The 57671-nt window shown below is 53.0% G+C and carries 55 protein-coding genes, 1 pseudogene and 1 riboswitch (1 of these 57 only partly in view); of the genes and pseudogenes, 33 read left to right on the forward strand and 23 right to left on the reverse strand.

The window, feature by feature from the left end; translation table 11 throughout:
- Positions 1-825, forward strand: the 3' end of a protein-coding gene (locus M655_RS01480; RefSeq protein WP_026557638.1) for an AAA family ATPase. The gene continues 5172 nt to the left of window position 1, outside the view; 825 of the gene's 5997 nt are visible here — the last part of the coding sequence; its start codon lies beyond the left edge, outside the window; it ends in the stop codon at positions 823-825.
- Between the two features lie 43 nt (positions 826-868).
- Here the strand turns inward: M655_RS01480 and M655_RS01485 are convergent, their stop codons facing one another.
- Positions 869-1225, reverse strand: a complete 357-nt coding sequence (locus M655_RS01485; RefSeq protein ID WP_005830165.1) for a response regulator — start codon at positions 1223-1225, stop codon at positions 869-871.
- Between the two features lie 349 nt (positions 1226-1574).
- On the opposite strand from M655_RS01485, the gene M655_RS01490 reads away from it, so the two are divergent.
- The 6 genes from M655_RS01490 to M655_RS01515 all read left to right on the forward strand — a co-directional run bounded on the left by M655_RS01490 (position 1575) and on the right by M655_RS01515 (position 7805).
- Positions 1575-2945: an MATE family efflux transporter gene (locus tag M655_RS01490; protein WP_035422921.1), complete on the forward strand. Its 1371-nt coding sequence runs from the start codon at positions 1575-1577 to the stop codon at positions 2943-2945.
- 133 nt (positions 2946-3078) lie between these two features.
- The gene (locus M655_RS01495) at positions 3079-3831 is read left to right on the forward strand and encodes a DUF4097 family beta strand repeat-containing protein (RefSeq protein ID WP_026557636.1); all 753 of its coding nucleotides are present in this window, start codon (positions 3079-3081) and stop codon (positions 3829-3831) included.
- A gap of 240 nt (positions 3832-4071) precedes the next feature.
- Positions 4072-5025 (forward strand): ABC transporter permease, encoded by a 954-nt coding sequence (locus M655_RS01500; protein WP_005830159.1) that lies wholly within the window; start codon positions 4072-4074, stop codon positions 5023-5025.
- On the forward strand, positions 5022-5963 hold the full coding sequence (locus M655_RS01505) for an iron chelate uptake ABC transporter family permease subunit (RefSeq protein ID WP_007778320.1): 942 nt from the start codon (positions 5022-5024) through the stop codon (positions 5961-5963). The genes M655_RS01500 and M655_RS01505 overlap by 4 nt, the downstream gene beginning before the upstream one ends.
- The gene (locus tag M655_RS01510) at positions 5960-6718 is read left to right on the forward strand and encodes an iron ABC transporter ATP-binding protein (protein ID WP_026557635.1); all 759 of its coding nucleotides are present in this window, start codon (positions 5960-5962) and stop codon (positions 6716-6718) included. The genes M655_RS01505 and M655_RS01510 overlap by 4 nt, the downstream gene beginning before the upstream one ends.
- Positions 6719-6824: 106 nt before the next feature.
- The gene (locus tag M655_RS01515) at positions 6825-7805 is read left to right on the forward strand and encodes a siderophore ABC transporter substrate-binding protein (protein ID WP_005830156.1); all 981 of its coding nucleotides are present in this window, start codon (positions 6825-6827) and stop codon (positions 7803-7805) included.
- 139 nt (positions 7806-7944) lie between these two features.
- On the opposite strand, the gene M655_RS01520 is transcribed toward M655_RS01515, so the two are convergent.
- The 6 genes from M655_RS01520 to M655_RS01545 all read right to left on the reverse strand — a co-directional run bounded on the left by M655_RS01520 (position 7945) and on the right by M655_RS01545 (position 12484).
- Positions 7945-8820, reverse strand: coding sequence for an ABC transporter ATP-binding protein (locus tag M655_RS01520; protein ID WP_005830155.1), 876 nt, complete (start codon positions 8818-8820; stop codon positions 7945-7947).
- 207 nt (positions 8821-9027) lie between these two features.
- Positions 9028-9327 (reverse strand): YxcD family protein, encoded by a 300-nt coding sequence (locus M655_RS01525; protein ID WP_005830153.1) that lies wholly within the window; start codon positions 9325-9327, stop codon positions 9028-9030.
- A complete protein-coding gene (locus M655_RS01530; RefSeq protein ID WP_005830151.1) occupies positions 9315-9755 on the reverse strand; it encodes a hypothetical protein in 441 nt (146 codons plus the stop codon). Before M655_RS01530 ends, M655_RS01525 begins: the two co-directional genes overlap by 13 nt.
- Positions 9756-9910: 155 nt before the next feature.
- Complete coding sequence (locus tag M655_RS01535; protein ID WP_007778332.1) at positions 9911-10573, reverse strand: methionine ABC transporter permease; 663 nt, start codon at positions 10571-10573, stop codon at positions 9911-9913.
- On the reverse strand, positions 10552-11610 hold the full coding sequence (locus M655_RS01540) for a methionine ABC transporter ATP-binding protein (RefSeq protein WP_005830147.1): 1059 nt from the start codon (positions 11608-11610) through the stop codon (positions 10552-10554). Before M655_RS01540 ends, M655_RS01535 begins: the two co-directional genes overlap by 22 nt.
- Before the next feature lie 40 nt (positions 11611-11650).
- The gene (locus tag M655_RS01545) at positions 11651-12484 is read right to left on the reverse strand and encodes a MetQ/NlpA family ABC transporter substrate-binding protein (protein ID WP_005830145.1); all 834 of its coding nucleotides are present in this window, start codon (positions 12482-12484) and stop codon (positions 11651-11653) included.
- A 122-nt stretch (positions 12485-12606) separates the two neighbouring features.
- Positions 12607-12709: riboswitch (SAM riboswitch) on the reverse strand.
- A gap of 219 nt (positions 12710-12928) precedes the next feature.
- Here M655_RS01545 and M655_RS01550 point away from each other — a divergent pair.
- The 7 genes from M655_RS01550 to M655_RS01580 all read left to right on the forward strand — a co-directional run bounded on the left by M655_RS01550 (position 12929) and on the right by M655_RS01580 (position 20132).
- A complete protein-coding gene (locus tag M655_RS01550) occupies positions 12929-13279 on the forward strand; it encodes a hypothetical protein (RefSeq protein ID WP_025848092.1) in 351 nt (116 codons plus the stop codon).
- A 321-nt stretch (positions 13280-13600) separates the two neighbouring features.
- On the forward strand, positions 13601-14674 hold the full coding sequence (locus M655_RS01555) for an ABC transporter substrate-binding protein (protein ID WP_007778336.1): 1074 nt from the start codon (positions 13601-13603) through the stop codon (positions 14672-14674).
- 78 nt (positions 14675-14752) lie between these two features.
- A complete protein-coding gene (locus tag M655_RS01560; protein WP_005830139.1) occupies positions 14753-15685 on the forward strand; it encodes a nucleoside hydrolase in 933 nt (310 codons plus the stop codon).
- A 26-nt stretch (positions 15686-15711) separates the two neighbouring features.
- Entirely contained in the window at positions 15712-16533 is an 822-nt protein-coding gene (locus M655_RS01565) for an ABC transporter permease (protein WP_005830136.1), read from the forward strand.
- A 5-nt stretch (positions 16534-16538) separates the two neighbouring features.
- Positions 16539-17327 carry an ABC transporter permease gene (locus tag M655_RS01570; RefSeq protein WP_005830134.1) on the forward strand — a complete coding sequence of 263 codons (789 nt, stop codon included), beginning with the start codon at positions 16539-16541 and terminating at the stop codon, positions 17325-17327.
- A 16-nt stretch (positions 17328-17343) separates the two neighbouring features.
- Complete coding sequence (locus tag M655_RS01575; RefSeq protein WP_007778343.1) at positions 17344-18405, forward strand: ABC transporter ATP-binding protein; 1062 nt, start codon at positions 17344-17346, stop codon at positions 18403-18405.
- A gap of 17 nt (positions 18406-18422) precedes the next feature.
- Positions 18423-20132 (forward strand): adenine deaminase, encoded by a 1710-nt coding sequence (locus M655_RS01580; RefSeq protein ID WP_026557634.1) that lies wholly within the window; start codon positions 18423-18425, stop codon positions 20130-20132.
- A gap of 81 nt (positions 20133-20213) precedes the next feature.
- Here M655_RS01580 and M655_RS01585 read toward each other — a convergent pair whose 3' ends face one another.
- From M655_RS01585 to M655_RS01610, 6 genes are all read right to left on the reverse strand, one after another.
- Entirely contained in the window at positions 20214-21599 is a 1386-nt protein-coding gene (locus M655_RS01585) for an MmgE/PrpD family protein (protein WP_005830128.1), read from the reverse strand.
- A 24-nt stretch (positions 21600-21623) separates the two neighbouring features.
- The gene (locus M655_RS01590; protein WP_005830126.1) at positions 21624-22376 is read right to left on the reverse strand and encodes an amino acid ABC transporter ATP-binding protein; all 753 of its coding nucleotides are present in this window, start codon (positions 22374-22376) and stop codon (positions 21624-21626) included.
- 12 nt (positions 22377-22388) lie between these two features.
- Entirely contained in the window at positions 22389-23060 is a 672-nt protein-coding gene (locus M655_RS01595) for an amino acid ABC transporter permease (RefSeq protein WP_026557632.1), read from the reverse strand.
- Positions 23061-23074: 14 nt separating this feature from the next.
- Positions 23075-23878, reverse strand: coding sequence for an amino acid ABC transporter substrate-binding protein (locus tag M655_RS01600; RefSeq protein ID WP_007778352.1), 804 nt, complete (start codon positions 23876-23878; stop codon positions 23075-23077).
- A gap of 52 nt (positions 23879-23930) precedes the next feature.
- A complete protein-coding gene (locus tag M655_RS01605; protein ID WP_005830121.1) occupies positions 23931-24431 on the reverse strand; it encodes a GNAT family N-acetyltransferase in 501 nt (166 codons plus the stop codon).
- A gap of 84 nt (positions 24432-24515) precedes the next feature.
- On the reverse strand, positions 24516-25871 hold the full coding sequence (locus M655_RS01610; protein ID WP_026557631.1) for an LLM class flavin-dependent oxidoreductase: 1356 nt from the start codon (positions 25869-25871) through the stop codon (positions 24516-24518).
- 282 nt (positions 25872-26153) lie between these two features.
- On the opposite strand from M655_RS01610, the gene M655_RS01615 reads away from it, so the two are divergent.
- The 5 genes from M655_RS01615 (at position 26154) to M655_RS01635 (ending at position 31753) form a co-directional block, all read left to right on the forward strand.
- A complete protein-coding gene (locus M655_RS01615) occupies positions 26154-27509 on the forward strand; it encodes an MATE family efflux transporter (protein WP_005830117.1) in 1356 nt (451 codons plus the stop codon).
- A 191-nt stretch (positions 27510-27700) separates the two neighbouring features.
- On the forward strand, positions 27701-28378 hold the full coding sequence (locus tag M655_RS01620; protein ID WP_007778358.1) for an MgtC/SapB family protein: 678 nt from the start codon (positions 27701-27703) through the stop codon (positions 28376-28378).
- 192 nt (positions 28379-28570) lie between these two features.
- A complete protein-coding gene (fumC, locus tag M655_RS01625) occupies positions 28571-29959 on the forward strand; it encodes a class II fumarate hydratase (RefSeq protein ID WP_005830113.1) in 1389 nt (462 codons plus the stop codon).
- Positions 29960-30406: 447 nt separating this feature from the next.
- Complete coding sequence (locus tag M655_RS01630) at positions 30407-30811, forward strand: hypothetical protein (protein ID WP_005830112.1); 405 nt, start codon at positions 30407-30409, stop codon at positions 30809-30811.
- Between the two features lie 510 nt (positions 30812-31321).
- Complete coding sequence (locus tag M655_RS01635) at positions 31322-31753, forward strand: P-loop NTPase family protein (protein ID WP_152344108.1); 432 nt, start codon at positions 31322-31324, stop codon at positions 31751-31753.
- A gap of 313 nt (positions 31754-32066) precedes the next feature.
- Here M655_RS01635 and M655_RS01640 read toward each other — a convergent pair whose 3' ends face one another.
- On the reverse strand, positions 32067-32363 hold the full coding sequence (locus M655_RS01640; RefSeq protein ID WP_026557630.1) for a hypothetical protein: 297 nt from the start codon (positions 32361-32363) through the stop codon (positions 32067-32069).
- An 88-nt stretch (positions 32364-32451) separates the two neighbouring features.
- Between M655_RS01640 and M655_RS01645 the strand changes: the two genes are divergently transcribed.
- The 4 genes and pseudogenes from M655_RS01645 to recQ all read left to right on the forward strand — a co-directional run bounded on the left by M655_RS01645 (position 32452) and on the right by recQ (position 35547).
- Entirely contained in the window at positions 32452-32745 is a 294-nt protein-coding gene (locus M655_RS01645) for a hypothetical protein (RefSeq protein WP_007778365.1), read from the forward strand.
- Between the two features lie 93 nt (positions 32746-32838).
- Positions 32839-33147 carry a transposase gene (locus tag M655_RS27930; RefSeq protein ID WP_353505612.1) on the forward strand — a complete coding sequence of 103 codons (309 nt, stop codon included), beginning with the start codon at positions 32839-32841 and terminating at the stop codon, positions 33145-33147.
- Positions 33120-33461 (forward strand): annotated as a pseudogene (locus M655_RS27935) (transposase); the annotation flags it as partial. The gene M655_RS27930 and the pseudogene M655_RS27935, both read left to right, overlap by 28 nt.
- A gap of 310 nt (positions 33462-33771) precedes the next feature.
- A complete protein-coding gene (recQ, locus tag M655_RS01650) occupies positions 33772-35547 on the forward strand; it encodes a DNA helicase RecQ (protein ID WP_007778371.1) in 1776 nt (591 codons plus the stop codon).
- Positions 35548-35682: 135 nt separating this feature from the next.
- On the opposite strand, the gene lplT is transcribed toward recQ, so the two are convergent.
- From lplT to M655_RS01670, 4 genes are all read right to left on the reverse strand, one after another.
- Positions 35683-36873 carry a lysophospholipid transporter LplT gene (lplT, locus tag M655_RS01655; protein ID WP_007778375.1) on the reverse strand — a complete coding sequence of 397 codons (1191 nt, stop codon included), beginning with the start codon at positions 36871-36873 and terminating at the stop codon, positions 35683-35685.
- 1 nt (position 36874) lies between these two features.
- Positions 36875-38983, reverse strand: coding sequence for an AMP-binding protein (locus tag M655_RS01660; RefSeq protein ID WP_026557627.1), 2109 nt, complete (start codon positions 38981-38983; stop codon positions 36875-36877).
- 108 nt (positions 38984-39091) lie between these two features.
- Positions 39092-39730, reverse strand: coding sequence for a response regulator (locus M655_RS01665; RefSeq protein ID WP_005835181.1), 639 nt, complete (start codon positions 39728-39730; stop codon positions 39092-39094).
- A gap of 2 nt (positions 39731-39732) precedes the next feature.
- Complete coding sequence (locus tag M655_RS01670; protein ID WP_026557626.1) at positions 39733-41127, reverse strand: sensor histidine kinase; 1395 nt, start codon at positions 41125-41127, stop codon at positions 39733-39735.
- A 236-nt stretch (positions 41128-41363) separates the two neighbouring features.
- Here M655_RS01670 and M655_RS01675 point away from each other — a divergent pair, with 236 nt between their 5' ends.
- The 8 genes from M655_RS01675 to M655_RS01710 all read left to right on the forward strand — a co-directional run bounded on the left by M655_RS01675 (position 41364) and on the right by M655_RS01710 (position 49130).
- Positions 41364-44042: a sigma-54-dependent transcriptional regulator gene (locus M655_RS01675; protein WP_026557625.1), complete on the forward strand. Its 2679-nt coding sequence runs from the start codon at positions 41364-41366 to the stop codon at positions 44040-44042.
- Positions 44043-44247: 205 nt separating this feature from the next.
- On the forward strand, positions 44248-44550 hold the full coding sequence (locus M655_RS01680) for a PTS sugar transporter subunit IIB (RefSeq protein WP_026557624.1): 303 nt from the start codon (positions 44248-44250) through the stop codon (positions 44548-44550).
- A gap of 12 nt (positions 44551-44562) precedes the next feature.
- Positions 44563-45906, forward strand: coding sequence for a PTS cellobiose transporter subunit IIC (gene celB / locus M655_RS01685; RefSeq protein ID WP_026557623.1), 1344 nt, complete (start codon positions 44563-44565; stop codon positions 45904-45906).
- Between the two features lie 22 nt (positions 45907-45928).
- Positions 45929-46675 (forward strand): chitin disaccharide deacetylase, encoded by a 747-nt coding sequence (chbG, locus tag M655_RS01690; RefSeq protein ID WP_007778400.1) that lies wholly within the window; start codon positions 45929-45931, stop codon positions 46673-46675.
- A 12-nt stretch (positions 46676-46687) separates the two neighbouring features.
- The gene (locus M655_RS01695) at positions 46688-47014 is read left to right on the forward strand and encodes a PTS sugar transporter subunit IIA (RefSeq protein ID WP_005835173.1); all 327 of its coding nucleotides are present in this window, start codon (positions 46688-46690) and stop codon (positions 47012-47014) included.
- Positions 47011-48333, forward strand: a complete 1323-nt coding sequence (locus M655_RS01700) for a 6-phospho-beta-glucosidase (RefSeq protein ID WP_026557622.1) — start codon at positions 47011-47013, stop codon at positions 48331-48333. The genes M655_RS01695 and M655_RS01700 overlap by 4 nt, the downstream gene beginning before the upstream one ends.
- Before the next feature lie 135 nt (positions 48334-48468).
- A complete protein-coding gene (locus tag M655_RS01705) occupies positions 48469-48846 on the forward strand; it encodes an HAD-IIB family hydrolase (RefSeq protein WP_007778407.1) in 378 nt (125 codons plus the stop codon).
- 20 nt (positions 48847-48866) lie between these two features.
- Positions 48867-49130: an HPr family phosphocarrier protein gene (locus M655_RS01710; protein WP_005835170.1), complete on the forward strand. Its 264-nt coding sequence runs from the start codon at positions 48867-48869 to the stop codon at positions 49128-49130.
- Between the two features lie 148 nt (positions 49131-49278).
- Here M655_RS01710 and M655_RS01715 read toward each other — a convergent pair whose 3' ends face one another.
- Complete coding sequence (locus M655_RS01715) at positions 49279-51468, reverse strand: sensor histidine kinase (protein ID WP_026557621.1); 2190 nt, start codon at positions 51466-51468, stop codon at positions 49279-49281.
- The gene (locus M655_RS01720) at positions 51446-52138 is read right to left on the reverse strand and encodes a response regulator transcription factor (protein WP_005835167.1); all 693 of its coding nucleotides are present in this window, start codon (positions 52136-52138) and stop codon (positions 51446-51448) included. The genes M655_RS01715 and M655_RS01720 overlap by 23 nt, the downstream gene beginning before the upstream one ends.
- Before the next feature lie 153 nt (positions 52139-52291).
- On the opposite strand from M655_RS01720, the gene M655_RS01725 reads away from it, so the two are divergent.
- Positions 52292-52915 carry a class I SAM-dependent methyltransferase gene (locus M655_RS01725; RefSeq protein WP_005835165.1) on the forward strand — a complete coding sequence of 208 codons (624 nt, stop codon included), beginning with the start codon at positions 52292-52294 and terminating at the stop codon, positions 52913-52915.
- 27 nt (positions 52916-52942) lie between these two features.
- Positions 52943-54565, forward strand: coding sequence for a DEAD/DEAH box helicase (locus M655_RS01730; protein WP_007778419.1), 1623 nt, complete (start codon positions 52943-52945; stop codon positions 54563-54565).
- A gap of 72 nt (positions 54566-54637) precedes the next feature.
- Here the strand turns inward: M655_RS01730 and M655_RS01735 are convergent, their stop codons facing one another.
- The 3 genes from M655_RS01735 to M655_RS01745 all read right to left on the reverse strand — a co-directional run bounded on the left by M655_RS01735 (position 54638) and on the right by M655_RS01745 (position 57516).
- Positions 54638-54979: a DUF779 domain-containing protein gene (locus M655_RS01735; RefSeq protein WP_026557620.1), complete on the reverse strand. Its 342-nt coding sequence runs from the start codon at positions 54977-54979 to the stop codon at positions 54638-54640.
- Positions 54980-54982: 3 nt separating this feature from the next.
- On the reverse strand, positions 54983-56503 hold the full coding sequence (adh, locus tag M655_RS01740) for an aldehyde dehydrogenase (RefSeq protein ID WP_026557619.1): 1521 nt from the start codon (positions 56501-56503) through the stop codon (positions 54983-54985).
- Between the two features lie 740 nt (positions 56504-57243).
- Positions 57244-57516, reverse strand: coding sequence for a hypothetical protein (locus M655_RS01745; RefSeq protein ID WP_005835159.1), 273 nt, complete (start codon positions 57514-57516; stop codon positions 57244-57246).
- Between the last annotated feature and the right edge of the window lie 155 nt (positions 57517-57671).

Here is a 57671-nt window from a genome sequence, read left to right on the forward strand (position 1 = left end):
AGGCAGCAGGAGCGCTTCACCGACGGAGATTTCCCGAGCCAACTGCCGGTTGCGCAAGTCCAGGCTGCCATGGAGCAGGATTTGGAGATCATCCGCAACAAATTGGGCAACAGCTTTTTGGAAAGTGGCGACGGAGACATGACGATTGCCAAGGACAGGTGGGAGCATTTTGTCGAAAAGGTGAGCAAGCTGTTGCCTGACAGCTCTGCTGCCCAGCTCGACCAATGCATTCGCGAGCTGCACCAGCGTCCGATCAAGGAATTGATGGCGCGCTATCAGGAGTATGTAACGGAGCTTGCCCAGCGCCTGAACAAAACGATCCATCCGCTTCGGCTGGAGGCAGAGGAGATTTTGGTGGACCCTGAGCGCTTTGAGCCGTTTGTATGCAGCTTGCTGCACGTATTTTCCAATGCGATCGTCCACGCCATGGAGCCGGAAAGTGAGCGGCTGGCGCAAGGCAAAGAAGGCCGGGGAACGATCAGTTGCCGGATTTGGCAGGAGGACGCTGCGCTGCTGATCGCCATCGAGGACGACGGCAGAGGGATTGATATCGACAGGCTCAAGCAGCAGGGGCTGGAAAAAGGCTGGGAGGCAGAGCAGGACGAAGAGGAGCTCGGCTTCCTGTTTTACGAGCAGGTCAGCGTCAAAGAAGAGGCCGACATTTATTCGGGCAGAGGATTAGGGCTGCTGATTGTCAAACGGGAGGTCGAGAGACTGCGGGGCACAGTGAGCGTTACTTCCCAGACCGGGCAAGGCACCCGCTTTCTTTTCCGGATTCCGCTGGAAGACAAGCTTCCACAAATATCGAAGCAAAGAAAAAACTGAGGCGCGAACAAGCCCTCAGTTTTTTTGTGCTCCGGCCGACTGTTCAGTGCGTGTTTTGAATAGAATCCAAAAGGCGCTCTTCATCAATCGGCTTGGTGATATAGTGACGCGCTCCCGCATTGATCGCTTCAAAGACCAAATGCTTTAAACCGTAGGTGCTAATCATGATGATGTAGGCATTGGGGAATTCGCTAATAATTTTTTTGACAGTGTCGATACCGTTCATGCCTGGCATGTTGATATCCATCATGACTACGTCAGGTTGGTGCGTCATGTACTGATGGTAGGCGTCTAATCCATCCGCCGCTTCTGCAATGACTTGATGGCCAGCCCGTTGAAGGATGATTCTAATGTATTCTCGGACAACAATCGAGTCATCAGCAATTAATATACGAGCCATAAAACCTCCTGTGTCGAAGCGGTGTGATAGTGTTGTGCAGTGTATGGTGTGCCTGCCTTAACCATAACATTGTTAGGAAAATGGTCGCAATCCCATTATTAGAAAATTTGAGCGATCTTTGACGGAAACGTCACAAATCAGTCAACTGTGAGTCCTTGACGGCCAGGATCGCTCCCGTGAAGCCGCTCCTGCCGCAAAGGAGCGGCTGAAAACGTTGTATCCTTTCGCCAGAATGACATTTCTTTCGTGATGATCTTGTAAAAAAAAGCATGAGTTCGCCGCACCTGAAAGGGTAAGGTGTAAAATGTCGCTAGGATAACAGGGGGTACATGACAGGAAAGGTGACACTATGGATGCGAAAATAGCCGAGCGGCAAACAGGCCGACGAGAAATCAGCGCGTACAATCTATTTGCGTTGACTTGGCCTATCTTTTTGGAGTTGCTGCTTTTTTCCCTGATCGGCATTACCGACACGTTTATGCTGAGCGGGGTGTCCGATCAGGCAGTATCGGCAGTTGGAGCTGCCAATCAACTGATCTTTATTGCGATTTTGATTTTGGAGGTGGTGGGCAACGGCGCTTCGAATGTCGTCGCGCAATACATCGGCTCGAAAAAAATGGTCGATGCGGCGAGGGTCGGGGCAGTTGCCATCACGCTCAACCTGCTGATTGGCATCGTCATTAGCGTAGGCTTTGTCCTGTTTGGCAATGCCTTGCTTACCCATGTCAATTTGCAGGGAGAGATTTTGGCGCTGGCCCGGTCGTATATCGCCATCGTCGGGGGCGGCTTGTTTTTGCAGGCGCTCATCAATACGTCGGCGAGCATGATTCGAACTTACGGCTTCACGAAGGAGAGCATGTTCATCTCGCTCGGGATCAACGTGATTCACGTAATCGGGAACTATTTGCTGATCTTTGGCCGCTTCGGCTTTCCCGAACTGGGCGTGGAGGGGGCGGCGATCTCTACCGTATTGAGCAGAGCGTTGGGGCTGATCGTCTTTTTCTGGGCGTTTTATCGGCTGATCGAGGTCAAAGTCGGGTTCAAAGAGTACGTGGCGATCAAACGGTCGTACGTCGGCAAAATTTGCCGGGTGGGCATTCCTGCCGCATGCGAGCAAATCATGTACCACGCCTGTCAGCTCGTCTTTTTTTACTACGTGACGTTTCTGGGCGCAGCGTCGCTCGCCTCCCGCCAGTACGTGCTTCAGCTCTCCATGTTCATTTACTTGTTCAGCGTCGCGATCGGGATGGGGACGGCGATCATTACCGGCAAGCTGGTCGGGGGAGGCAGGCCGGACGAAGCTTACGGCAGGGTGTGGAAAAGCTTGCGCTGGGGCTTGCTCTACACGGCTGTAGTCAATACGCTCATCATCGTCTTCCGCGAACCGATTATGGGCATGTTCACGACTGATCCGCAAGTTTTGCAGATCAGCTCGACGATCATTTTGCTCAGCATATTGCTGGAGACGGGGCGTGTTTTCAACATCGTGCTGATTAATTCCTTGCGCGCGGCGGGAGATACCCAGTTTCCGGTGTATATGGGCCTGATCTCGATGATCGGGATCAGCTTGCCGCTTGGCTATGTGCTCGCTTTTTACGCGGGCTTGGGCTTGGCTGGGGTATGGCTGGCAGTCGCAACCGATGAATGGATACGGGGCATCATGATGTTTTTCCGCTGGCGGAGCAGGGCGTGGGAGCGAAAAACGCTCATCGACCCGTAGCGCGTGCCAGCACAACGAACGACTCCGTCTGCAGACCGACTGGAAAACAACCCCAGAGGCGGATTCTACTTCTCCGTCTGTCGAGTACAATGAATAGCAAGAACAGATAAGCTTGCGTATAGAGGAGATAGAGATGAAAAGTTGGATAGGAGCTGGATTTTTGGCTTTGGCCATAGGTCTTGCGGGCTGTAGCAACGGAAGCTTGCAGACTGTAGAGGAAAAACGGCATTTGGAGCTGCCGATTGCGGCGATAGAAACGCTGGAGATAGCGACAGCGTGGGGTGATTTGATCGTGAAGGGAGACGACAAGGCCACCTCTATCCAGGTAGACGCTACGATCAACAGATCGCCAAATATCAATCCCGAAGATATAGAAGTAACGCTCGCCGAGGACGGGGCTGTCGCCCAGTTGACGTCAGAAAGTCGCGCGCAGTTCGGCGTGGCGTATATGAAGCTGAAACTGGAGGTCACGGTTCCATCCGGTTTGAAGGTCGCGATCACGGACGGTTCAGGGGATATCGACGTATCCAAGCTGGCGGGGCCGCTCACGATTGCGGATGACTCCGGCGATATCCGGCTGAAGGATGTCACTGGCGAAGTGGAAATCAACGACCAGTCCGGTGATATCAAAATCAGCAAGGCGACTGCCCTCAAGCTGATTGAGGACGATTCCGGCGACATTTTGCTGGAAGATACGGTTGGCGATGTGGAGATTCGCGATCAGTCGGGCGATATGAACATCGTCCGGCACAAAGGCAACCTGAGCATATCGGATGAAAGCGGCGATATCGACATTTACACAGTCGATGGAAACGTGGAAATCGTAGAGGATGGCTCTGGAAAGCGTTCGGTGAAAAACGTCAGCGGATCGTACACGGAGAACTGAAAAAAGAGTGCCGTTGCCTTTGGCGCAGCGGCGCTTTTTTATTAGGAAGACACAGGCCGGAAAATTCTTACTTTTGTCAATCCAGAGAAATTTAGTCGACTAATGAAAAAATGCTTTTATCCAGGATAAAGAAGTGCTAATATAACAAATGGAGAAACGATTGAGAATGAATCCCTTTCTCAATAAGCACAATAAAAGCAACGCATCATTCACGTGAACAAAGAGAAGAGTAGGGAAGCGATGAAAAAAAGATATTTGGTTGTGGCCCTGATTCTGCTATCAATGGTATCCCTGTTTATCGGCGTGAAGGACATTTCGCCCCTGGAGCTGTTCAATCTCAGCGACGACAAGGTTCAGGTGATGTGGATCAGCCGGATTCCCCGCCTGATTAGCATCATCATCGCCGGTATCAGCATGAGTGTGGTCGGCCTCATCATGCAGCAACTGACCCGCAATAAATTTGTCTCGCCTACGACGGCGGGGACCGAAGATTCTGTCCGCTTCGGGATTCTTGTCTCCTTGCTTGTGTTTGTCGACGCCTCTGTATGGGTGAAGCTGCTCGTGGCATTCGTTTTCGCTCTGCTCGGAACGTTTGTCTTCATGAAAATTCTCGACAGAGTGAAGTACAAGGACTCGATCTTCATTCCGCTGGTCGGGCTAATGTTCGGGAATATCGTCGGGTCGATCACGACGTTTTTCGCCTACAAGCACGACCTGATCCAGAACATGTCGTCCTGGTTGCACGGCGATTTTTCCTCCATCATGAGGGGCAACTACGAGCTTCTATACATAAGCATTCCGCTGGTCGTCATTGCGTACCTGTTTGCCAACAAGTTTACGATCGCAGGGATGGGCGAGGAATTTGCCATCAACCTCGGGCTGAATTACAAGCAGGTCGTCAATATCGGGCTGGCGATTGTCGCGATGGTTTCGTCCGTCGTCATCCTCACAGTGGGAACGATCCCGTTTTTAGGGCTTATTATTCCTAATATTGTGACGCTTTATCTCGGTGACAACCTGAAAAAAAGCTTGGCCCATACCGCCTTGCTGGGCGCGGTGTTCGTCCTATGCTGCGATATTTTGGGACGCCTCATCATCTTCCCGTACGAAATTTCGATCGGTTTGATGGTCGGGGTAGTGGGCAGCGGTATATTCGTGTACTTACTCATGAGAAGAAAGGCATATGAACGATGAAAGCTAAGATTGGTGGCATGGCGATAGTCGCCGTTGCTCTGATAGCCGTATTCATGCTGATTGACGCTGGAGGCAACTGGGATTACGTGCTTCCCCGGCGGGCGAAAAAAATTCTCGCCATCATCTTGACCGGGTGCATCATCGCATTCTCGACAATGGTCTTCCAGACGATTACCAACAACCGCATCTTGACGCCCAGCATCATCGGCCTTGATTCCCTTTACATGTTCATTCAGACGTTCGTCATTTTCGTGTTTGGCTCTACGCACATGACGATCATGAACAAAAATGTCAACTTTCTCATCTCGACAGGCTTGATGGTTTTGTTTGCCGGCGTGCTGTACAAATTCCTGTTTAAACGGGAAGGCCAAAACATCTACTTCCTGCTGTTGATCGGGCTGATCTTCGGCACGCTGTTCGGCAGTCTGTCGACGTTCATGCAAGTGTTGATCGACCCGAATGAATTTCAGATCGTACAGGATAAAATGTTCGCCAGCTTCAACAACGTGAACACAGACCTGCTGATTCTCAGCTTTGTGCTGGTGATCGCGATCGGGATCTACTTCTGGCGCTACACCAAATATTTGGATGTGCTGTCGCTGGGACGCGATCAGGCGATCAACCTGGGGATTCCTTACGATTTTGTCGTCAAGCGCTTCCTGATCGTGATTGCGATTCTGGTGTCGATTGCGACCGCATTGGTTGGACCGATCACCTTCCTGGGGCTTCTGGTGGCGAACCTGGCTCATCAGTTCATGAAGACGTATCAGCACAAGTATTTGCTGGCAGGCTCGGCGTTAATCAGCGTCGTGGCGCTGGTAGGCGGTCTGTTGGTCGTAGAGCGCGTGTTCACGTTCTCGACGACGCTCAGTGTGATCGTCAACTTTATCGGTGGGGTTTACTTCATCTATCTTCTGTTAAAGGAGAATAAAGCGTGATAGAAGTCCGTAACGTCTCAAAACAGTATGGGAACAAAAACGTCGTGGAAAACGTCTCGGTGAAGATTGCCAAGGGAAAAATCACGTCTTTTATCGGGCCGAACGGAGCCGGAAAAAGTACGCTTTTGTCCATGGTCAGCCGTCTGTTGACGAAGGACCAGGGCGAGGTATTGATTGAGGGGCAAGAGATCGGCCAGTACAAAAGCAACGACCTGGCGAAAAAGATTTCGATTCTCAAGCAGTCCAACCACATCACCGTTCGCCTGACGATCCGCGAGCTGGTCAGCTTCGGGCGCTTCCCGTACTCGCAAGGCAACATGACCAAAGAGGACTGGAAGTATGTAGACGAAGCGATCCGTTACCTGGAGCTTACGGACATTCAGCACAAATACCTCGACCAGTTGAGCGGCGGGCAGCGGCAGCGGGCGTACATCGCCATGGTTGTCGCGCAAAACACGGAGTATGTGCTTCTCGATGAGCCGCTGAACAACCTGGACATGAAGCACTCGGTCCAGATCATGAAGGTGCTGCGCCGCCTGGTGGACGAGATGGGCAAAACCGTCGTGATCGTCATTCACGATATCAACTTTGCTTCCTGCTACTCGGACTATATCGTGGCGCTCAAGGATGGCAAGGTCGTGAAGGAAGGCACTACCGACGAGATCATCGACCCGCAAACCTTGAAGGATGTGTACGATATGGACATCCACATCGAGGACATCGACCAAAACAAAATATGCGTATATTTCGCGTAACGCTTTTCTTCCCTTCGATAAAATTATTTTGATGGCATGCAGGGGGGTTCAACAGCAAGCTATCAATAATTTTATATATATTAAAAAACTTATAGAGGTGAGAGAAATGAACAAAAAAATCCTTGTGCTGTTCATGGCCGTACTGTTGGCAGTCTTTACAGCGGCATGCGGTTCCGGCTCCAATAGTGCAGCTCCTTCCCAAACGTCAGAGGCTTCCAACGGCGCCGCGAAGGAATCCGAAGAAATCACGATCAAACATAAATTGGGCGAGGCAAAACTGAAGAAGAACCCGCAAAACGTAGTAGTCTTTGACTATGGTGTACTCGATTCCCTGGACAAACTGGGCATTGAAGTGAAAGGGGTAGCGCAATCCAGCATTCCTCCTTACCTGGAGAAGTTCAAGGACGCGAAATACACCAACATCGGCAGCCTGAAAGAGCCTGACTTTGAAAAAATCAACGCGATGAAACCGGATGTAATCTTCATCTCCGGCCGTCAGCAAGACGCTTATGAAGAACTGAACAAAATCGCCCCAACCATCTTCCTGGGTGTAGATACGACCAAGTACATGGAGTCCTTCACCGAGAACATGAAAACTCTCGGCACTATCTTCGGCAAAGAAGCGCAAGTAGACGAAGAACTGGCAAAAATCAACGACTCTATCAAGCAACTGAATGAAAAAGCGACTGCAAGCGGCAAAAACGCGCTGATCGTTCTGGTGAACGAAGGCAAGCTGAGCGCTTACGGTCCTGGTTCCCGCTTCGGCATTTTGCATGACGTATTTGGCTTTGCTGCTGTAGACAAAAACATTGAAGTTTCAACACACGGTCAAAGCGTATCGGCTGAGTACGTGGCAGAGAAAGACCCTGACTACCTGTTTGTCGTAGACCGCGGCGTAATCTCCGGAAACCAAGGCGTTTCTGCTGCAGCAAAAGAAGCGGTAGAAAACGACCTGGTGAAAAACACCAAAGCGTTCAAAAATGGCAACATCATTTACCTGGATGCCAACTACTGGTACCTGTCCGGTGGCGGACTGGTGTCTACAGCGAACATGGCTGATGAAATCCTGAAAGACATCAAGTGGTAATCAAACCTCGTTGACAGATAGGCAGCAGCCCGGGGCAGATCAAGCCCCGGGCTGCTTGCTTGTTTTTCTTTGCACCAAAAAAGCCATTCTCCTTTTGGCCGATCAGGAGAATGGCTTGTGCTGTCGATGATAGAGAAAATTAACGAGTGCCGACCAGCTTGCGTTCTTCTTCTTGCACCGCTTGGGCGGCTGGTTGAACTAGGCTGGATGCAGGTTGCTTGTTTTCAACGGCATGGCTCAGCTCGTAAGGGAGGCAAAGCGGCACGCCTGTGCGCGGGTCGGTCAAAATGTCCGCTTCGATGTTGAATACTTTGCGCAGCATCTCGGGAGTCATGACTTCTGCCGGAGTACCTTCTGCCATGACGGTGCCGCGAGAGATCGCCACCATGTGCTGGGCGTAGCGTGTCGCATGGTTCAAATCGTGGACGACCATGACGATCGTGCGGTTTTCTTCCTCGTTCAGCTTTTGCAGCAGCTTGAGCACTTCCAACTGGTGTGCCATGTCGAGGAAGGTGGTCGGCTCATCCAGGAACAGAATGTCGGTCCCTTGCGCCAAAGCCATGGCGATCCAGGCGCGCTGGCGTTGACCGCCGGAGAGCTGGTCTACAGGACGGTCGTAGAAGTCGACCATACCCGTCATGGAAATGGCCCATTGGACGATTTCCTTATCTTCTTTGGTCAGGGAGCCGAAGCCTTTTTGATGCGGGAAGCGGCCGTAGGTAACAAGCTCAGACACGGTCAATCCATCGGGAGCAGTTGGGTTCTGCGGAAGAATCGCCAGTTGCTTGGCGACTTCTTTGGTCGACTGTTGATGGATAGACTTCCCGTCCAGAAACACCTGTCCGCCTGACGGCTTCATGATCCGGGCCAATGTTTTGAGGATAGTCGATTTGCCCGAGCCGTTTGCGCCGACCAGCGCGGTGATTTTGCCGGAAGGGATGCTGATATTCAGGTCTTTGACAATGGAAAGCTCGCCGTAACCGATGTCCAGCTTTTGCGTGTATAAGCGTTCCACAATAGGCCAACTCCTTTATAGGAAAGTATGTACATGTATGAGTAAAAGCAGACAATGATAATCATTTTCATTAAAGTATATAACGGAATGCAGGTAATTTCAATACTTGATCGCTTGATCGCGTGCAATCGAGGCATGAGAAAAGCCAACCTGCTCTCTAGTGTGAGCAAATTGGCTTGGGAATAACAAGCTTATGAAAATAGGCGACTAGCTTTGGTACGTGATGTGGGCGATGATGCCTTCCTCGTCATCCAGTACCAGCTCGATACCCGCAGAGTACGGGTTGCGTTGCATTTGCGTCTCCAGATAGAAGCGGATGGCTTCGATCAGGTTGATCTCGACGAACACCTGCTTGCGACCGTTGGCGTAAACTTCAGCGGAAAAGCCGTAGTCTTCGTCCCACATCAGCTCAACTTCTACGTCTTGCGGCTGAACTTGCTTTTTGCTCGCCACATGCAGGCAGATGGCGTTGATGAGCATTTGCTCCGAAAATGTTATCTTTTCCATGCGTTCAGTTCCTGTTTCTTCGCGCGTTGCGTTTTGAAGTAGACGAAGATTTTGCGGATCAGGACGATCACAGCCACAATCGCCAGCATGTTAATCAGGAAGCCGAAGATTGCGCCCAAAGCTCCCATGTCGCCAAACAGGCTACCGAACAGCAATCCAGCCAGTCCACCGACGAGAAGGCCTTTCATGAAGCCGCCGCTGCTTTTGGTCGGAGCAGCAGTTGCCGGTGTATTGGTTGTCGTGCTTTTATTGGTAGAGGCATTTACATTCGAATCGGCTTTGGTTGGAGTTTGCGTGTTCGTTGGAGCTGTATTGGAATTGAACGACTTTTTGCCAGACTTGTAGCCTTTTGCATCGGCGTGATCTGTGAATCCGCCAGGAGCGAGTACGAGCATAACGGCGACCAACAGCATGATGAGTTTTTTCATGTGATTTGAGTAGCCCCTCTCTATTCATTGAGTTATATATAAGTGTACATGAATATTTGGAGCTTTTCCACCAAACATTCGGTGAACATTGCTGGATGGAAGAAGAAAACAAAACGAAAGCCCCTGACGTGCAGCAGCAGCCAAGGGCTTTCTCGCTATGCGCTTTTTTTCAGTTTGCGAGCCGCCCAGTTGCCGAGCGACTGGATCAGTTGCACCAAAACGACGAGGATGATGACGGTAATTATCATGACCTCGATATCCCATTGCTGGTAGCCGTAGCGCAGCGCCAGATCGCCCAGCCCGCCCGCTCCGACGGCTCCGGCCATCGCGGTCGCGCCGATCAGGCCGATGGTGGCAATCGTCAGGCAGAGCACGATGCCCGGTCTTGCCTCGCGCAGCATGATGCGAAAAATAATTTGTCGGCGCGAGGCTCCCATGGCCTGGTACGCCTCGATGACGCCGCGGTCCACGTCGTGCAGCGCCGTCTCCATCAAGCGGGAAATATAAGGAGCCGTGTAGACGATCAACGGGACGATGGCGCCCTCGATGCCGATGGAGGTACCGACGATCAGCTCGGTGAACGGGATGATCGCGACCATCAGGATGATAAAAGGCAGCGAGCGCACGATGTTGATGATCGTATTGAGTGCGTGGTAGATGAATTTGTTCGGAAACAGATGGTTGCCCTGGGTAACGACGAGAAGAATCCCCAGCGGAATGCCGATGAGCGTCGCAATGAACAGCGCGATGCCCACCATGATGACAGTTTCCTGCAAGGACTGTCCGAAGACAGGAATCATTTCAGTAAGGCGGTCCATGAGTGCGTGCCCTCCTCTCGTTCGACGATGTCCACTCTGTAAACCGATTCGCGCAGAAAAGCAATGCCGTCCTCAATCGCCCGTTCCTCCCCGGAGATATGCAGCAGCAGAATGCCCAGCGCCGTTCCTTTAATGGAAGTAATCGAGCCGTACAGCAAGTTGGTGCTGACCGGAAAACGCGCGGACAGCGTGCCGAGCACCGGATCGAGCGCGGCATCCCCGCGAAAAGCTACGCGAAGTATTTTCGAGACAGGCCCGGACGGCTTGATTTTGGCCAAAATTTCACCCGGCACTTCATCGTCAAAAATCGTCTTGATGAAATTGCGCGTCGTCTGCTGCTGCGGATTGCTGAAAATATCAAGCACAGTCCCTTGCTCGATGATGACGCCGTTTTCCATGATCGCGACCTGGTCGCATATTTTTTTGATAACCTGCATTTCGTGGGTAATCAGCACGATTGTCAGATTGAACTTGCGGTTAATGTCGAGCAAAAGCTCCAAGATCGATTCGGTCGTCTGCGGGTCGAGAGCAGATGTCGCTTCGTCGCACAGCAAAATTTCCGGATCGGTGGCGAGTGCCCGGGCAATGCCTACCCGTTGCTTTTGCCCGCCGGACAGTTGGGAAGGATAGGCGTTTGCCTTGTCCGCCAGACCGACGAGGCGCAGCAAGTCTTCTACCTTGCGCTTGATAACGTCCTTTGGCACTCGGTTCATCCGCAATATTTCCGCCACGTTGTCAAAGACGTTGTAGGAGGAAAGCAGATTGAAGTGCTGAAAAATAATGCCGATCTTTTTGCGCGCCTGGCGCAGCTCTTTTTCCTTCAGCTCAAGCAGATTTTGCCCGTTGACGACTACGGAGCCGCTCGTCGGCTTTTCCAACAGGTTGATCGTGCGGAGCAGGGTACTTTTCCCCGCTCCGCTAAAGCCGATCACGCCGTAGATTTGCCCTTTTTCCACGTTCAGAGATACGCCCTTCAAGGCTTCGACCTGCCTGGCTCCTACCTTGTACGTTTTATGAATATCAGTTAGCTGTATCATCACGAGTGTCTCCTTGTTGTCGGTTGTTCCCGGCATGTTTTTACCAGGACGGCAGCACGGCTCCTTCAAAGTGTTCGTCGATAAACTTCTTCACTTCTTCCGAGCGGTAGATGTCCACGAGCTTTTTGTAGGTCGGGTTGTCTTTGTCTGCTTCTCTGACGGCGATGATGTTGACGTAAGGCGAATCAGACGTTTCCGAGAAGATCGCGTCTTTTTTCGGCGAATAGCCTGCTTCCATGGCGAAGTTGGTGTTGATCGAAGCGACTTCCACGTTGCCGAGCGAGCGAGCCAAAAACGCTGCCTCCAGCTCCTTGAATTGCAGTTTTTTCGGATTTTCCACGATGTCCAGCGGAGTCGCGTTGTCTTTCACGCCGTCTTTGAGCTTGATAAGTCCGGCAGCCTGGTAGAGCAACAGAGCGCGGGCGCGGTTCGTCGGGTCGTTTTGGATGCCGACCACGCCGCCTTCCGGGATGTCCTCTACTTTTTTATGCTTGGTGGAGTAGAGCCCCATCGGGAAGGTTACGCCTTTGCCGATCTCGACGATTTTGGTTTTGTGGTCCTGATTGAACTTGGCCAGGAACGGGATGGTCTGGAAGCTGTTCATATCGAGATTGCCTTTATCGAGAGCCTGGTTCGGTTGCACATAGTCGTTGAACACGACCAGCTCCACGTCGATTCCTTGGCCTTTGGCGACTTCTTTTACTTTGTTGAAAATTTCTTCGTGAGGGCCGCCTGTCACGCCGACCTTGATTTTGGTTTGCTGTTCAGCAGCAGCTCCACCGTTTGCGGGAGCCGCTTCCTGTTTGCCGCCGCACGCCGTAACGAGAGAAGCAGCTAGCAGAAGCGAAGTGAGAAATAAGCCTGTCTTTTTCATGAAAATTCCCCTTTTCTTTGGTGTTTGTATATCTTGAAAATAGTAACCGGGAAAACAAAAAGCCTCTTCCGCTAAGAAGAGGCTTGTAACTGCGCATGCAACATTCACAGTGGTCAATGCCTCTCTTATCTGTCGGAATTGATTTCCGCTGGATTTGGCACCATATCGGTGGGATAGGTTGCCGAGGTGTCATAGGGCCAGTCCCTCGACCTCTCTTTATAAGAGAAGTGGCTTATGAAATTCGGTCAAAGCAAATTGCCTACAATTCATATTAGGTTAGTTGGATTATAGCTTGCCGATTTCGACCTGTCAATTGTTTTTCCGAACGAATTTTTGACTGAAAAATGTAAAAATGATCTAAATACGAATGTTTGCTTGCTCTAGCCAGAAATCATATGTATAATGGGAGCAACGAATCCGATAACAGTTCTCGCGGGTGATGTCATGAGTTTAACAGACACGAATGAAACGAGAAAAAAGCTGTCTGCCATTTATAATGAGATAGCGAAAGAGTTGTTCGGATTTGGAACGACTTTGCTGAGAGTGACCATTGAGAATCAGTTGATTACCTTCCACGCCAAGCATCGCCGTTCACCGCGCTCTGCCGCGCTTGAAGGCGAAGCCCCGGCCCTGAAGCTCGAAGTCGATTTTCGCATGTCTCTTCTTTATAAGAGGAAACTGAAAGAACGGCTGGAAGAAGAGATGGGTCTGAAGCTGGAAGCTGTGCTAAGAGACTATGACGCGCCTACGCAGTGGGCGATTACGAATGTGATTGTGAGCGGCTCGGAAAATTAAATACTTGCCCCATTCGTTCGGATTTTCCCTTTTGATTTATCTCAAGGGAAGACCGTGAAAATGGTGTGAAACGGGTGTCGCTTCTCTTTGTTTACGAAGAAAAGTGCTCTTGTTTAGAATGTATCGTTCTATTCAAGGGTGCTTTTCTTTTTTCTTTTTCAGCTTCTCAACGCTTTGCAAAGGGTGTGGTTGATGAATAAAATCACCGAACGAGGGAAACAGTAGGGGGTTTCACGACACGCAGTATAAAAACGAGAAAACACTTCATTCTATGAGATGGAATCATTCGTCATTTATAAGCCGAACGGGAGGAACATTACGATGAAAAAAATGCTGACAGGAATACTTTCTGCTTCCATGCTGTCTCTGGTGCTTGCAGGCTGCGGCAGCAGCGACAAACCGCAGGAGGGAGCAGCAGGCGAAGCTGCCAAAGGCGAGCCGCAAAAGCTGGTAATCTCTACATGGGGCTTTTCTGAAGACTTTTTCCGCAAAGAAATCTACGAACCATTTGAAAAAGAGCACAACGTGAAAATCGTGCTCGAAATCGGAAACAACGCCGAGCGTCTGAACAAAATCCGCCAAGGCAGTTCCGACGTCGATCTGATCTATCTCTCCGACTACTATGCGCAGCAAGGAATCGACAGCGGCGTATTTGAAAAAATCGACCGCAGTCGCATTCCGAACCTGAACCAGATTTACGATATCGCCAAAGCGCCGCTGGGCGAGGACTACGGTCCAGCCTACACGATCGGACAATTCGGGATTGCCTACAATCCGAAGCTGGTCACAACCGAGATCAAAGATTGGAAAGACCTGTGGAGCCCTGAGTTGGCAGGCAAGCTGACACTGCCGAACATCACGTCCACCACAGGCCCGATGATTCTCGACAGCGCTTCGATGGTAGCAGGTAGCGCAGAGTTTAACGAAGACCAGGCGTTTGCAAAAATGAAAGAAGCGAATAAAGGCGTTGTGAAGTATTACGACAAAACTTCCGAGTACGTGAACATGTTCAGCCAGGAAGAAATCGCAGTGGGTCCGATCATGGAAATGTACTTCAAAGACATCCAGGCAGCCGTGCCAGAAGCGGTATTCGTCGCTCCGGCAAGCGGTGGCTACGCCGTAATGAACACCGTCAACATCGTCAAAGGCAGCAAAAACAAGCAACTGGCCGAGGACTTCATCAACTATCAGTTGAGCAAGGAAGTTCAGGAGAAAACAGCGAAAGCAAAAGTAGACTCTCCTGTAAACACGTCTGTGGAGCTGACAGCCGATGAAGCAAAAGGCGTGACTTACGGCGAAGAGACAGTGAACAAGCTGCGCAAGCTGGACATGAAGTTCGTCAACGAGCATTCCAAGGCGTGGATTGATCGCTGGAATCGCGAAATTACCCAATAACAAGCGCTTGAAACAGGACAAGGGTATAGACGTCAGGCGGATATACCCTTGTTTGTTTCAACTGAAGGAGGACCACTCGTGGAGCAAAAAATCATTCTTGATGTCGATACCGGAATTGATGACGCGCTGGGAATTATTTTGGCTATCAAGAGCGGTCAATGTGAATTGATCGGAATCACTACCGTAAACGGCAACGTATCCCTTGGCAAAGCGACAGAAAATACGTGCAAAATTCTCGATTTCCTGCAAGTGGGAGCAACGATTCCTGTCGTACGCGGAGCCTCCCAGCCGCTTTTTCGTCCGTTGTTTTTCGAGCATCGCATTCATGGCGAGGACGGGCTTGGCGGGGCACTGCGGGATGCGGAGGTGCTGACGCAGCCGCGGGAAGGCTTTGCGCCTGATTTCATTTGCGAGCAAGTGCTGGCTCGTCCCGGGCAAGTCACGCTTGTCATGACAGGGCCGCTGACGAATCTGGCCTTGGCTGTCAGAAGGTGCCCCGAGCTGGTCAAGCAGGTGAAGGAAGTCATTTTTATGGGCGGGGTAGTGACCGAGCACGGAAATGTGACCCCGGTGGCGGAGTACAACATGTACGTCGATCCGGAAGCAGCCAAGGTAGTGTTTCACGCCGGATTTCCGCAATTGACATTGGTCGGGCTGGATGTCACACGACGAGTCCTGCTTACCGAAGAACATATCAAGGAACTGGGCGATACGCCCATCGGCCGCTACGTGAAGCAAAGCACGTCCGATTACCTGGACCGCTACTTTGAACGCAACGGCGTGCGCGCCTGCGCCATGCACGATCCGCTGGCTGTTGCGGTCGCGCTGGACCGTTCGCTGGTGACGACGAAGAAGCTGTATGTCGATATCGAAACGAAAAGCGAGCTTTGTGACGGGCAAACGGTTTGCGACTTTCAGAACCGCCTGAAAAAAGAACCCAACATGAACGTCTGTCTGGACGTAGATGCAGATGCGTTCTTTGCGCGTTTTCTCGGCGCATTGAAAGCCTGACGATACCGTGAACAGGAGTTAATTGAATGAGAAAAAAGGGTCTTTATTTATTGCTGCTGCCTGGTGTGCTGTTTTTGACGCTGTTCATGGTCATTCCGATCGTGCTGACGATTGCGTCCACGTTTTTCCATGAAGGAAGCTTTACCCTGCAAGGCTACATGCAGTTTTTGACGGACAAGTATTTCATGAAAATTTTGCTGACGACGCTGCAGGTCAGTCTCGTCACGACCATTGCCTGCATCCTGCTCGGCTTTCCGGCTGCGTACTACATTTCCAAGTTAGGCCCGCGCAAAAAGGGGATTTTGCTGGCATTGGCGATTTTCCCGCTGCTGACCAGCTCTGTCGTGCGCTCGTTTTCCTGGATGATTATTCTCGGCAAAAAAGGCTTGCTGAACAGCTCGCTGTTGTCGATCGGACTGATTGAAAAACCGCTGGAAATCTTGTACACCCCGACTGCGATGATGATCGGTCTGATCCATCTGTTCCTGCCGCTCATCATCATTACGCTGGTGGGCGTGATGGAAAACATCGACCCGGATTTAATCAAAGCGGCCGAAAGCCTTGGCGCGTCCAAATTTACGGCGTTCCGCCAGGTGATTGTACCGCTTAGTGTGCCAGGGCTTATCATCGGCAGCATTCTCGTGTTTGTCGGCAGCCTGACCGCCTACACTACACCTGCGCTGCTGGGCGGGAAGCAACGCGTCATCTCGACGTTTCTCTACCAGAACGCGATTACGCTAAACGACTGGTACATGGCTTCGGTCATTGCCACGATCATGATCGTCATTACGTTTGTCGTCATTTCCTTCATGAACAAGCTGGCGACGAAACTAAATCCGAAGGGGTAGAAGCTATGCAGGAAAAAAATCGCGGGTTGGCCCTGTTTACCCTTCTCGTCTTTGCTTTTTTGCTCGGGCCGCTCATTATCATATCCTTTACATCGTTTGAGCCTGGGAGCGTCCTGAAATTCCCGCCGGAAGGCTTCTCCCTGCGCTGGTATGAAAACATCTTTAACGTAGAAATGTTCATGACGACGTTCCAGACGTCGATGCTCGTATCGTTACTGGGCAATCTGCTGGCGCTTTTGCTCGGGATTCCGGCGGCGTATGCGCTCAGCCGCTTCCAGTTTCGCGGCAAAGGGCTGTTGAACGGCATTTTCATCTCGCCTGTCCTGATTCCGGGAATTGTCATGGGCTTTGCCATGCTGAAATACGTCATTGTCGTCTATCATTTGCCGATTTACGCCGGGCTGCTCGTCGGCCATACGGTGCTGATGCTTCCTTTTATCATTCGCGTCATCGCGTCCAGCCTGTCCAACTTCGATTTCGCCATTGAAGAGGCGGCGCTCAGTCTCGGCGCTGGCCGGCTGGAGACGTTTTTCAAGGTCGTTTTGCCTAACATTCGCTCCGGAATTATTGCGGCGATTCTGATTGCTTTTCTGGAGTCTTTCAACAACGTCGATATCTCTGTGTTCATGACCGGACCGGGAGTAAGCACGCTGCCGATCCAGATGCTGACTTACGTGGAAAACAACTTCGACCCGACGATCGCTGCCATTTCTGTCGTGCTCATGATGATTACGGCTGTTCTCATGTTCATCATCGAACGATTGATGGGGCTTTCCTACTTTACAAAACGATAACGGAGGCATCAAACATATGGCATTGCTCACGCTGGAAAACGTATCGGTTGCCTATGACAATCAGTACATTTTGCAAAACTTCAATCTGAATATCGAGAAGGGCCAGCTCATCTCCCTGCTGGGGCCGAGCGGCTGCGGCAAAACGACGACGCTGCGCCTGATCGCGGGGTTTCTGGAAGCAAAGGACGGCCGCTTCCTGTTTGACGGCAAGGACTATACGCGGGTGCCGGTCAACAAGCGCAACTTCGGGTTTGTGTTTCAGAGCTACGCCTTGTTTCCGCACTTGTCCGTCTTCGACAACGTGGCGTTCGGCCTGCGTCTGCGCAAGGTGAATGAAGCAGAGGTCAAGCAGCGCGTCCTGCAAATTTTGGAGGTTGTCAGTCTTGGCGGTTTTGAAAAACGGTTCCCCAAGGAGCTGTCCGGCGGGCAAAGACAGCGCGTGGCGATTGCCCGTGCCCTGGTGATTCAGCCTGATCTGCTGTTGTTCGACGAACCGCTAAGCAACCTCGATGCGAACCTGCGGATCAACATGCGCGTGGAAATTCGCCGCATCCAGCAGGAGCTGGGCATTACGACAGTGTACGTGTCGCATGACCAGGAGGAGTGCTTCTCCATCTCCGACCAGGTGGCGATCATGAACAAAGGAATTATCGAGCAACTGGACGACCCGGCGACGATTTTCAAATATCCGAAGACCGAGTTTATCGCGCGGTTTATCGGCTTTACCAACTTCATCGACTTCGCCGAGCGCACGGAAGCGAACGGAGAGATCGGACTGCGCGTGGGCAGCCATCAGTTCGTAGCAGCCAAGCACCCTGGAACAGCAAGTCCTACCGGCAAAAAATGCGCGATGCGTCCGGACGATCTGCTGGTGACGACCGAAGAGGCCGATCAGCCAGGCATGAACCGTTTGCACGGCAGCGTCAAAGTCAGCACGTTTTTGGGCCGCAGCTATCAGTACGTCGTGGAAACAGAGCTGGGCGACTTTACCGTCAACCAGGAAATGGAGACCCCTTATCGGAGCGGCCAAAAGGTCAACCTGCTGTTCCCGAAAGACAAAGTGGTGCTCGTGGACTAAAGACAGGAGGGCTTTTTGTGAAAGTTGATTTATTGATTCAAAACGTACAAGTGTTCAACAGCTATTTCAAACAGTTCCGGGAAGGAAACGTCGCGGTTCTGGACGGGCGCTTTCTCTACATCGGCGAGCGGAATGCCGAGACGTTTGAAGCGAGCGAGATCATCGACGGCCAAGGCCGCTACATGATCCCCGGCCTGGTCGACATCCATCTGCATATCGAAAGCACGATGGTAACCCCGGAGACGTTTTCTTACGGATTGATTCAAAACGGAGTGACGACGATCGTGCCGGAGCCGCACGAGATGGCGAACGTGTTCGGAATCGAAGGGGTCAAGGAAATGATCCGCGCCAGCCAGGACTGCGTAGTAGACATGAAGTACGCGATTCCAAGCTCTGTTCCGGCGACCTCGATGGAGACGACTGGAGGGTCCGTGGAAATTGCCGACATGGACGAGTTGTTGGCCTCCGGCGACATCGTCTGCATGGGCGAGATCATGAACTACGTGGATATCATCCGCGACGAGAACTGCAAAACGAACCGGATTTTGGAGCACATTCGCAAAACGTATCCGAAGCTGGTCGTCGAGGGGCACGTGCCGAAGCTGCTTGACCTGGATTTGCATCGCGTCATTTACGCGGGCGTGGACTCCGACCATACGCACCAGACGGCGGAAGGTATGGAAGCGAGAATCGCGGCGGGCATGTTTTTGGAGATTCAGGAAAAGTCAATGACAGAAGAAGTCATGGACTACTTGATCCGCGAAGATGTTTCCGAGCATTTTTGCTTTGTGACGGACGATGTGATGACCGACTCGCTGTACAAGCGCGGCCATCTGAACCATATCGTGAAAAAGGCGATCGGCATGGGCATGCCGCCGGAGCGCGCTATTTACGCCAGTACGTTTACACCAGCAAGACGCATGAACATGACGGATCGCGGGGCGATTGCTCCGGGCAAGATTGCCGATTTTGTACTCGTGTCGGATTTGCGCGAGCTTGTGATTGAGCAAGTGTACAAAAACGGGAAAAAAGCGTTCGACGCCCGCGAACAATACCGTCAGGTCGCGCGGACGAAGCAGTTCCCGGCGCATTTTTACGAGAGCATCAAGCTGTCGCCGCTCACAGAGAGCGACTTCCAGGTCACTACAGATGCGCCGGACAACCGCTATCCATGCCGTGTCATGCTCGTCCAGAATGGCTCGACGTTTACCGAGGATCACCGCGGGATCGTCGAGGTGCGGGAAGGAAAGGTGTGCTGGGAAGAAAGCCCGTACGGCCTGACCGCGGTCTTTGAGCGCTACGGCAAAAACGGCAACCGCGGCTACGGGCTAATCAGCGGCGACACGATCAAGCGCGGAGCGGTAGCGACCAGCTATTCGCACGATAACCACAACTTGCTCGTCGTCGGCCACAATCCGCACGACATGATGGTGGCAGCCAACGAGGTCATCCGCAACCAGGGCGGTTTTTGCGTAGTCGAGGACGGCAAAGTAATCGCCAACCTGCTCTTGCCTGTCGGCGGTATTTTGACAGAGGAACCGTTGGAGAAGACGGCGAAGGAAGTCGAGAAGCTGCGCCGGGCCATGGAATCGCTCGGGTACGAGCACTACAACCCGATCATGTCGATCAGCACGCATTCGCTGCCAGTCAGCCCTGCGCTGAAGCTGACCGACTTGGGCCTGATTGATGTGAATGCAGGAAAAGTCGTGCCGCTGCTTTTGATGTAGGACGACATAGCAAACCCCGGGAACAGCAGATGTGCTCCCGGGGTTATTTGCATATTTGCATGTGCATCGGCAATGCATTGTTCATGCCAGCAGCGTCAAGAGGTGTGCCGTATCGGCCTCTGACGCGAGCGAGGCAGTCGTGCTCGCCAACCGCTCGGCAAGCGTGGGATCGGCTGTCAGCACGTCAGCGAGCTTTTGCTGCACTTCTGCTGCGGTCAGCGCATTGCCCGGAGCGCCGCGCGGACGATCGACGCGCTCGCGATACACCTGTCCGGCTTTTGTCGTGATCTCGACGATGGTAAAACGCCCTTTGGGCACCGCTTCCGGCGCGGGCGCGATCTGGCTGTCGTAGGCCCGCTGTACACGCGGCAAAAAGGCGAGAATGTCCGGGGCAATCGGCGCTGCCGTGAAGCTTTCCAAAGACAGCGAGCGTCTGTGCAAAGCGAGGCTCGCCACATACTCGACGCTGAAGCGCCCTTGCTCGCCCGTGCGCGGCTCTCTCTCGACGAGCGCAGCGTCCCCCTCGGGAGGAAAAATGATGCGAACCGCCTCCAGCTCAGCAGGCGCAAAGGCGTGGCGCGCCGCCAGGCGAACAGCCGCGTCCGCAGCGTGATGGGCAGCGGAGCAAAACGGATAAATTTTGAACCAGAGTCCCGGCGTGACGATTCGCCAGGAGGCGCCCCAGTCTTGCAGCAGCACGGAGTTTGCCAGCTCGGGATCTCCGTAGACGGCAAAAAAGCCGTGTTTCCCGTCCAGCGCCTGCGAGCTGCCTCCGAAGTCTGCTTCCGCCAGTCTGACTGCAAGCAAGGCAGACTGGGCGGCGAGCCCTGCGTGCAGCGGCTTTGTTTCCGTGCCGAATTGCGCGCGCAGGCCGCTCGCCTGGGTGGCGGCAAAGCCGATCGCTTTTTGTAACTGTTCGGCAGAAAAGCCTTTGGCGTAGCCTGCCGCAACTGCGGCTGCGATCACCCCGAGCGTAGACGTATTGTGCCAGCCTTTGATGTAATGGGCGTCCCCAATCGCGCGCCCGAGACGGGCCATGACTTCGACGCCGATGACATAGGCGGCGAGAAACCGCTGGCCGCTGACGGAAGACACGGCGGCAACGGAGATGAGCGCAGGCAAAATCACTGTGCTGGGATGGCCGCGCACATCGGAATGCACGTCGTCAAAATCGAGCGCGTGCCCGATGTAGCCGTTCAACAGGGCAGCCGAAAGAAAACTGGCCTTGCGCTGTTGCCCGATGACAGGAACTTCGGCGCGGCCGCCTTCTGCTTCGGTAATGCTCCACAGCTTCGCCAGGCCCGCATCCTCGCGCGCGGCAAAGCTGGCAGCCAGGTAGTCCAGAATTCCCAGCCGCGCTGCTGCCATGGCGGCAGCGTCGTTTTCCGGGCGAGAAGAAACGACGAGATCAGCCAGCTTCTCTGTCAGCCGTCTGTCTCGTCCTGTGCTCGCATGTACATGTGTCACGGTAGGGCCACTCCCTTTCCCCGCCTACGAGATGAAGGAGGCCGGGGCGTTTATTTGCAGCAAAAACCGCTGCGTGCGCTGGTTTTGCGGGCGGTCAAACAGTTCTTCGGGGGTTCCTTGCTCGACGATTTTGCCATCCGCCATGAAAATGATGCGATCCGCTACATGGCGGGCAAAAGCCATCTCGTGCGTGACGATCAGCATGGTCGTGCGCTTTTCCGCAATCGCCTTGATGACTTGCAAAACCTCTGCCACCAGCTCGGGATCGAGCGCGGAGGTCGGCTCATCGAGCAAAATCGCATGCGGGTCGACAGCGAGCGCGCGGGCGATGGCAACGCGCTGCTGCTGGCCCCCTGACAAGGTGATCGGGTAGCTGTCGGCCTTGTGCGCCAGACCGACCTGCTCCAGAAGCGCCCTGCCGATTTTGTCCGCTTCGCTCTGCTTCATCTTTTTCGTGATGATGAGCGATTCCGTGACGTTTTGCAGCGCGGTCCGGTTTTTGAACAGGTTGTAGTTTTGAAAAACCATCGCGGTCTGCTGGCGCAGGTGGTGCGCTTCCTTGCGCGAGTATTTCTGGGCGTCCAGTGTGGCCTGCCCGATTTCGATTCGTCCGGCGTCCGGGCTTTCCAGCAGGTTGAGGCAGCGCAAAAGCGTTGATTTTCCTGAGCCGGAAGGGCCGATGATGGCGACGACCTCGCCCTGCGCCACTTCGATGTCGATGCCGTCCAGCACGACCAGATCGTTAAACTGCTTGCGCAGATTCGTTACTTTAATCATGGCAATCCCTCGCTAGTTTTTATATGGCCTGCTCAGTCGTTTTTCCAGCCATTCCTGCAGGAGACTGTAGACGATCGTCAACGCCCAGTACACAATCGCGACGGCGAGGTAGATTTCGAAAAACTTCAGCGACGCAGACGCCATCATTTTTCCTTGGGCGAACAGCTCGGCGACCCCGAGCGTAAAGGCGAGAGACGTCTCCTTCACCAGCCCGATAAACGTATTGCCCGAGGCGGGGATGGCATTGCGTGTCGCTTGCGGGAGGATGATGCGACGGTACGCCTGGGCCTTGGTCATGCCGACAGCCAGACACGCCTCAAGCTGGCCGTTGTCGACAGAGTCCAGGGCGGCACGGAAAATCTCCGCCAAATAAGCCGAATTTTTGATGCTCAAGCCAATAATCGCTGCCGTCAAGGCGTTCATCGCGCTAAACGACGGGAAAAGCTGCGGCAAGCCGTAGTAGATCAGAAAAAGCTGAACGAGCGTAGGCGTGGCGCGAAAAAAGGAAATGTACACGTTGGCGAGCTGATAGAGCACGGGTACCCGGTTTTTCGTGATGAGAGCGAGCACAAGCCCAATGGCAATGGCGAAAATCATCGCGACGACCGCCATTACCAACGTGAGCGGCAAATATTTGAGCAAGGTAGGGAAAACCTCTAGCATGTATTGCCCGTCAAAATTCATCGTGCACGCACCGCCTATTTCTGGATTGGCGCCGTAACATCAGCCTTGAAATATTTTTCTGAGAGCTGCTTCAGGGTGCCGTTATCGCGCAGCTCTGTGAGCACTTTGTCAAACTCTGTGCGCAGTTGGTCGTGTTTCTCGTCTTTCGGGAACGGGAAGGCTACTTCCTCATAGGTGATCGGATCTCCGGCCAGCTTCAGCGGCAGCCCGGTTTTTTCGATTTGCGCCAGGAGCACGCTGCGTCCGTTGATGTAGGCGTCGATCCGGCCGTAGGCGACGTCGTTGAGCGTGCCTTCTTGCGTCTCGTAGGTGCGGATGTTGATTTCGTTGTTCGGGTCCTGTTTTTGCAAGTTTTTCGTATGGTTCGAGCCGAGCACCGCTCCGACGGTTTTTCCTTTCAGATCGGCGACGGAATGGATGTCGTTGTTGTCGTTTTTGACGATGATTTGCGTTCCGGCGTAAGCGTAGGTTTGGGAAAAGTTGAACTTCTGCTTGCGCTCATCCGTCACGGCTACCTGGTTGGCGACCGTATCAATCCGGCCTGTTTCAAGCTGGCCCATCACGCCGCTGAACTCGGCGAGGTGCCATTCGATTTTGTAGCCGAGCTTCGCTGCGATTGTCTCTGCAACTTCGACGTCGAAGCCTTGCAGCTTTTCCCCTTCCTTGTAAGCGAACGGGTAGCTTTGGCCTGTTGCGCCTACGCGTAAAACTTTTTCCTCCTGGGCGCCTGATGCAGCCTGCTCGCCGCCACTGCCGCAGGCAGCGAGCAGGAGGGAGAGGCCGAGTGTAATCGCGAGGATGCCTTTATGTTTTTTCATGTGAATCTCTCCTAGTTGGTTGATTTTTTGGGGGAGTGCTGCGCCCGTTGAGCTATGGCAGTGGCGTGTACAGCTCTTTGCGGAAAAAGATCGTCGTGTGGCCGCGGCCGAGATCGGCTTCTCCGGCACGCACATAGCCTCTGCGCTCGTACATGGCGGATAGCCACGGATGCTTGTCGGCCGTGCCGAGCGATACGGCAGGAGCCTTCAATGTATCCCGGACAATGCTTTCCTCCACCCATGTCAAGAGAGTGGAGCCGACGCCTTTTTTGCCGATGGCCGGATCGACGGCGAACCACCATATATGGGGAAGGCCAAACGGTCCGGGCTGAGGTCCCCAAGGCATGCGCAGCGAGACGGTTGCCTGAATCCGCCCAGCTTCCTCCAGGACGTAGCAGGCGTTGTTGTGGATATTTTTCTGGACGAGTGCCAGGTCGGCTGTGGCTGCGGCAAAGTGAATGCCCAACTCGCGGATGGGAGCGTAGGCTCGCAGCGTCAGGTCCAGCAGCTCTGCTGCATCGTCAGCGGTTGCCAGACGGAAAGTTGTTGTCATGTTGTCTCCCTCGCACTTCTCGCGGCAAACGGGTCCAGGCGATACGTTTGTCGGCATCGGCTGGCCGTTTGCGGCGTTTATGTTTTAGCTGGATACGTGTGTCCCGTTGGCTTGCCGGTTCGTATAACGATTGGCAGGGCGCTTTAAGCCGAGATGCTCGCGCAGCGTATTGCCTTCGTATTCGGTGCGGAACAGCCCGCGCTGCTGAAGGAGCGGCACGACCTCATCGACGAACACGTCCAGACCCTCTGGCAAAAGAGGCGGCATCAGATTGAAGCCGTCGCAGCCGCCTTGCTGCACCCATTCCTCCATCTCGTCCGCAAGCTGCTCTGGCGTCCCGACAAAGATGTGGTGGCCGCGCGATCCGGCGATGTACTGATAAAGCTGGCGGATCGTCAGCTTTTCCCGGCGCGCCAGGTTCAGCACCAGCTCGAAGCGGCTTTTTACGCTGTTCGTCTCCGGGATGTCGATGTCTGGCAGCGGACCGTCGAGCGGATACGGCGTCAGATCGAAGCCGCCGAGATAGCTGGAAAGAATTTTCAACCCGACAGAGGGCAAAATCAGCTCTTGAAGCTGCTGGAATTTGGCCTGTGCGGCTTCTTCCGTATCGCCGAGAACCGGGAAGATTCCCGGCATGATGCTCACCTCGTCAGGAGAGCGGCCGTAGGAGACGACTTTTGCCTTCACGCTTTGGTAAAAGGCTTGGGCGTCCGGCAAGTTGTTTTGCGCCGTGAAAATGACTTCCGCTGTGCGGGCGGCCAGGTGCTGACCGGGCTCGGAAGACCCTGCCTGAATGATGACGGGATGCCCCTGGGGCGGTCTGGCTACGTTCAACGGTCCGCGAACGGAAAAGAACTCGCCGCGGTGCTGCAGCTCATGCAACTTGGCCGGATCGAAAAAAACGCCGGATTCCTGCTTGCGAATGAGGGCGTCGTCTTCCCAGGAATCCCACAGTCCTTTTACGACCTCGACAAATTCTTCTGCGCGCTGATAGCGCAGGCTGTGCTCGGGATGCTTTTCTCCGCTAAAGTTCAAGGCCGTCGATTCGATCGAGGAGGTGACGACATTCCACGCTGCACGGCCGTTGCTGATGTGATCGAGCGAAGCGAACTGGCGGGCGATATGAAAAGGCTCGCTGTACGTCGTAGATGCTGTGGCGGCCAGGCCGATTTTCGAAGTGACGGCAGACAGCGCCGACAACAGCGTAAACGGTTCAAAGCGTGCCAGCACATTCGGATGGGAGTCGGGACTGATCGACAGGCTGTCCGCGAGAAACAGCATATCCAGCTTGCCGCGTTCGGCTGTTTGCGCCAGTTGCTGAAAATAGGCGAGGTTCATGCTGCCGTCGGTTTGCGCATGAGGGTGACGCCAAGATGCGACGTGATGACCAGTGCCGGCGAGAAAAACGCCGATTTTCAGATGTTTGGGGGCCTGTGCCATGTCCTTCTACGCTCCTTTGGTTGTGGGTAGGAATCAAAGTGCACAATTCCAATTTAAATAGTCGGTTTTTATAGTTTTAAAATATACGCCTGTTCGCGCACCATTGTCAATGTATATAAAAAATTTTAACAGTGAGTTTTCTTTCGCGATGTCTGCAATTTTCTTATGCTAGACTTTCATTTTGTGCTAAAGTGCATAGAGAAGCTTTTTGCAGTGCTTTTCAACACGTTTCTACTATATTAATGGTGTAGATATTTCTAATGTAAATGAGGAAGAACAATCATGCATGAGACTTATTCGTTAAAAGAAAAGTGGCGGCAGTTTCTGATGGTGTTGCTGCCCATCCTTATATCGCAGTTGGCGCTTTTCTCCATGACTTTTGCCGATACGATCATGTCCGGGCACGCCAGTCCGACTGACTTGGCCGGAGTGGCGATCGGGGCCAGCCTCTGGACGCCGATTCAAGCCGGATTGACGGGTATTCTCATGGCAGTGATGCCGATGGTGGCGCAAATGATCGGAGCGCAGCGCAAAGACCAGGTGCCCTACACGGTCATGCAGGCACTGTACCTGGGAGTGGCGATTGCCATCGGGGTGCTGATCGTCGGCGGCTTGGCGCTTGAGCCGGTGTTGAACAGCATGCAGCTCGAAAGCGACGTCAGACACATTGCCCGCGGCTTCCTGCATGCGATAGCCATCGGGATTGTGCCTTTGTTTCTCTACACGGTCATTCGCTGCTTCATCGACGCGTTGGGGGAGACGAGAATTACCATGTTCATTACGCTGCTCTCGCTGCCAATCAACGTCGTGCTGAACTACGCCCTGATTTTCGGCAACTTCGGTTTGCCGCGCCTGGGCGGAATCGGGGCGGGCTACGCCTCGGCGCTGACTTACTGGTGCATTTTGCTGATTAGCCTGGTTGTCGTGCAGCGCGTGCAGCCGTTTACCGATTTCGGGGTGTTCCGCAAGTTTTACCGCGTCTCCATGAGCGCGTGGAAAGAGCTGCTCAAGCTCGGCTTGCCGATCGGCTTTTCGATCTTTTTCGAAGTGAGCATTTTTGCCGCTGTTACCTTGTTCATGAGCGAGTACAGCACGATTACGATTGCGGCGCACCAGGCGGCGATGAACTTCGCTTCGTTTATTTACATGGTTCCGCTCAGCATCTCGATGGCTTTGACTATCGTGGTCGGCTTCGAGGTCGGGGCGAAGCGGTTTCGCGACGCCAAGCAGTACAGCTATTTGGGCATCGGCATCGCCACTGGACTTGCCCTGCTGTTCGGCACAGGCTTGCTGCTGTTCAACAGGCAGGTCGCCGGATTTTATACGACGGACATCGAGGTTTTGGAGCTTACGCAGCACTTTTTGATGTACTCGATTCTGTTTTTGATTTCCGATGCGGTGGCGGCGCCGATCCAGGGGATTTTGCGCGGCTACAAGGACGTTACGGTCACGTTTATCGTCGCCCTTGTCTCGTACTGGGTCATCGGGCTGCCGCTCGGGTACGTCCTGGCGCAGTACACCTCGCTGGCTGCCTTTGGCTACTGGATCGGGCTGATTACAGGCTTGGCGGCAGGCGCGATCTTCCTGTTCGGACGCCTGCTGTCCCTGCAAAAACGCATGATACGCAGCGTCTCGTAACCAAGCGTGGCGCAAGCAAAGCGGGAAAACTCCGGATGAGGGGTTTCCCGTTTTTTGCATGAAGACAGAAGGGCCAGCTTACACTATGAGCAGCCATGAAAAATTTCTCTCCTATTTTTCAAGGAGAGCGTATATACTTTCTAATAGAGTGATGGGAGAAAAGCTGACATTGAAAGGGGGAGGAGAAGCGAATGACGTATGATTTTTTGATGAAGCTGGGGATAGCGATGTTTCTGGGCTTGCTGATCGGGATGGACAGACAGCTCAAGCATAAGCCGCTTGGCGTGAAAACAAGCATGGTCATATCAGTGGCGAGCTGCCTGATTACGATTGTCTCGATTGAGTCGGTACATCGGTTCTCCTTGCCTGGACACACCAACATGGACCCGCTGCGCCTGGCCGCGCAAATCGTGAGCGGCGTCGGTTTTCTCGGAGCTGGCGTGATTTTGCGCAGAAGCAACGATGTAATCTCCGGGCTGACCACGGCTTCCATGGTCTGGGCTGCCTCCGGACTGGGTATTGCCGTAGGGGCGGGGTATTACTTTGAGGCGGTGACAGCGACCATCCTGATTATTTTGGCGATCAACCTGTTTCCGCTCATTCTCAAATGGATCGGTCCCGAGTCTTTGCGGCAGCGGGATTTGTCGATCAAGATTGTCGTCGAAGGGGGCGGCGATCTGGACGGCGTTTTCAAACAGATCAAGCACATCGACCTGCAGGTAAAACGGGTCAAGGTCAAAGACCTGGACAACGGATTGCAAAAGTTGGAAATGATGATTACCGCTTCGGAAAACACATATACGACCGACATTTACAGCTTGCTGAAAGCTGTCGATCACGTCATTTCTGTTGAGGTAGAGAGTAGATAAGGGGTAGAAACAAAGACCGTAGCTGACCGTTTGCAGATGGCGCTGCGGTCTTTTTGCATGCGAGGAACACTTCTGCTCTTGATAACAAGAATGAAAATCATTATCATTTTAAATGAATACGTCTGCTCTCATTCCAAAATGGAAAAAGTGGACATGATAAAAGAGGCAATCATTCATAGAGGAGGATGCGAGATGGAATTTCGGATCGAAAAAGACACGTTGGGTGAAATGAAAGTGCCTGCGGACAAGTTGTGGGGGGCGCAAACGCAGCGCAGCTTCCAAAATTTCGAGATCGGCGAGGAGAAAATGCCGCTTGAGGTCATCCGCATGTTTGCCATCCTGAAAAGAAGCGCGGCCCTGGCGAACCAAAAGCTGGGCAAGCTGGACGCGGAAAAGGCCGAAGCGATCGTAACGGCAGCCGACGAAGTCATCGCCGGAAAATGGAACGAGCACTTCCCGCTGGTTGTCTGGCAAACCGGAAGCGGCACCCAATCCAACATGAACGTCAACGAAGTCATCGCTCGCCGCGCCAACCAGTTGCTGGAGGAAAAAGGCAGCAGTGCGCGGATTCACGCCAACGACGATGTGAACAAATCGCAAAGCTCCAACGATACGTTCCCGACTGCTATGCACATGGCGGGACTGGTAGCCATTGAGGACCAAGTGCTGCCTGCGCTGGCGCTGCTCAAGCAGACGCTCAAGGAAAAAAGCGAAGCCTACATAGACATCATCAAAATCGGCCGGACGCATTTGCAGGATGCCACCCCGCTGACACTGGGCCAGGAAATTAGCGGCTGGGTGCGTATGTTGGAAAAAACAGAGAAAATGATTCAGGAAAGCAACGAATATTTGCGTGAGCTGGCGATTGGCGGTACAGCCGTCGGAACCGGCATCAACGCCCATCCGCGCTTCGGTGAAATGGTCGCTGCGGAAATCAGCGAAGCGATCGGCAAAAAATTCGTGACCGCCGAAAACAAATTCCACGCGCTGACCAGCCACGATGAGCTTGTTCACGTACACGGAGCGTTGAAGGCGCTGGCAGCCGACCTGATGAAAATCGCCAACGACGTCAGATGGCTGGCGAGCGGACCGCGCTGCGGCATCGGCGAAATCGTAATCCCTGCCAACGAGCCGGGCAGCTCGATCATGCCAGGAAAAGTCAACCCGACACAAAGCGAAGCGATTACGATGGTGGCGTGCCAGGTGATGGGCAACGATGCCGCGATCGGCTTTGCCGCAAGCCAAGGGAACTTTGAGCTGAACGTGTTCAAGCCTGTCATCATCTACAACTTCCTGCAATCGGCCCGACTGCTCGCAGACGCCATGAAGTCGTTCAACGACCATTGCGCGGTCGGCATCGAGCCGAACTTGCCTGTCATCCAGGAAAACCTGAACAACTCCCTGATGCTCGTAACCGCGCTGAACCCGCATATCGGCTACGAAAACGCAGCGGCAGTAGCCAAGCTGGCGCACAAAGAAGGCATCACGCTCAAGCAAGCGGCTATCAAGAGCAGCCTGCTGACCGAGGAGCAATTCGACCAAATCGTGCGTCCTGAGCAGATGATTCATCCGAAGGAATAGTGGGATTCACAGAGCCGATGATGGCAAGAAACAATAAAAATTTTGGCTGCTAGGCCACTTGGCTGACTCCATTCATAGGCGTCAGTTTTTTTTTATTCTCTCTCAGTGATCGCCTTTCACTGTAGAACTGAAACACTCGTTAGTTCTCAGTGGAATGTAGATTACTAGTATCGAGGCTCTATACCGTGGGAAGGATTTCAAAAACTTTTGCCGCTTTGTATCATTTTAGAAAAAAGGGTTTTTTTAATGTAATTCCAAGGATTTGGGAGTATATCATCATTTTTTTGGAATTAATAGCTGAAATTGGATGAAAAAATGCTTTTTTGGAGTTGGAAAAATATTGTATAGCATTGGTACACTTCAAAGTAAGGTCTACGAAAAGAGAGATAGAAAGAGTAGGAATAAAAGTTGCGTGAGATCATATCGAATCGAAAAGAGGTTATAAAAATGAAAAAAGCTTTTAAAAGTACTGCTGCAGTGCTCTCCTTAACCCTTGGAATCACTGGTGTTTTGCCTGTAGCTAATATAGCTAATCAAAGCGCATACGCCGCAAGTAGCGACGAGTACATTGTACTTGGGTCTTATTATCTTTCAAAAGATCAAGTAAAGTATATGGCTAGTATTATGAGAGGTGCGACAAGTGGAGGTGCGACAATTGCTGAAACTCTGATCGGGTTTTTAGGGCCTGGAGCAACAGTAGCAATGGCGGCTACAGCACTTTCTGCTAATGCACAACTTCAAAATGAAGTATTGTATGCAGCAGATCATAATATGAGGGTTCAGGTTGTGGTTAAAGATAAGAAAGTGCATACTTCATATTCAACTGTTGTAACATTTACAGCGGTAAAATAATAGAGAGAATGTTAGCTGTCGTCGTAGTAACAAATCTGGCTTCGACCTTTTTCAAACTATATTCTTCTATCTCTTGATATCCTCATTTTCTAAGACCTGAGATGTTTCTTAAAACCATCAACTCGTTTCGAAGTTTTCATAGTAAAGGAGCCCCTTTTTGCTCCAAGATTTTTCGGAGATAAAAGTGTATTGGGGCTCCTTGCTTTTTTCTACAATGGAATAAACATACTACACAGGAAATTACCTCTGTGGATCGAAGTAATGGAGTAACCATTCCTTGATGAACAGAGGTTTTTATGCGTCCAAAAAATCGAATTATTCCCCAGAATCACATGACCCGACAAGAGATTGCGGAAGAGTTAAACAGACGTGGTGTGAGAACGACAGACCGCAATGTTCAAATGCTTTACGAGCGTTATCTTACTCTCCTTGGAGCCAGTGTAGACCAACATATACGCGAAGTGTTGCATCATGTAAGTTCACAAAACGGAGGATTGATGCTTTCCATGGATGGTGTGCAACCAAAAAAAAGGGAATGAAACTTTATATGTCATCCGTGAAGTGTTTAGTGGGACGGTACTAGCTGCCAAGAATCTGAAAAGCGGATCATCAGAGGAACTACAGAACCTGATTCGCCCTATCGTAGAATTGGGTTACCCTATTATTGGCATTGTAAGTGATGGGCAACAATCCATTCGACTAGCCTTTGAAACATTGCTCCCCGACGTCCCGTATCAATACTGCCAGTATCATTATCTGAAAGACATCGCTAAACCGGTTATGGACTTGGACCGAAAACTTAAAACAGGAATCAAGAAAACCCTTCGTGGCATTCGGGAAGTTGAGCGAAAATTAGAGGCACAACAAACATCGAATGAAATTGAAGTAGCTAAAGGGGCCTTCCATCATCCAAGGTATCATCAGAACATTCAGAAAACTTAATAACTTCGAAGAGCATTACAAAGAAGTATGAGCGTCCAACTCTGAGCGGCTACCTGAATCAACCACTTTTGGACGCGGTTTCGCTTTTTCCCCGGAGCCGGGCAGTCCAACCCCCAGCAGGGAGCCCAAGAAGCTACAGCGATTTCGCCTCTTTCCTCGCCCACCGAAAGTCCCGATCAAGCGAACTACATCGTAGCAACAACTTACATCATCCTCCCAAGCCCCTACCCCGCATCCCACTGCCAGAATTAATCTCTCCCACGCACTCTTTAGATTTTCTTTAAACATTTTTGCTATAGTGGTCAGTAATGACTCAGATTCGTGCGGAGGTGCAGCCGATGAGAATATTAATCGTAGACGACGCCCTAAGTATTTTTTTTCGTTCGTTTTTTGAAATATTTTGGGATTTTGATTTTCCGAGACCTTTAATCCTTCCGTCTTCATAAACTCTTACATCGAGATCGCTGACCTTAACCATGTCAAAACTAACCTCTTCTTCAATCTCTTTAAAGTCTTTGCTGGCAGCACCTACAGTAAATGGGATCAAGCTAGTCAGTGTAACAGTTGCAACTAGAGAAGCTATGATTTTTTTTTTTGAAAAGGGAAACATTTTGAAAACCTCCTAATGTATGGTATATTTGGACCGTAACCATATTATGGAAATATGTCAACATTTGTAAAATGAAGGGGATATGTAAATGAAAAAGAAAAAACTTATTGTTTTTTTGGGTACATTGTTTCTTGTAATGATGGGGCTTTTACTAATATGGAGTATTTATTTTAAGGAAAAGACAGTAGCCATCGTAAAAGTAAAAGAGGTTAGCAATGACTTCATAGTAATTGAGGATCAGCTCAACGTGAAAACAACTATTGATGTCCCGAAGGTTATTACGAAATTAATTAAAGCGAACGAAGAATATTTTGTAGAGTATGAGTCTAGCTTTATAGGATTGCCGAAACTTGTTTCTATAGAACCCCTAAACGAAAGATGAAACCACTAGCGTTGCATTAATGTTGTCGAAATAACCAAAAAATTTTGTATTTATGCAGGACACAAAAAAATCCTTTACAGAAAAACCATCCAATTGACTCCAGCGCGTGTTCATGACCGGACTCAACTTGACACGCTTGTAGACAATCCTGGTACGACGTATGTGTTTGATCGGGGATTTGTGGACTACGCCAAGTTTGACGCGTTCTGTGAACGCCGGATCTTCTTCGTTACGCGAGCAAAGAAGAAGGCAGCGATTCGCTATCTGTTTGATCATCCTGTTTCCGAAGGGAGTTCCATCAAAAGGAATGGTTATGTACAAATAGGGACACAGCAAAATCGCATGAACCATGTCCTTCGCCTCATCGAGACAACCGATTCACAGGAAAATCCCTTCTGCTGATTACGAATCGATGGGAGTTATCTGCCCAAGGGATCAGTGAGATGCATCGAAGTCGCTGGGCCATTGAAATCTTTTTTAAATGGTTGAGGCAGCACGTGAAGATTACTTCGTTTTACGGGAAAAGCCAAGAAGCCGTTCTGAACCAAGTTTTCATTGTGCTGATCGCCTTTTGCTTACTTTTCTTGGTCAAAATCTTCTCCGCTGGCCAAGCGAGCTTGTTGCAAGCCTACCGGTGGTTACGTGTCATGCTCTGGGAGGATAGCCAAATTTGGTGGGAGCGATTAACGTCGAAGCGAAGAAAGCTTGATACATAAACGGGAAAGAACCTGTTGTGTAGCATCTAGTATAACTGCATATAAATACCAAAATGGACGGAACTACCTTTGTGGGTCACTCCGTTCTTTCGCCATTTGAAAACGAAGAACGCATTCAGAAAAATCAGATTTTTCTCCTGCGCTCCCAGGTGGTTGAAGAAGAAGAGAGTCATATGAAGAGAAAGGCTCTAATTTTAAGGGGTTAAACCGTTTTTCGTGTGCTGTGCTTCCCCTTGTTTTGTCCCAGCACCTATGTTTACACTAAATAGAATCGATTAAACCAATCTATCGAAAGAGAAGGTGATTCTCTTTGCTCCATAAAGCACAGGAAGTTTTGCAAAAATACTTTGGCTACGAATCATTTCGCGAAGGACAAAAGAAGATTATCGAGAGCCTGCTGGCAGGCCATGACACGATAGGCATCATGCCGACCGGCGGTGGAAAATCAATCTGCTATCAAGTACCGGCCATGCTTTTCGACGGCGTAACGATCGTCATTTCGCCGCTCATCTCGCTGATGAAGGACCAGGTAGATGTGCTGGTCAACATGGGGATTGCGGCGACACAGATCAACAGCTCGCTCGACTACAGCGAGGTGCGCGAGCGCTTGCGGATGGCGGCGCGCGGGGAGTACAAGCTGCTTTACATCGCTCCTGAGCGGCTGGAGTCGGAAACGTTTCAAAATTTGATCCGCAATGTGCCGATTTCGTTCGTCGCTGTCGATGAGGCGCACTGTGTCTCGCAATGGGGCCACGATTTCCGCCCCAGCTACCTGGAGATCGCCCGCTTTTTGCGCACGCTGCCAGAGCGTCCCATCGTCGCAGCCCTGACAGCGACGGCGACGCCGGAAGTGACCGCCGATATCAAGCGCCAGCTTTCCCTGGAGGATGAGCGTCTCTTTATCACTGGTTTTGGCCGCGACAACCTCATCCTGTCGGTGCGCAAAGGAGAAAACCGCCGCGGCTTTATCCAGGCGTATTTGAAAGCCAACAGGCAGCATGCCGGAATCATCTACGCCGCCACGCGAAAAGACGTCGATGCTCTGCACGCCGACCTTGCGAAGCGCGGCTTTTCGGTCACCAAATACCACGCCGGGCTGTCAGAGGAAGAGCGGGCGGCGAATCAGGAAGCGTTCCTGTTCGATGACGTCCGCACGATGGTCGCGACCAATGCATTCGGGATGGGCATTGACAAGTCCAATGTGCGCTACGTCATCCATTACAACATGCCGAAAAACCTGGAGGCGTACTACCAGGAAGCGGGACGCGCCGGGCGCGATGGCGAGCCGAGCGAGTGCATTTTGCTGTACCAGCCGCAGGACATCCAGACCCAGTCGTTTTTTATCGAGCAAAACCAGTTGACCGACGAACGCAAGGAGCACGAGTACAAAAAGCTGTATGCCATGGTCGACTACTGCCGGACGCCGCGCTGCCTGCAGCAGTACATCGTGCAGTATTTCGGAGAGGCGGATGCGCCTGAGTGCGGGCGCTGCCACAACTGCACCGATGAAACCGAACTGACCGACATCACGCTCGAAGCGCAAAAAATCTTTTCCTGCGTCAAACGGATGCGGGAGCGCTTCGGCGCGGCACTGGTCGCCCAGGTACTCAAAGGCTCGAAAAACAAGAAGGTCACGCAGTTCCGGTTCGATCAGCTTCCTACCTACGGGTTGATGAAGGAGTACAAGGAAAAAGAAATCGCCGACCTGATCCAACTGCTCATTGCCGAAGGATACTTGCAGGTGACGGAAAGCCAGTACCCGACTGTGAAGCTGGGAGAGCGGGCGCTGCCAGTGCTCAAGGGCGAGGAGCGCGTCGTGCAAAAAATCTCGCTCCGCCCTGTGGCGCTCGCAGAGGACGACGAGCTGTTCGAGCAGTTGCGTTCGCTGCGCAAGGAAATCTCACAGAGCGAAGGCGTGCCGCCATACGTCATTTTCCACGACAGCACTTTGAAGGAAATGAGCAGCCTCTGCCCGACCGACAAGCAGGCGATGCTCAAGATCAAAGGTGTGGGCGAAGCCAAGTTCGACAAGTACGGCCACCTCTTCCTGGAATGTTTGCAAAACTACGCCGCTGTCAAGCCGTGACGGTCACTGTCACGGCTTTTCGCTATTGTAGCGGTGGTCAAAACAAAAGCCGTGACGCTGACTATCACGGCTTTTGCTACTTTATGCACTGGCGCCATCCACTCACGCACGCAGCAGTCTTCTCTTTCCCCCGCTTTAGCCCGCGATTCGACTGCGATGCTTCATCAGATACAGCAGAAAAGCCAGAAGCAGCAACCCTTGGGCGACGATAGCAACGGAGATGGAGGCGCCCAGGAATACGACCAGGTAGTAAATCCCCGACCCGGCAGCCATCAAAAAGTTTTCGATAAAATTTTGAATCGCAATCGTCTTGCCGGAGCCGACCATCTTTTTGCCCTCGTCCTGCAAGATCGTATTCATCGGAATGATGAACACCCCGCCCATGAACCCGACCAGAAGCAGCAGGCAGATCGCAATGACTGTCACGTGAATCCACGGAAACAACACGATGATGAGAAACATGCCGAAGCCGTAGCCGACTGAGCGGGTGAACCGGGACAGCGGAATCAGCCGCGGGGCGAGAAAAGCGCCGATGATGATCCCGATTGACGTCGTAGCCAGGATCAGCGAGACGGAAAAGCTTTGCGGGTTAATCCCGAGTGCGGCGGGTATCCAGGCCAGCACGGCGACCCGCAGCACAGCCGAGCTCATCCAGAAGGCCCCGGTTCCGATCAGCGCAAAGCTCGTTTCCGCACGGTTCATCAGGTGCTGGAAGTCGATGAAAAAGCGGCGTGCTTCCGTACCGTAACGAATCGAGGCGTTCCCCCGGATGCGCGGGATGAAAAAGGTCATGCCCAGCGACAACAGGTAGAGGGCAAGACAGATGCTCGAAGAGAACAGCGGCGCTGTCATGGAGGCGATCGCTCCGCCCCCGCCGATTCCGGTCAAGATCGCGACGATCGTGTACGCCTCAATCCGCGCGTTGGCCTGGAACAGCTCCTGTTCATTGCGAGTCAGCTCCGGCAGGATGCCGTACTTGGCAGGCGAGTAGACAACCGCGCCGACCCCCACCGTAAAGTAGCAGAGCATCAACAGCAAAATGCTGGAGTGATCGATGACGAACAGCAGCACGACACCGAGTGCTTTTATCAGGTTGCCGATCACCAGAACGAACGACTTGGCGTGTTTGTCGGCAAAAGGCCCGACGAGCGGAGCGAGAAAAACGTACGGCAGAAAAAAGGAAATGGAAACGAGTGCGAGCATTGCGGGAGAAAAGCCGTTCTCCCGCAGCAGGTTGGCAATGACAAACAAAATCATGTTGTCGGCAAAGGCCGAGAGAAATTGCGTGAAATACAAGGCTTGCAGCGGTTGTAGTCGCATCTTCACATCAGTTTCCTCCACTTTCCGCCAGTTGCTTCAGACTGACGTAGTCCGTTTTTCCGCTCCCGAGAAGTGGCAGAGTTTTGATGACCTGCATCGTGCCGGGAATGAGCAGCGGCGAGTATTGCTTTTCCGTCAAATACGCGCGCAGTTGACTGAGCTGAACGGTTTCATCTGTAGTAAACAACAGGACGCGCTCGCCTTTTCGCTGGTCGTTGACGGTGATCGCGGCAAAGCCGGAGTGACCGAAGCATTGCATGGCCAGCTCTTCCACCAGATTGAGCGACACCATCTCGCCGCCGATTTTGGCAAAACGTTTCAGGCGAGACTGAATGCTGAGAAAGCCTTCCTTGTCAGCCGTCACCAGATCGCCTGTGTGGTACCATTCCCCGGCGGGCACGAAGCCTTTGCCGTGAATCAGGTAGCCTTTCATGACGTTCGGGCCTTTGACGAGCAGCTCTCCGCCTTCGTCAATGCCTGCGACCGGGTCCAGCCGATAGCTCATGCCGGGCACGAGTCGACCTACTGTTCCAGGCTTGTTGGCGAGCGGCGTGTTGAGCGCGAGAATCGGAGCGGTTTCGGTCGCGCCGTAACCTTCGAAAATCCGCACGCCGAACTTATCCATCCACAGCTTGCGCACGTCGTCCTTCAGCTTTTCTGCGCCTGCAAACACGTAGCGCAAAGAGTAGAAGTTGTACGGGTGCGCCATCCGTCCGTAGCCAGCCATGAACGTCGAAGTCCCGAACAAAATGGTCGCGTTCTGATCGTACACCAGCTCCGCAATCGCCTTGTAGTGCAGCGGGCTCGGATACAGATACACCGGAATGCCCTTGATGATGGGCAAAAGCGTGCCAGCAGTCAGTCCGAAGCTGTGAAACATCGGCAGCGCGTTGAAAAACTTGTCGCGGCTCGTAATGTCGATCATGCTGGTCACTTGCTGGATGTTGGCGTACAGATTGGTGTGCGTCAGCACGACGCCTTTTGGCTTGCTTTCGCTGCCGGAGGTGAACAGAATCAGTTCATTGGCACTCTTCGCGGCTTTTTTCTTTGTCATATACGCGGTGAGGGCAGCCAGCTTGTCAAAAGCGGTGGCCGATGCTTTCAAATCTTCCAGGTAAATAATCTGGATGCTCGGCGAAAGGCCCGCGATAATGTGCTCCAGCTTGCCTTTTTCGATGAAGGCGCGCGAGGTCAGGATCGTATCGATACGGGCTGTCTCGCAGCAGTCGAGCAGCGAACGGATGCCGAGCGAAAAGTTCAGGATTGCAGGTGTTTTCCCGATGCAAAACAGCGCCAGCAAAGTAACCAGGTGCCCGACCGAGTTGGGGAGAAATACGCCGACGACCGGTTTCCCCATTAAGGGCTGTTGCAGTTTGTTGCCGAGCAGATAGCTGCCGATGAGCAGGGTGCGGTAATTGATGGCCGAGGTCAAGTCTTTGGCGATCTCCATTTTCGGCCCGTTAAGGCGGGCGGCTACCAGCGCTTCATCGAACAGGTTGACGTTTTGCTTCATCCGGCTTTGGAACAGCTCCTCCTGCATCGTGCGCAGGATCAGGTCGTTGGCGGCCGTCTTTTGTTCACGCATCGAGCGGTTTTCGTCGCGCGGGATGGTGAACGGCGTGCCGACTGTCATGGTGACGGCAGGAAACAGCGAGCGGCGCAGCTTGCCTTGCAAATAAGAGAAGATCGAGCGCTCCAGGCCGTTGATCGCGATCGGGTAGACGGTTGCGCCTGTTCTCATGGCGAGGTAGCCGACGCCGCTGTAAATTTTCATCAGGCCGCCCGTTGTGGTGATGCGGCCTTCCGGGAAAATCACCAGCGTCTCTCCTTTGCGGATGACCCGCAGCATGTGGCGGATCGAGTACGGGTTGAGAGGATCGATCGCGATGTGCTTGCGGAAGCGCAGGAAAAAGGCAAACCGCTTGGCGATCCCGGTGTTGACGACAAAGGTAGCTCCCGTAGGCAAGCAAAAGGAAAGGAGTACCGCGTCGAGCAGGGAGACGTGATTGGGAATGATAAGTGACGGCTTCGTCAGGTCGATTTTGTTTACACCGTGAATGCGAGGCCGAAACCACAGCAGCAAAATCATTTTCAGGAAGGCATGAATGAGGACCATGTAGACCACACCTTTTCAAAGGATAATGGCGTTGCTTTATAGTCCTCATTGTAAGGAGTGGGGGAAGTAAAAAAAGTACCAACATTCATTGGTACCTGGTCATAATACCTAGAATAGCTTTTTCTGGCTCGCTTTTGCGGCCGCTTCTTTGCTCGTTTTGACGCCCATTTTTTTCAGGATGCGGTTGATGTGGTTTTTGATGGTCCGCTTGGTGATGTGCAGGGACTGCTCGATTTGCGTCTGCGTCTTTCCCTGATGGATCAGTTGCAGAATGTCCTTCTCCGCGGGGGAGAGCAGCTTCTGGTTTTCTTCGTTTTTCAGGCGCAAAAACTCGTTGCGCAAAGCAGCCGCTGCTGTCGGGTGAATCGCCGACTGGCTGTTGTGGGCAGCGCGGATGGCGTCGGGAATTTCCTTGAAGCTGGACTTGCTGATGTAATTGACGGCGCCAGCAGAGAAGGACTCGACAATCACATCCTCGGCGGTCAAGGACGTGAGCATGATGATTTTACAGTCTGCCTCAAGCGCAATCAGCTCCATCGCGGTTTCGATTCCGTCGAGGTTGTTTTCGGTCAGGTTGATGTCCATCAGGACGACGTCGGCTTCTGCCGCCAAAAAGCGCTCGGTCGCTTCCGCCTTCGTGCCCGCCTCGCCGACGACGGTGAGGTCTGCTTCTTTGTTCAGGTAGTCGACCAGTCCTTTTCGCCAGACAGGGTCGTCCTCGACGAGAAATACTTTGATAGTCTCCATGTTCATATCCTCCCTTCTGTTTGGGCAGAGCTTGTGATGACTCGTTTTTTCGGGAAGAACAAAAACACCGTCGTTCCTTTTCCTGGCTCGCTGTATATCTCCAGCATTCCCTGATGCTTTTGCATGACGTTATAGCAATAGGAAAGTCCAAGGCCGAAGTTTTGTCCGGTTCGTTTGGTAGAGAAAAAAGGATCGAGCACGTGCGGCAAATTTTCCTTGGAAATGCCTGTACCCGTATCCGCGACGGCGATGACGAGGTGACGGTTGGACAAAAACAGTTGCAGGGTGAGCTTGCCGCCGGACTTCATCGCTTCGATCGCGTTCATGCACAAATTGGTGAGAATTTCCCTAAGCTGCACGGGATCGCCGTACAGGTGGAGGCTCTCATCCAGCTCGCATTCCACCAGCACCTGCTGCTTTTCCATGTAAGGCTTCAAGTTTTGGATGACTTGCTTGATGATCTCGCCAGGCGCGCTGGGGGATTCGCGCAGCTCGACGTCGCGAAGCTGGTTTTGAATCCGGTTCATCATGTCCAACATGTGCTGGGACGATTGCAGGAGGACGAGCGCGTCTTCCTTCAGGTTCGGCTGGTTTGTTTCCTCCGCGTACGATTCGATCCGATCGGCGTACAGCGAGATTTTCCCCACTTCGTTTTTGATCGTGTGATTAATGATTTGCGCTCCTGACGTGAGAGCGCGCAACGTGCTGTCCAGACGTCTTTTTTCCACGCGGAGCCGGACGCCCAAAAAGCCGTATTTCAAACTGATGGCAACAATCAAAATGAACTGGATCGCGACGACCAGCATGTTGTAGCGCCATGCTTCGTAGTCATTCTGGATGCGCATGATGTAGATGAAGATAAAGACGAAAAAGAGCGGGACGATGATTAACACGTTCGTGAAAAAGCTGTTCTTTTTGACCAGTGGGTCTTTCTCGTTCCGGTACTGTACGATCAGCAGAGTGCAGGCGATCAGAAAAAAAGGAATGACCCATGCCACCATGATCCAGTAATTGAAGGCCAGTACAGGATAAATGGGGGTGATCGCGAGCATTAGCGCCGGGAGGCAGAGCGCGGCGAACTGGGCAATCAGCTTTGTTCTCCGGGTGAGAAACTCCGCCGAATGGACGGCGAACATGAGAAACGAATAAGGCAACCCGACCTGGCAAATAAAGGACGAGAGGCGGCTAAGAAAAAGCAAAGTCTGCTCCGTCCCGGCATTCATGGTAAAAGCATCGGCCCAGAGCGGCATGATCGTCTCGTCAATGACCGCCGAGAGGAAGCCGCCCCCTCCGATAAAGGCAGTGGCGCAGGCCCAGCGGATCGACGTGCGTTTCGGGTCCGTGAACAGGACCAATAGACCTAGCGCCCATATGGTGAATAAGATGAAAACCATCATGGCAAGCGATCTCCTGTGTCAGTCATGTTACACCCATTATAGCGTACCTGGGAGGCAGAAAACGAAAATGAATCGGTTTCCAAAAAATAGGCAAGCAGCCATCCTTTTCTCAGAGAAGGGTGGCTGTTTATTTTGCCGGGATGAGGCGTGTCCATCCAGCATATTCATAGGTAAGAAGGTTTTTCCAGTGTAGCGTGGAAATGAAAACGAATCAGTTGAGTGGCAGGTGAACAGTGGTGAAACGAGTCGATTTCATTTACCAGAAGCTGCTTGAGTCCGGTCCCGATAAAAAAATCAGCGCAGGCGAGCTGGCCGAGCTCCTGGGCCTTAGCCGCGCCAATGTCAGCAGCGATTTGAACCGCTTATGGAGGGAAGGGCGCATTGAAAAAGAAGAGGGGCGTCCTACCTTGTTTTATGTCAAAAAAGCGAATGACTCGCTTTATTTGGCGCAAACGGCATTGGACAGGCTGGCGAAGACGAACAAAAGCCTGATGACTCGCATCGAGCAGGCAAAGGCAGCGGTGCTGTATCCGCCGCGCGGGATGCACTGCCTGATTTTGGGCGAAACGGGAGTAGGCAAGTCGTGGTTTGCGGGGATGATTCACGAGTTTGCCGTCGATATTGGCCGGCTGGACAAGGGGGCGCCCTTTGTCGTTTTTAACTGCGCCGACTACGCCAACAACCCGCAGCTTTTGATAAGCCAACTGTTCGGCGTCAAAAAAGGGTCGTACACCGGAGCGGAGATGGACCGCAAAGGGCTGGTGGAAAAGGCGGACGGCGGGATTCTTTTTCTCGATGAGGTTCACCGCTTGCCAGCAGAGGGGCAGGAAATATTTTTTACGTTCATGGACAAAGGGACGTTCCGCCGGGTCGGAGAAACAGAGGTGGAGCGTTCCGCGCAGGTGCAAATCGTCATGGCAACGACCGAAAACCCGGAATCCAGCCTGCTCAAGACGTTCATGCGCCGCATCCCGATGGTCATCAAGCTGCCCTCCCTGGTGGAGCGGGGGATGGAGGAGCGCTTGGGGCTTGTCATGGAAATTTTTCGCGAAGAAGCGTTTCGGCTGGGACGGGAAATTCAGGTATCGGCAAGCGTGGTGCAAGCGTTTCTCTGCTATCATTGCCCGAACAATATCGGCCAGTTGAAGACGGATATCCAACTGACCTGCGCCAGCGCTTATGCCGAGTTTATTTCCTTGAAAAAAAATCTGCTGCACGTCTCGATTCAGGACGTTCCGCATCACGTCAAGCAAGGGCTGCTTTTGGCAAAAGACTACCGCCAGGAGCTGGAGGAGCTGATTGGCACCGAGCACAAATGCTTTGTGGTGCAGCCGTCCGAGGAAAGCATCTGGTTTGGCGGCGAGTCGGAGAATGCCGCCGACAGCGTCTACGAAAAGATCGAGCAAAAAATATACGAGTTGCAAAACCAGGGGGTCAGCGAGGAAGAACTGGAATTTGATATCGAGCATTACTTCACCACGTTTATCAAAGGGGTTCATCAGCGCATCAACAAAGGCGACATGGCGCGGATTATTGATCCGATCATCATTCACCTCGTCGAAGACATCGTGCGCTATGCCGAGGCGAAGCTAGAGAAAATTTTGAGCCAAAAGGTCATCTTCGGCCTGGCGCTGCACATCCAGACGTCCAAGGAGCGGCTGTCGCAAGGAAAGCAAATCGTCCATCCGCACATCAACAGCGTGCGGCTCAAATACAAAAAGGAGTTTGCCGTAGCGCTGGAGTGCGTGCGCATGATCGAGGAAGCGCTGCTGATGGACTTGCCCATTGGCGAAGCGGGCTACCTGACCATGTTTTTCGTGCTGGATGACGAGAGCATGCAGGAGGAGCGGGAAACGATCGGTGTCCTGGTCATCACGCACGGCAGCGGGGGAGCGACGGCGATGGTCGACGTGACCAACCGCCTGCTGGTCACCCAATACGCGCGTGCCATCGACCTGCCGCTGGAGGAAGACTCGCTGGTCGTCCTGGAGCAAGCGATCAAGACAGCGCGGGAAATCGGGAGCGCAGCCGGGCTGCTTTTGCTCGTCGACATGGGCTCGCTGCTTGGATTCGGGGAGATCATCGAAAAGGAGCTGGGCATTCCGGTGAAGGTGGTGCCGATGGTGAGCACTCCGCATGTGATCGAGGCGACGCGCAAAGCGATGCTGGGGCATTCGCTGGACGACGTGTACCGCGATGTCGTCGGCATTTCGATGGGGCAGCGGGAGGAGTTACCCAAAGAGGCGGCAGACAAGGCGGTGCCTGCCTTGACGATCGTAGCGGCCTGCCTGTCCGGCGAGGGCAGCGCGCTGTTTTTGAAAAAGCTGCTCGAATCGAAGCTGCGCTACGACGAGAAGCTGCTGGAATTTGTTCCGCTGCAGCTCATGGACAAAGCGCAGGCGAAAAGCCGGTTGAAAAAGCTCAAGGAAGAGCGGACGGTTCTGTGCGTCGTGAGCAACTACATGCTGGATCGCGACTTGCGCTGCCACAGCATGGACGATGTGGTGAACGGCGAGGCGCTGTCCGATATCCAGCAGTTGATTGATCTGGAAGAAGCTTATGTGAAGATGAAGGAATCGCTCAGGGAGCACCTGAAAATGGTGAGGGGCCAAGACGTTCTCGACGACGTCAGGACGTGTGTGGCGCGCATGGAGGAGCGGCTTGGCAACAAGCTGGTTTTCGATACGCGAATCGGGGCGTATTTGCACATCTGCTGCCTGGTGGATCGGCTGAAAGCCGGGGAGCGTTCCGTAGCCTATACCGACAAGGTGCCGTTTTTGGCGGAAAACCGCAAGCTGTACAGCCTGATTCGCCATGAGTTGCAGCCGTTGGAGGACAAATACGACGTGGTCTTCAGCGAGGACGATGTATGCTTTGTCATGAATTTTTTCATACACAACAAAACACTGGCGTAGCTAGTGTTTTAATTTTTGCCAATTTGTCCCTGTTAACAAAACACTACAGCGCTTACATTCAAACACTACTCGCCTGCCCAGAATGCGGCTGCCCGGCAAACGAGATAACGATGCGTTTTGTTTTGAAAGCGCATACAAAAAGGGTGTTTTGGCACGTGACTTGCTCTAGGAAAAGGACATAACCAACTGAGGGGAGGAAGCTGGATTGAATATTTTGCTATGCTGCGCAGCGGGGATGTCAACGAGTCTGCTCGTGCAAAAAATGGAGCAGGCGGCACGGGAAAAAGGGCTGGAAGTGAAAATCTGGGCGGTGTCGGCAGATGAGGTGAAGCACCATATTGACCAGGCACAGGTGCTTCTGCTGGGCCCGCAAGTCCGCTACAAGCTGGCGGAAATGAAAAAAGAAGGGGCGGCGAGAGGGATTCCGGTCGATGTGATTAGCACGGTTGACTACGGCTCCCTGAACGGGAAAAACGTGCTGGAATTTGCGCTTCGTCTAAAACAGTAGAGGGGGATGCGTATGGCAGGGTTTATTTCTTTTCTGGAAGACCGCGTGATGCCTGTCGCGGGCAGGATCGCGGAGCAGAAGCATTTGCAGGCGATTCGCGACGGAATCATTCTTACCATGCCTTTGCTCATTATCGGCTCTCTTTTCCTCATCATCGGTTTTATTCCCATCCCTGGTTACAGCGAATTCATGAGCGGAATCTTCGGCGATCAATGGCTGACCAAGCTGTTGTATCCGGTGAACGCGACGTTTGACATCATGGCGCTCATCGTCAGCTTCGGGGTGGCGTACCGATTGGCGGAAAAGTACAAGGTCGATCCGCTGTCAGCAGGTGCGATCTCGGTCGCTTCCTTTTTGCTCGCGACCCCTTACAAGACGATGTTCACCCCGGAAGGTGCAACGGCAGCGCAAGAGGTAGGCGGAGTCATTCCTGTCGCCTTGATGGGAAGCCAAGGGCTGTTTGTAGCGATGCTTTTGGCCGTGTTGTCCACGGAGATTTACCGCAAAATCATTCAAAAGAAAATCGTCATCACCATGCCGGACGGGGTTCCGCCTGCTGTCTCCCGCTCCTTCGTGGCGCTGATTCCCGCTTCGGCCGTGCTGCTGGTCGTCTGGTTGCTGCGCATCCTGATTGAAAACACCTCGTTTGAAAGCATCCACAACATCGTGTCTGACTTGCTGGTCGGTCCGCTGAGCGCGCTCGGCAGCAGTCTGATCGGAGCGATTGTCTGCGTGCTGCTCGTCCAACTGCTTTGGTCGCTCGGCCTGCACGGGGCGGCGATTGTCGGCGGTATCATGAGCCCGATCTGGCTCACCTTGATGGACCAAAACCGGGCGGCGTTCCAGGCGAATCCGAATGCCGAACTGCCCAACGTGATTACCACCCAGTTTTTCGACCTATGGATTTATGCGGGCGGTTCCGGCGCGACGCTGGCGCTCGTCGTCCTGATGCTGTTTCGGGCGCGCAGCGAGCAGATGAAAAACATCAGTCGGCTCTCCATCGGCCCTGGCCTGTTCAACATCAACGAGCCTGTCACCTTCGGCATGCCGATCGTCATGAACCCGCTTTTGATTATTCCGTTTATCCTCGCCCCAGTCGTGCTGGTCATTGTCAGCTATGTGGCGATGTCGCTGGGATGGGTAGCAAAGCCGAGCGGTGTCGCTGTACCGTGGACGACTCCGGTCATTATCAGCGGATATTTGGCTACTGGCGGGAAGCTTTCGGGCAGCGTGCTCCAACTCGTGAACTTCGTCATCTCGCTGTTGATCTACTACCCGTTCTTCCGTCTGTGGGATAAGCAAAAGTTGAACGAGGAACAGGCGCATGCCGCTCCCGACAAAGTCGTAAATATGTAATTTCCCGGAGGAGAGGCATGATATGAAGCTGATTGTGAATGCAGATGACTTCGGGTATTCCAAAGGGGTGAATCTGGGGATCATCGAGGCGCATCGGGCGGGTGTCGTCACCTCTGCGACGGCCATGGTCAACATGAACGGGTTCGAGCATGCGGTTCAGCTTGCCAAAAAGACGCCCACGCTCGGGGTAGGCATCCATCTGGTGCTCACTTGCGGCTTCCCGGTCAGCCAAAACGTGCCGTCGCTGACAGATGAGCACGGGCGCTTTCGGCGCGGACACGATTATTTGAGCCTGGCGTCGCCGGAGGAAGTGGAAAGGGAGCTGCGCAGCCAACTGGAAAAGTATTTGCAAACAGGTCTTGCTTTGACGCATATCGACAGCCATCACCACGTTCATGCCCATGCCGCGGTCTTGCCGATTGTGCTTGGCCTGGCAAAAGAATACCAGGTTCCGGTTCGGTATCCGTGGTCGTTTTCGCCCGAAGCGCGGGCAGAGCATCCGGAGGTGATGACGACAGAAGGCTTTTCCGAACGGTTTTACGGAGACGGCCTGACTACGCAGTCGTTTATCGACGTGGTGGAGGAGCTTGCGGACTGCGATGTGGCGGAGATAATGACACATCCGGCGTATTTGGACGAAGAGGTGTTGACAGGCAGCTCGTACACGCTGCAACGCGCGCGGGAGCTGCACATTTTGACCGCACAAGAGATAAAGGAGTACGTGCAAAAGCGCAATGTACGGCTGGTAACTTATAAAGAACTCGGATAGGTGGAGATTGATGTGGACCATACAGACGTTATTTTTCAGTTGATTTTGCACGGAGGAAACGCGAGAAGCCTGGCGATGGAAGCAATCGCCCTGGCGAAAAACAAAGACATGGCAGGCGCACAGGATGCGCTGAGGCGAGCTGGCGAAGAACTGAGCCGGGCCCATCATCATCAAACCGCTTTTATTCAAAAGGAAATCGCGGGAGAGAAGCCTGAGATCAGCATGCTGTTGATCCACGCGCAGGATCATCTGATGAATGCGATGACGATCAAAGATTTGGCCAGCGAGTTCGTCGAACTGTACAGCCATGTCCACGCAGGGAAGGAGGCAGGAGTGTGAGCGGAATCAAAATCGTTACGATTGGCGGAGGATCGAGCTATACGCCGGAGCTGGTAGAGGGCTTCATCAAACGGTACGACGAGCTGCCCGTGCGCGAGCTGTGGCTCGTGGACATTCCCGAGGGCGAGAAAAAGCTGCAAATCGTCGGGGCGCTGGCAAAGCGCATGGTGGAAAAGGCCGGGGTGCCGATTCAGGTGCACCTGACGCTGGATCGGCGCAAAGCGCTGGCGGGAGCCGATTTTGTCACGACACAAATGCGCGTGGGGCTTTTGGACGCGCGGATTAAAGATGAGCGCATCCCGCTGAAGTACGGGGTCATCGGGCAGGAGACAAACGGTCCGGGCGGGCTGTTCAAAGGATTGCGCACGATTCCGGTCATTATGGATATTTGCCGCGACATGGAGGAGCTGTGCCCGGATGCCTGGCTGATTAACTTCACCAACCCGGCTGGCATGGTGACAGAGGCGGTACTCCGGCATGCGAACCGCAGCAAGGTCATCGGGCTGTGCAATGTTCCGATCGGGATGAAAATGGGCGTCGCGACGATTTTGGGTGTCGACCAGTCGCGGGTGCACATTGATTTTGCCGGGCTGAACCATATGGTGTTCGGGCTTGGAGTGTACGTGGATGGCGACAATGTCACTTCGCAAGTAATCGACAAGCTGACGGGCGAGCAATCGGGAATCACGATGCAAAACATACTCGACCTCGGCTGGGAAAAAGACTTCATCAAGGCGCTGGGCATTCTTCCTTGCCCGTACCATCGCTATTACTATCAGACCAGCACCATGCTTGCGCACGAGCAGGAAGAAGCGAGCAAAAACGGCACGCGTGCAGAAGTGGTCAAGCGGGTGGAAGCGGAGCTGTTTGCGCTCTATGAAGATCCCGACCTGAACATCAAGCCGCCGCAGTTGGAAAAGCGCGGGGGAGCGTACTACAGCGAGGCGGCCTGCAACCTGATCCACTCGATTTACAACGACCGCCGGGATATTCAGCCCGTAAACGTCCGCAACAATGGCGCGATTGCGAGCATTCCTGACGATTCCGCTGTCGAGGTGAACTGCGTCATTACGAAGGAAGGGCCGATTCCGTTGGCCGTAGGCGATTTGCCTGTGCCTGTGCGCGGGCTTGTGCAGCAGATCAAGTCGTTCGAACGGGTAGCGGCGGAGGCGGCTGTCACGGGCGATTACCACAAGGCGCTGCTGGCGATGGCGATTAACCCGCTGGTGCCGTCCGACGTGGTCGCGAAGCAAATTCTCGATGAAATGCTGGAAGCGCACAAGGAGTATCTGCCGCAGTTTTTCAAGCCGGTGACGTGAAGGTGGGAGACTGGTGGAACGGCGTAGCAGGCGGGGCAGGAGCATGAGATACAAGCTGCTTGCCCTGAGCAGGATCGGTATCCGCTCAAAATCCAGCCGGCGTCAGCGCTCGCGGAGTACGTCCGGGCCAAGCAAGTGTGCGCCCCCAAAATATTCGTTACCGGAGAAGCGGAGCGGATCGCGGCGGCCAGGCGGGAGCTGGAACGCGCCAGTCTGGAAAAAATCAGAGTGACGGCATCCGGCGAGCGCAATCTGGAGATTTTGCCGGAAGGGGTATCCAAAGCAAGCGGACTCGCGGTACTGACAGAAAAGCTGGGAATCGGTCCGGAAGAAATCGTAGCCGTCGGCGACAACTACAACGATGCGGAAATGCTGCAATATGCCGGAATGGGCGTGGCGATGGGCAACGCCCCGGACGATGTGAAGCGGCTGGCCCGCTACGTGACCGACACGAACGACCAGCACGGCGTGGCCGCTGTCATCCGCAAGTTTTTCACCATACACGATGCATGAGGCAGAAAAGGAGGAGTGCAATGGTCCGTTTTAGCGTCGAAATTACCGTAAGTGGCGGCCTTCATGCCCGTCCGGCTTCTGTCCTGGTAAACCTGCTCAACCAATACCGCTCGTCGGTCAAAATGATCTACAACGACAAGCAGGCCAATGGCAAAAGCATTCTCAGCGTCATGGCGCTGGGCGTGAAGACCGGGGACGAGATGACGTTTGAGGTGGAGGGCGTCGACGAACAGGAGGCGGCAACGGCTCTGCGGTCGTTGTTTGAGCGAAATTTCGCCATCTAGTAGCGTTAAAAGTGCAGGAGCAAATCAAAAAAGCCAGTGCCCGAACAAATGGGCATTGGCTTTTCGTCATTTTCGGGCAATGCTTCGCATGCGGGTTTGCCAGTGCAGCGCTGGGGACGACAGGGTCCCGACAAAAGGCAGGCAGGCACTAGGCGTTTTTGCGAAACACGACCATCACCTTGAAGTAATCGCCGTCAATTTCGATGGAGAGGCGGCCGCCTTGCAGCTCGACGATGCTTTTCGCAATCGCGAGTCCGAGGCCGGAGCCTTCGGTGTTGCGCGATTGGTCGGCACGCTTGAACCGCTCGAAAAGCTCTTGGGCGTCGAAGTCGATTTCGTAGGCAGAGACGTTTTTGATCGTCATGATGACTTCTCCCGGCTTTTCGTACAGATCGATCAGGACACGCGTGTTGGGCAAGGAGTATTTCAAGGCGTTGCCAATCAAATTCTCGAAGACGCGCCACGTCTTTTTCCCGTCAAGCGGTGCCACGATTTTCGGCTGCTCGACGTTGACGCGGAAGGTGAGGGACGACTGCTCGATCTTTTCGCTGAACTCCGCGATGGCTTGGTTGAGCAGGGATGCTACGTTCACCTGCTCGATGTGCAGCTCTACAGCTCCGCTGGACATTTTCGCCGCGTCAAACAGGTCGTCGATGAGCACCCGCAAGCGGGCCGTTTTGCGGTCCAATACATCGACATAGCTTTTGATCTCGTCTGCTGTCAGGTTTTCCCGTTTAAGCAGATCGACATAGTTGATAATCGAGGTGAGCGGCGTTTTCAAATCGTGCGATACATTGGTAATCAGCTCCGATTTCATGCGCTCACTCTTCATTTGTTCCTCCATCGCACTCTTTAATCCGAGCTTGATGTTGTTGAGCGAGTGAGCGAGATTGGAGAGGTTTCCTTTACGAATCTTTTCAATCGTTGCATCCAAATTTCCGGCTGACATCTCGGAGGCTCCCAGCATGATGCGGTTCATGAGCCCCAGGCGACGCAGGACGTAAGGGACGACGGTTGCCAGGTAGAACAAGCCGTATAAAAAAGAGAGGGAGAACAATTCCTCAGAGGCCTTTACCATGGCGACCAAGCCGAGCGCTACGCTCATGCCAAAGCCAACGGTCAAAATGAACAGCAGGGAGACTTTGAAAAACAGGCTTCGGTTGGTGTAGCTTTCCCGCAAGAGCACTTTTTGCCGGACGAACAAGCTTCTTTGCCATTGCTCGCGAAGCGATCCCGGGTGCAGGTACATATGCCATGCTTCCAGAGCTTGTAGCAGCAAATAGGCAGTGAACAGGGAGATGATCCCGAGTGTAAAGAAATGCTCGGCGTCAATCGGCAAGAAGAAAAAGAAAAAGCGCAAATTGAAAATCAGAGCCAGGTACGCGACCCCAATCGGGAGCAGCATGATAATCCGAATATCGAGCGGGATGCGCCGGAACAGTGCCAGGCTTTTGACGACAATCGGCTGTGCGGCGGCGCGGCTTAGCTTCAAATACCAGAGCAGCAGCGCAGTCACGAGCAGCGTCACCGTGAGCAGGGCGCATTCTCCGAGCAGCCGCTCCCGTTTGGAATCGAAATAGACGGCATCGGCATGAATCTGGCTGTAGCCTTCCGGGCTTTTCGGAACGTAAAAGATTCCGCTCCATTGACTCAATTGATAAGTACGGTTGATATCGGCAAACTCTCCGTATTTCTGATAGGAGTTTTCCGGAAAACGGATTGCATAGCGGGCGTTTTTACTCACTTCTGTTTCGGAAGGCTCGTGGGACATATTGGTGTACACTTTGCCCGTCTTGTTGTCTCTGACATAGTATTTGAATGAGCCGGTTCGCAGCGCAAGGCTGTTTTTTCGCTCTTCGTACTCGGCGTCCTTTTCCGCGACCATCTGTTGGAACTGTCGATCCCAGTTGGCCGTTTCTTTCTCGAGCGCCTTTTTCAGCCTGGCTGCTTGTTCAGTCACGAGCCTGTCAAGCTCCTTCGTATCGGAGGCGTTTCTGGCGTTCTCGATCTCGTGGGCGTATTCACTTTCCAGTCTTTCCCTGACTTCCCGCAAGGCATCCTCGCGCTCGCGCTGGAATTGCTCCACTGTCGCTTTGCCCAGCTTTTCTTCCGGTGTTTTGCGCTCGTAGCCGGCGAAGTCTACATGAACATCTTTCACCAGCTCTACGAACAGCCTGACTTCGCTGTTGAAGTTCTCGCTCTGGAAGTAGGAGTCTTTTTGCAAATACTCGCGGTTTTGGTAAACGTCTGCTGCGGTCAGCATCAGCAGCGAGAGGCTGACTACCAGGGCGAACAGGGCAGGCAGCGTAAAGCGGCTATTTTTCGATTTTGTATCCAATTCCCCATACCACCTTCAAATATTTCGGTTCCTTCGGGTTGATCTCGATCTTTTCCCGAATGCGTCGGACGTGGACGGCAACGGTGTTTTCCGCGTTCAAATACGGTTCGCGCCAGACGCGCTCGTAAATTTCCTCGATGGAAAAGACCCGGCCCTTGTTTTCCATCAACAGCTCCAAAATTTTGTACTCCGTAGCTGTCAGCCGCACCTCGTTGCCGTCGACAGTGACGGTTTTCGTGCTTTTGTTCAACGACAAGCCGCGGACCTGGATTTCATCCTCGGTCGTTTTGTAGTTGCCGAGGTTGGTGTAGCGCCGCAGTTGGGATTTGACCCGGGCCACCAGCTCCAGCGGATGAAAAGGCTTGGTCACATAGTCGTCGGCTCCGATGTTCAAGCCCAAAATTTTGTCCGTATCCTCCGATTTGGCAGAAAGCATGATGATCGGGATGTTTTTGTCCTGGCGGATTTTAAACGTAGCCGTAATCCCGTCCATTTGCGGCATCATGATGTCCAAAATAATGAGGTGAATTTCTTCCCGCTCCAAAACGTCCAATGCTTCCACGCCATTGCTTGCTTTATGCACGACTAACGATTCGTTTTTCAAGTAAATTTCGATTGCGTCTCGGATCTCTTCCTCGTCGTCGACTACGAGGACGTGATAAGTCGTCATTGTTTTCCCACCTTGTGAATGCATTCATGGTTCTATCTTAACGCCCAGGTTTGACAAAACAGCATAGAAATCTCTTACAAATTTCTTAATATACGCCCGAGATAGGATCTGGCCCGAAAATAAGGTAAGATGTGAGGAAGTCAAAACGAGAAAATGGTGATGGCCTTGCTGGAATGGACCGGGGAGAGGATTATCCCCAAGCTGCTGAAGCCGACGAATGGCATGCTGCTGGAACATATTGCCCGCTATTATTTTGCCACGCCGTATATCAAAGGTAGAGTGCTCGATATCGCCTGCGGTACGGGTTACGGCTGCCACATGGTGGCAAAGGATCGAAAGCGGGAGCTGACCGAGCTGATCGGCGTCGACAACGATGACGACACGATCACTTATGCGAAGCGGGAATACCATCATCAAAAGATTACGTATCAAAAGGGCGATGCCCTCGATCCGTTGCTCCCGGAGAAGCTGGGCTTGTTTGATACCATTTTGAGCTTTGAAACGATTGAGCACGTCGCCGACGACCTGCTGTTCATGAACAACCTGTACCGCATGCTGAAGCCGGGCGGAACGCTGGTCTTGTCCAGTCCGTTTGGCAGAGGGAGAGGCATGCAGACGAGCGAGCCTTTTCATGTGCATCAATTGACCCCCGCCGAGTTTGAGGAGCTGTTCGTCCGGTTTTCGCAGGTGGAGATTTACTACCAGCGAGGGCCGACGTTTGAAAAGCCTCGTGACGGCGTGCGTTATTTTATCGGGATGGCGGTTTGTACGAAATAATCCTGTATGGTTTTGGATACGTAATGAATGGAGATGGCGAAACTGGCTGATTTTTTGAGATTGGGCATACGAAAAGAATGGATAGACGCTCTGCAGGCGAACGGGATTGCGGAACCGACTCCGATCCAGGAAAAAGCAATTCCTGTCCTCATGACAGGCAAAGATGCGATTTCCCAGGCACAGACGGGGACGGGCAAAACGCTTGCTTTTCTCCTGCCGATTTTGGAGAAAGTCGATCCCGAGACAAACGACGTTCAGGCGCTGATCCTCACGCCTACGCGGGAGCTTGCGCTGCAAATTACGGCAGAGGTGCAAAAGCTGACGGCGGCCGTGGACGAGGTGCATGTGCTTGCCGTATATGGCGGACAAGACGTCGATCGGCAACTGCGCAAGCTGGCGGGCAAAAAACAGGTCGTGATCGCTACTCCCGGCAGGTTGCTGGACCATATAAGAAGAGGAACGATTGATTTGTCGACCGTTTCCATGCTCGTGCTGGATGAGGCGGACCAGATGCTGCACATGGGCTTTTTGCCCGAGGTGGAGGACATTCTCGCGCAGACGCCTGCTGATCGGCAAACCATGCTGTTTTCCGCGACGATGACGCCACAGGTGCGTGCGCTGGCCAAGCGGTTCATGCAAAACCCGGAGGATATTCACGTGCAAGGCAAGCGGATCACGCTGGAGGATATCCGGCAGATCGTCGTGGAGACAACGGACCGGGCGAAGCAGTCTACCTTGCGCAGCTTGCTTGACGAGGAACGCCCGTTTTTGGCAGTGATCTTTTGCCGGACCAAGCGCAGGGCAAGCACGCTGAACGCCGCCCTGCAAGGGTTCGGCTATATTTCTGACGAACTGCACGGCGATTTGTCACAAGCGAAGCGCGAGGACGTGATGAAGCGTTTCCGCGAAGCCAGAATCCAGTTTCTCGTCGCAACGGACGTGGCGGCTCGCGGACTTGACGTCGAGGGAGTCACACACGTATTCAACTACGACATCCCGGAGGACGTAGACAGCTATATTCACCGCATCGGCAGAACGGGCCGGGCCAAGGAGAAGGGCGTGGCCTACACATTGGTGGCGGCGAAGGATCGGGCGCAGCTCGCAGAGATTGAAAAAGGGATCGCCATGACTTTGGAGCGGCGTGCGAGTGAGCGGACGGCGGATTTCGGGGAGCACGAGGAGCGTAAGCAGCAAAAGAGGCAGCAAAAGAAGCAGCATAAGGGGCAGGAGAGCGCAGGCAGAGGCGAGCAGCGCGGGGGCAGGTCGGCCAGAGCTGGGGACGGGGATCGTGGCGGCAAACCAGCCCGAGCTGGGGACGAGCATCGTAGTGGCAGGCAAGCCCGGGCTGAGGACGAGCATCGTGCGAGCAGACCAGCCAAAGCTGAGACTAAGCAACAGGCCAGCCAAGGGAAGCGAGGGAACGGAAAACGCGGGCGGCACGGTGACGATCGCCAGCAGCAAGGCGCTCGCATGACCAAACCGGATCGGGATGACCAGCGCAAAGCAGGGCGTGCGACGAAACAAGGGCAGAGCAGCGAGCGGGCAGCAGGCGGAAGCGCACGTTTTGACGGCAAAAAAACATCAGGAAAACGGCCAGGCCCGGCACCAGTAAAACGCGGCAGCACCGCTCGAAGGGCCAAGAAGCGCTGAGTGAAGCAAAGCGGGGAAAAAGAAAGACCGTTCCGGCCGTGAGACAGGCAGGAACGGTCTTTTGTTGTGCATTTAGCTGTCAGGAAAGACGCGCGAACGCGTAAGGAAGCGCACTCCTTCTGGCCCCTCAAGCGAGAACATGCCGCCGCGGCCTTCGACTACATCAATAATGAGCTGGGTATGCTTCCAATACTCGTACTGTGCTTTGCCCATGTAAAACGGGCAGCCGCCGATCTCACCCAAGAGCACATCCTGATCGCCGACGAGAAACTCGCCGAGCGGGTAGCACATGGGAGAGCTGCCGTCGCAGCAGCCCCCTGACTGGTGAAACATCAACTCGCCATGCTTGGCGCGCAGCCGTTCGATCAACTGCAGGGCAGCATCGGTAGCGAGCACTTTCTCAGGCTGGCTCATCGATCAAAAGAAGCCCAGTGCCTGGTCGCTGTAGCTGACCAGCAGGTTTTTGGTTTGCTGATAGTGAGAGAGCATCATTTTGTGTGTTTCGCGACCGATACCGGACATTTTGTATCCGCCGAACGCAGCGTGCGCAGGGTAAGCGTGGTAGCAGTTGGTCCATACGCGGCCAGCCTGGATTTCGCGGCCCATGCGGTAGGCAGTGTTCATATCGCGTGTCCATACGCCGGAGCCGAGACCGTACAAGGTGTCGTTGGCGATAGAGAGCGCTTCTTCCGTGTCTTTGAAGGTCGTCACGGAGACTACCGGACCAAAGATTTCTTCCTGGAAGATGCGCATTTTGTTGTGGCCCTTGAACACGGTCGGCTGGATGTAGTAGCCGCCTTCGAGATCGCCCTCAAGCTGCGCACGCGCGCCGCCGATCAGGCAATCTGCGCCTTCCTGCTTGCCGATGTCGAGGTAGGAGAGAATTTTTTCGACTTGCTCCAGGGAAGCTTGGGCGCCGATCATTGTTTCTGTATCGAGCGGGTTGCCCTGCTTGATGCTGGCAACGCGTTTCAGGGCGCGCTCCATGAATTGATCGTAAATGCTTTCGTGAATGAGGGCGCGGGACGGGCACGTGCAAACCTCGCCCTGGTTGAGCGCAAACAGCACGAAGCCTTCGATGGCTTTGTTGAGGAACGCGTCGTCTTTTGCACACACATCCGGGAAGAAGATGTTCGGAGATTTTCCGCCCAGCTCCAGCGTCACCGGAATGATGTTTTGGGAAGCGTATTGCATGATGAGACGTCCGGTTGTCGTCTCACCCGTAAAGGCGATTTTGGCGATGCGGTTGCTCGATGCCAGCGGTTTACCCGCTTCCAGACCGAAGCCGTTTACGACGTTGACGACGCCTGGAGGCAGCAAGTCGCCAATCAGCTCCATCAGCACCATGATCGAAGCAGGTGTTTGCTCGGCAGGCTTGAGCACGACGCAGTTTCCTGCGGCCAGGGCCGGGGCCAGCTTCCACGTCGCCATCAGGAGCGGGAAGTTCCACGGAATGATCTGTCCGACGACTCCGAGCGGCTCATGGAAGTGATAAGCAACCGTGTCGTTGTCGATCTCAGCGAGAGAGCTTTCTTGTGCGCGGATAGCTCCGGCGAAGTAACGGAAATGGTCGATAGCGAGCGGAATGTCAGCAGCCAGCGTCTCGCGGACGGGCTTGCCGTTTTCCCATGTCTCGGCAGTCGCCAAAAGCTCCAGGTTGGCTTCCATGCGGTCTGCGATTTTCAGGAGGATGTTGGAGCGTTGTGTAACCGAGGTGCGTCCCCAAGCAGCTTTTGCCTCGTGGGCGGCGTCCAGTGCGAGCTCGATGTCTTCTGCCGTCGAACGGGCAACCTCGCAAAAGACCTTGCCGATTACAGGAGAGACGTTTTCAAAATATTCACCCTTCACTGGCGGTACCCAATTGCCACCAATGTAGTTGTCGTAGCGAGTCTTGAAAGTCACCTTGGATCCGGCTTGGCCGGGTTGAGCATAGATCATGCGAGCGCCTCCTCTTATATCACCTTTTTCTTTACAACCTTCTCTAAAAGCAAATCCTGTACCAAACGCCGGAAGGCTTGAAATGACAGCGTTTTCGCAGACGAAACACGCCAAAAATGTTCCAAAATGGAGCAGGCATTGTTCCGTTTTGGGACAGTTTGCAATAATTTTGGGAGCATCTGACAAATATCTGCTTTTTGCGCGAGGCTTCGCAGTAATCGCCTATTGAAAGCCTACGGTTTTCAGCGTGGGAGGAAAGACGGCTTTGCCCGAACATCCCCTCATAGGATGGGCAGGGCAAACACACAGGACCTGTGCGAGTGCTTTTCTTGTTATTTGGCTCTGTTGAATTTTAATGTTGTTTTAAATGCAAAAAAAATAAACTGATTTTCTGAGCTGAATTCCGCTTTCAAATGACTAAAGAACGGAATGACCTACAAAGGTAGTTCCATGCGTTAAGCTAACCAGTGAGGCAAGTCATGCAGCTTATGGCAAACGAGTCGATCCATGTAAAGCCGTTGTCTAACCGTCCATTTTCTCGTAAACGCTATATAAAAAGGCTAACGTTAGACTCTTGTCCTTTCGCCACTGACTAGTCCCGGACCAATCAACTTACTATTCTTCATAGGAGAAAAGGGGGGACAAGGGACGGAATGAATAGTTTTCCCAACCGAATATGCTTTTCTATAAAGAAAAAAACGGAATCGCGTACAGGATTCCGAATGATTTGTTCTATATACTTAGGGCTCGATTTTCTTCTTTAGGATGTTAATCTGTTTAGATTCTTTCGGATTATCTATGTAGTAGATCTCCTGAGCACCTGCGTTATAGATCCATAGGTCACCTTGAGCAGTAGTCGTGACGTGGACTAATCCACTCCCGTTCTCATCCCTAAAAAAGACCCTGTAGTCCTGTAGAGATTCACTTGTTTGTGCCGTAGAAATTATTGCCCAAGTTAAAGACCCAGCAACAAAAGCCGAGACGATCAACAAAACTCCTTGCAACTTAGACATAAACAGCCTCCTTCGTATAGAGCAAGTCATTCATTCAAAACAGAAGCAAAAGGATTTATACAAAAAATTAAAGAAGAGTAACATTATGCTACTCTTCCATATAATTGTATATTACTTGAAATCTCTAGACCATTCAATATAATGGGTAGGTTCAG

The sequence above is a fragment of the Brevibacillus sp. NSP2.1 genome, from assembly GCF_000470975.2.
Lineage (GTDB): Bacteria > Bacillota > Bacilli > Brevibacillales > Brevibacillaceae > Brevibacillus > Brevibacillus agri.

Excerpts from the sequence above, each read along its gene's own strand:
- M655_RS01485 (WP_005830165.1), bottom strand. The coding sequence starts at position 1,225 with ATGGCTCGTATATTAATTGCTGATGACTCGATTGTTGTCCGAGAATAC.
- M655_RS01490 (WP_035422921.1), top strand. The coding sequence starts at position 1,575 with ATGGATGCGAAAATAGCCGAGCGGCAAACAGGCCGACGAGAAATCAGC.
- M655_RS01495 (WP_026557636.1), top strand. The coding sequence starts at position 3,079 with ATGAAAAGTTGGATAGGAGCTGGATTTTTGGCTTTGGCCATAGGTCTT.
- M655_RS01500 (WP_005830159.1), top strand. The coding sequence starts at position 4,072 with ATGAAAAAAAGATATTTGGTTGTGGCCCTGATTCTGCTATCAATGGTA.
- M655_RS01505 (WP_007778320.1), top strand. The coding sequence starts at position 5,022 with ATGAAAGCTAAGATTGGTGGCATGGCGATAGTCGCCGTTGCTCTGATA.
- M655_RS01515 (WP_005830156.1), top strand. The coding sequence starts at position 6,825 with ATGAACAAAAAAATCCTTGTGCTGTTCATGGCCGTACTGTTGGCAGTC.
- M655_RS01525 (WP_005830153.1), bottom strand. The coding sequence starts at position 9,327 with ATGGAAAAGATAACATTTTCGGAGCAAATGCTCATCAACGCCATCTGC.
- M655_RS01530 (WP_005830151.1), bottom strand. The coding sequence starts at position 9,755 with ATGAAAAAACTCATCATGCTGTTGGTCGCCGTTATGCTCGTACTCGCT.
- M655_RS01535 (WP_007778332.1), bottom strand. The coding sequence starts at position 10,573 with ATGGACCGCCTTACTGAAATGATTCCTGTCTTCGGACAGTCCTTGCAG.
- M655_RS01540 (WP_005830147.1), bottom strand. The coding sequence starts at position 11,610 with ATGATACAGCTAACTGATATTCATAAAACGTACAAGGTAGGAGCCAGG.
- M655_RS01545 (WP_005830145.1), bottom strand. The coding sequence starts at position 12,484 with ATGAAAAAGACAGGCTTATTTCTCACTTCGCTTCTGCTAGCTGCTTCT.
- M655_RS01550 (WP_025848092.1), top strand. The coding sequence starts at position 12,929 with ATGAGTTTAACAGACACGAATGAAACGAGAAAAAAGCTGTCTGCCATT.
- M655_RS01555 (WP_007778336.1), top strand. The coding sequence starts at position 13,601 with ATGAAAAAAATGCTGACAGGAATACTTTCTGCTTCCATGCTGTCTCTG.
- M655_RS01565 (WP_005830136.1), top strand. The coding sequence starts at position 15,712 with ATGAGAAAAAAGGGTCTTTATTTATTGCTGCTGCCTGGTGTGCTGTTT.
- M655_RS01570 (WP_005830134.1), top strand. The coding sequence starts at position 16,539 with ATGCAGGAAAAAAATCGCGGGTTGGCCCTGTTTACCCTTCTCGTCTTT.
- M655_RS01575 (WP_007778343.1), top strand. The coding sequence starts at position 17,344 with ATGGCATTGCTCACGCTGGAAAACGTATCGGTTGCCTATGACAATCAG.
- M655_RS01590 (WP_005830126.1), bottom strand. The coding sequence starts at position 22,376 with ATGATTAAAGTAACGAATCTGCGCAAGCAGTTTAACGATCTGGTCGTG.
- M655_RS01595 (WP_026557632.1), bottom strand. The coding sequence starts at position 23,060 with ATGAATTTTGACGGGCAATACATGCTAGAGGTTTTCCCTACCTTGCTC.
- M655_RS01600 (WP_007778352.1), bottom strand. The coding sequence starts at position 23,878 with ATGAAAAAACATAAAGGCATCCTCGCGATTACACTCGGCCTCTCCCTC.
- M655_RS01605 (WP_005830121.1), bottom strand. The coding sequence starts at position 24,431 with ATGACAACAACTTTCCGTCTGGCAACCGCTGACGATGCAGCAGAGCTG.
- M655_RS01610 (WP_026557631.1), bottom strand. The coding sequence starts at position 25,871 with ATGGCACAGGCCCCCAAACATCTGAAAATCGGCGTTTTTCTCGCCGGC.
- M655_RS01615 (WP_005830117.1), top strand. The coding sequence starts at position 26,154 with ATGCATGAGACTTATTCGTTAAAAGAAAAGTGGCGGCAGTTTCTGATG.
- M655_RS01620 (WP_007778358.1), top strand. The coding sequence starts at position 27,701 with ATGACGTATGATTTTTTGATGAAGCTGGGGATAGCGATGTTTCTGGGC.
- fumC (WP_005830113.1), top strand. The coding sequence starts at position 28,571 with ATGGAATTTCGGATCGAAAAAGACACGTTGGGTGAAATGAAAGTGCCT.
- M655_RS01630 (WP_005830112.1), top strand. The coding sequence starts at position 30,407 with ATGAAAAAAGCTTTTAAAAGTACTGCTGCAGTGCTCTCCTTAACCCTT.
- M655_RS01635 (WP_152344108.1), top strand. The coding sequence starts at position 31,322 with ATGGTGTGCAACCAAAAAAAAGGGAATGAAACTTTATATGTCATCCGT.
- M655_RS01640 (WP_026557630.1), bottom strand. The coding sequence starts at position 32,363 with ATGTTTCCCTTTTCAAAAAAAAAAATCATAGCTTCTCTAGTTGCAACT.
- M655_RS01645 (WP_007778365.1), top strand. The coding sequence starts at position 32,452 with ATGAAAAAGAAAAAACTTATTGTTTTTTTGGGTACATTGTTTCTTGTA.
- M655_RS01660 (WP_026557627.1), bottom strand. The coding sequence starts at position 38,983 with ATGGTCCTCATTCATGCCTTCCTGAAAATGATTTTGCTGCTGTGGTTT.
- M655_RS01665 (WP_005835181.1), bottom strand. The coding sequence starts at position 39,730 with ATGGAGACTATCAAAGTATTTCTCGTCGAGGACGACCCTGTCTGGCGA.
- M655_RS01670 (WP_026557626.1), bottom strand. The coding sequence starts at position 41,127 with ATGATGGTTTTCATCTTATTCACCATATGGGCGCTAGGTCTATTGGTC.
- celB (WP_026557623.1), top strand. The coding sequence starts at position 44,563 with ATGGCAGGGTTTATTTCTTTTCTGGAAGACCGCGTGATGCCTGTCGCG.
- chbG (WP_007778400.1), top strand. The coding sequence starts at position 45,929 with ATGAAGCTGATTGTGAATGCAGATGACTTCGGGTATTCCAAAGGGGTG.
- M655_RS01710 (WP_005835170.1), top strand. The coding sequence starts at position 48,867 with ATGGTCCGTTTTAGCGTCGAAATTACCGTAAGTGGCGGCCTTCATGCC.
- M655_RS01720 (WP_005835167.1), bottom strand. The coding sequence starts at position 52,138 with ATGACGACTTATCACGTCCTCGTAGTCGACGACGAGGAAGAGATCCGA.
- M655_RS01725 (WP_005835165.1), top strand. The coding sequence starts at position 52,292 with ATGGTGATGGCCTTGCTGGAATGGACCGGGGAGAGGATTATCCCCAAG.
- M655_RS01730 (WP_007778419.1), top strand. The coding sequence starts at position 52,943 with ATGGAGATGGCGAAACTGGCTGATTTTTTGAGATTGGGCATACGAAAA.
- M655_RS01735 (WP_026557620.1), bottom strand. The coding sequence starts at position 54,979 with ATGAGCCAGCCTGAGAAAGTGCTCGCTACCGATGCTGCCCTGCAGTTG.
- adh (WP_026557619.1), bottom strand. The coding sequence starts at position 56,503 with ATGATCTATGCTCAACCCGGCCAAGCCGGATCCAAGGTGACTTTCAAG.
- M655_RS01745 (WP_005835159.1), bottom strand. The coding sequence starts at position 57,516 with ATGTCTAAGTTGCAAGGAGTTTTGTTGATCGTCTCGGCTTTTGTTGCT.